The sequence below is a fragment of the Saccharothrix sp. genome, assembly GCF_031180885.1.
Classification (GTDB): domain Bacteria; phylum Actinomycetota; class Actinomycetes; order Mycobacteriales; family Pseudonocardiaceae; genus Actinosynnema.
In genome coordinates, this window is the sequence record NZ_JAPSLK010000069.1 from 1 (window position 1) to 41,085 (window position 41,085).

The following is a 41,085-nucleotide window of genomic DNA, read 5'->3' on the forward strand; positions in this document are numbered from 1 at the left end:
CAAGCTTCTCACCATCTTGGGCGGAGTGGCCGTCGCGGGGGCGCTGTCCACCACACCGGCCACCGCATCAGCTGACCGCGCAACCGCTCCCGGACCGGGTGTTCGGCGACCAGGACGGCGAGTTCGCGACTTCTCCGGCGTGTGCGGCGAGGGTCGCCAACACCACTCTGACCTGCGGCGGACCGATCGGGACCGGTTCGCCGTCCCGTTCCAGCCGCACCGGTCCCTGCAGTCTCCGCGCGCCCAGGTGGCGTCGTCCACGGACAGTCGCCCGCGGAACGCGGGTCGGCCGTCGGCGGTGAGCAGCGTCCAGGCGATCGCCAGGTCGCAGGCCGGGCCGCCGACACCGCACGTCCCGAAGTCGATGACGGCGGCCAGCTCGCCGTCGTCGAGCAGGAGGTTCCCCGCGGCCATGTCGCCGTGGAACCAGCGCTCGACGCCGTCCCGGCGTGCGTCCAGCGCGGTCTGCCAGATCTCGCGAGCCAGGTCGACGTCGACGTGGCCGCCGAGCTTGGCCAGTGCGCGCTGGGCCAGCTCGTCGTAGGTGCGCAGGGTGCCGCCGCGGAACCAGTTGTGCTTGCCGGGTTGAGGGCCGTCGGTGGTGCCGATGCGTTGGGGCGGCGGGCCGAGGCTCAGCGGTGCTCTCCTCGTTCTGGTGAGCGGGCGGCGCGGTCGGGGGAGGTGACCGCGCCGCCAAGCTACAGGAGTTTGTCTTGCGTGATCGGCAGATCCCGGATTCGGCGGCCGATGGCGTGGTGGACGGCGTTGGCGATCGCGGCCGGGACGCCGGTGATCGGGGTTTCGCCGAAGCCCTTGGTGCCGTTCGGGGACGCCGGGTCGGGTTCGTCGATGAAGATCGCCTCGATGTCGGTCGGGCTGTCGGCGTTCACCGGCAGCAGGTAGGTCGACAGGTTGGGGTTGAGGGTGCGGCCGGTCCGGCGGTCGATGACGGTGTGCTCGGTGAGCGCGTAGCCGATGCCCCAGTTGACGCCGCCGATCACCTGGCCGCGCGCGGTGGTCCGGTTCAGGACCCGGCCCAGGTCGTGGGCGGTCACGGCGCGGGTCACGCGCACCCGGCCGATCCACGGGTCCACGCGGACCTCGACGAACACGACGCCGGTGGTGTAGCCGGGGGCGTTGATGTGCCGGCCGGTGGCGCTCACCGGGCTGCCGTGCCGGCCCATGACGCCTTCGTAGCTGTCGCGGCGGTCCCGGTTGGCGTTGTCGAACAGGAAGCCGTTCTCGATGACGACACGTTCGACGGGGACGCCGTGCAACGCCGACCGCGGATCGGCCACGGCCAGGGCGATCACCTGCTCCCGGACCGATCGGGCCGCCTTGTCGAGCGCCACGGAGACGCTGGGGACGGTCACCGACGCGGCCGAGAAGCCGGCGGCGGGGAAGTTGGTGTCGCCCAGGTCGAAGCGCACCGAGCCCATGGGCATGCCCAGCGACTCGGCCAGGATCTGGGTCATCACCGTGTACGTCCCGGTGCCGATGTCGTGGGTGGCGCTGCGGGCGACCGCTTTGCCGTCCACGCCGATCTCCACCACGGCGTTGGCCTGCCGCGACCGGTAGGTGTGCGCCTCGGTGGCCATGCCGTAGCCGATGAACTCGCGTCCGTCGCGCATGGACCCCGGTCGCGGGTCGCGCTTGGCCCAGCCGAAGGCCTCCGCCGCCCGGCGTGCGCACTCGGCGAGGTTGGCGTTGCCGATGGGGCCGCCGGTTTCGGGGTTGACGTCGGTGTAGTTGCGCAGGCGCAGCTCCACCGGGTCCATGCCGATCTCGTGCGCCAGCTCGTCGAGCGCGGTCTCCAGGCCGAACAGCGGGGGACCCTCCGGCGAGCGCATGAAGTGCGGTGTGGAGATGTCCAGCCGCACGCCGTGCTGGCGGACGTGCAGGTCCTTGATGTCGTACAGCAGCCAGGACGTCTCGCTGGTGTTGAAGATCCGGTGCTCGGTCCGGGACAACTGCTGGTTGCTGAAGCTGTACAACGCGGTCAGCTTGCCCTGCCGGGTGCCGCCCAGCGCCACGCGGTGGAAGAACTGCGCGCGGTACCCGGACGCGGTGTACATCTGGGCCCGGGTCAGCACCAGCTTCACCGGCTTGCCGAGGATGCGCGCGACGGCGGCGGTGAGCACGGTGTGCGGCCACACGGGGGCCTTCGCGCCGAACCCGCCGCCCAGGTACGGGGCGAGCACGCGGATGTTCTCCGGCGGCACCCCCAGCGCCTTGGACACCACGCCCTGCGTGAGGTTGATGCTCTGCGTGGAGTCGTGCAGGGTCAGCCGGTCGCCCTCCCACACCGCGACGGTCGCCGACGTCTCGATGGGGTTGTGGTGGTGCACCGGGCTGGTGAACGTGTGGTCCACCTTCACCTCGGCGCGCTCCAGGGCCGCGTGCGCGTCGCCGAGCTTGACCTCGTACGGCCCCTCGGGGCCCGGTGGGGGCAGGAAGTCCTCGCCCGGGGCGTCCTCCAGCGCGATCTTCGGCTGCTCGACGGCGTACCGGACGTCCACCAGGTCGGCGGCCTCGCGCGCCTGCTCCCAGGTCTCCGCCACGACGTAGGCGATCGGCTGGCCGTCGTGGTGGATCGTGGTGTCCTGCAACGGCATGAACCCCTTGGGGTACGGGGCCGCCGGGACGGTCAGGCGGGGCATGTCGAGGTGGCTGAACACCGCTATGACGCCCGGCGCCGCGGCGGCGCGCGAGACGTCGAACGAGGTGATCCGGCCGCGCGCGATGGTGCTGGTGGCCAGGTAGCCGTGCACCACACCGGGAATGTGGACGTCGGCGGCGTACTTCGCGCCGCCGGTGACCTTGGCGTACCCCTCCACGCGGGGGACGGCGCGCCCGACGGGACTGTTCACCGCACACCCCCGAGGTCGTGCAGGACGCGGCTCACCGCGCGCTGCAACAGCTCCACCTTGAACGCGTTGTGCTGCCGCGGTTCCGCGCCCGAAACCGCGGCCCGGCACGCCGCCTCGATGGTCGAACCGTTCAGTTCCTTGCCCCGCAGAGCGTCCTCGGCCGCGAACGACCGCCACGCCTTGGTCGCCACGCCGCCGAACGCCAGCCGCACGTCCCGGACGTGCCGACCGCGCAAGTCGAGAGCCGCCGCCACGGACACCACGGCGAACTCGAACGTGGCCCGGTCGCGCAGCTTCAGGTACCGGGACTTCCCGGCGAAGTGCGAGAACGGCAGTTCCACGCCGACGATCAGCTCCCCGTGCTCCAGCACGTTCTCCCGGTGCGGGGTGTCCCCCGGCACCACCTGGAACTCGCCGAACGGGATGCGCCGCTCGCCCCGCGGCCCCGACGTCAGCACCACGGCGTCCACGGCCAGCAGCGACACGCCCAGGTCACCCGCGCTCACCGCGATGCAGTGGTCGCTCCCGCCGAACACCGCGTGCCACCGGTTCTCCCCGCCCAGCGCCGGGCACCCGCTGCCGGGTACCCGCTTGTTGCACGGCGACGCGGCGTCGCGGAAGTACCCGCACCGGGTGCGCTGCACCAGGTTCCCGCCGATGGAGGCCATGTTGCGGATCTGCGGCGACGCCGAGGCCAGCAGCGCCTCGGCCACCACCGGGAACCGGTGCCGCACGAAGCGGTGCGCGGCCACGTCGGCCATCCGGGACCAGCCGCCCAGGCGCACGTTGCGCGCGCCGATGGTGATCCTGTCCAGCCCCATGCCGTTGACGTCCACGAGCCGGTCGTGGGTCTGCGCGCCGTCGCGCATCAGGTTGAGCAGGTCCGTCCCGCCGGAGACGAAGGCCGCGCCGGGCCGTTCGGCGACCAGCCGGACCGCGTCGGCGGGGTCCTTCGCCCGCACGTACTCGAAGTTCTTCACGACCGCGGCTCCTTCGCCGCGTCGCGCACGGCGGCCACGATGTTGGGGTAGACCGCGCAGCGGCACAGGTTCCCGCTCATCCACTCGCGGATCTCGTCGGTGGACCGGGTGTGCCCCTCCTCGATCACCGCCACCGCCGACATGACCTGGCCGGACGTGCAGGCGCCGCACTGGAAGGCGTCGTGCCGGATGAAGGCCTCCTGCACCGGGTGCAGCCGGCCGTCGCGGGCCAGGCCCTCGACCGTGGTGATCTCGCGGCCCTCCTGCATCACCGCGAGGGTGAGGCAGGACTTGATCCGGCGGCCGTCCACGTGCACCGTGCACGCGCCGCACTCGCCCCGGTCGCAGCCCTTCTTCGCGCCGGTCAGGTCGAGCCGCTCGCGCAACGCGTCGAGCAGCGTCACGCGCGCCTCGACGGTCAGCTCGTGCGGTTTCCCGTTGACCCGCAGGGTGATGGGAACGCCGGTGGCGGCCTCCGTTCGGGCGGGGGCCGCCGACGCCTCCAGCACGGGGTGGGCGACCGCTCCGGCGACCGCCGCACCACCCGCCTTCAACACCGTTCTGCGCTTGTGCCGGGACGCCCCGGCTTCTTCGGTCATGATCCTCTCCTGTTGCCGATGGACAGCTCGAGCCGGGCAGGCGGAGTGCCGCCGGGCTGCTCGGGGAACGCCTTGCACAGCAGCCAGTAGCCGCCGCCGGCGAAGGCGAAGGGGACGACGCAGCTCAGGTCGACGCCGCCCGCGAGATCGGCCCACGGGCCGACGTAGACCGCGTTGTCGGCCAACGCGAAACCCACGGCCACGGCCGGGACGAACGCCACGAACGCGCGCGGGTCGAATCCGCCGGCGAACCAGTAGCGGCCCCGCCCCAGCAGCTCTTCCGGGGCGTAACGACCGCCGCGCAGCGCGAAGCCGACCAGCATGATCGCCGACCAGGGCGCGATCAGCAGCAGGAGGAAGAGGACGAACGTGGAGATCGAGTCGATCGCGTCGTACACGACGGCGCCCGCGTACAGCACGAGGACGCCCACGGCGGCCGCCGCGACGGTACAGGTGACCCGGGAAGCGTTGCGGAACAACGAGTTCGCCGTCAGACCGGCCGCGTAGACGCACAGCGCGCCCTGCGGCAGCGTGCCGAAGAACCCGAACACGATCACGAACGCGGTGAACCAGCCCGGCACCGCATCGGTCAGGCCGATCACCCACGGCACCGAGTGGTCGGTGATCACCGTGCTCGCCATGATGCCGATGAGCACGGCGATGGCGTTGCTGAGGAACATGCCGACGCCGGTGAACCACACCGCTTCCCGGTCGGTGGTGCCCGGCCGCAGGTGGCGGGAGTAGTCGCCCTGGAGGGTCGCGTAGGTGATCGGCACGGTCACCCCGAAGGTCACGCCCAGCAGCCAGGTGCGCCAGAAGTCGCCCAGCACCGGCTCACCGGCCGCGCCGGGGTCGAACCCGGGCAGCAGCGCCGCCACCAGGCCCGCCAGCACCAGACCGCCGATCACCGTCACGGCCTTGTAGGTGGTCAGCAGGGCGCGGTAGCCGAAGATCGCGACCAGCACCACGGCCAGCGCGACCGGCGGGACGACCAGCACCAGGTCACCCCACCCCACCAGCCGCCGCAACGCCGCCACCACGGCGGTCGCCCCGGTCCACACCGCGATCGCGAAGAACCCGATGGCCACGCACAGCGTGATCAGGTTGGTCACCACCCGGCCCCGCACGCCGAAGTGCGCCGCGCTGGACACCGCGTCGGTCGCGCCCGTGCGCATCCCGAACCGCACCAGCGGGGCGAACACGAACGTGCCGATCAGCAGCCCGACCAGCGCGGACGTCGCGCTCCCCCACCAGCCCAGCCCGAAGCTCACCGGCACCGACCCGAGCACCACCACGCCGAAGGAGAACTGGGCGGAGTGCCAGATCCACAGGAACTCGTGCGGTCTCGTGGTGCGCTCGGCGGGGTCGACCAGCTCGTGACCGGTCTGCGACGCGGACATGCGGTCTCCTCAGGGGAAGGGGTGGGTAGACCCCGCCCCGCGGCGGGGGAAGGCCGCGGGACGGGGTCCGGTCTTCTCAGCGCAGGGGGTAGGGCAGCCCGTCACCGGTCAGCGGCGTCACCTTCAGCGAGCCGCAGACCGGGCCGGACACCTGGTCCCCCGTGGTCAGTTCGAACGTGGAGTGGTGCAGCGGGCAGGTGATGCGCAGCTTGCGGTCGTTGACGTAGCCGAACAGCAGCCGCCCCTTGCGGTGCGGGCACTCGGCCTGGGTCAGGAACCGCTGTCCCCGCACCTCGACCAGCAGCAGGTCGCCGTTGAGCTGCCGCACGGACACGCCGTCCTGCCGCCGCGGCAGCGGCTGGACCGCCGGCACGTCCCCGACCGCCGCCGCCGCGCCGGGAGCGACCGCCACGTCGGCCTCGGTGGTCACGCGACCTCCTTGGCCCGCGCGACCGCCGCGTCGACCGCCTCGGCGACGACGGCGCTGGTCAGCTCCACGCCGGCCCACACCTTGCGCAGGTCCACGCCCCGCTCCTGGTCCAGCTCGCGGATCGCGGTCTGCATCTGCTTGCTGTGGAAGGCGTCGATGTAGAGGTGCTCGGTGTAGTACCGGTCCTGCTCCAACCCCAGCCGCTTGCCCGCCGCGGCGAAGCTGCGGAACGCGTAGAGCACGCTGGACTCGAAGTAGGAGTAGGCGCCGAGGAAGTAGTCCGGCTCCGGGGCGCGGGCCGCCAGCCAGTAGAACAGGTTGACGAAGCCCAGCACCTCGTCCGCCGCCCGCTCGACGTGGTGGTCGAGGTCGGTCGGCAGCCCCAACTCGGTGAGCAGCTTGGCGTAGAGCCCCGCGTGCTCCTGGTCGTCGTTGCCGCAGCCGAACTCGTCGATCAGCACCCGGAACACGGCCATCCGCGAGCGCGACGGCAGCCGCGGGATGATCGCCAGCAGCGACTGCGACTCGATGAGCCCGTCCACCGCGAACTGCGAGACGATCTCCTTGAACTGCGCCAGGTTCGCTTCCTCGGTGATGAACAGGTCGCTCGCCGAGGGGTTGGCCTCCTCCTCCGCCAGCCGCTCGCCCAGTGCCTTCACCAGCTCGCCGCGCGAGGCGAACGCCGGGGCCGCCGCTTCCAGCGCGTCGGCGCGCTGGACGAAGAACTCGCGTTCCAGCCGGCGGATCTCGGCGTACTCGACGGCGGAGGGCACCGACCGGTTGAGCCGGTACAGCCGGCGCGCGGCGCTCATGCCGCCACCTTCTCCGGCACCACCCGCGCGGTCGAGATGACACCGCGCCGCACCAGCTCCTCCTTCAGCGGCCGGTACCACTCGTCGCCGAACAGCCCGTACGCCTCGCAGGCGGCGTTGATGCGGTCCTGCAGCTCCGGCCGCGGGTCGGTGAGCATCTCGTTGCACAGACCCGGTTCCACGTTGAGCAGCGGGCCGATGAACCCGGCGATGCCGGTGACCTGGAGCAGCAGGTTCTCCCAGCCCTCGAACACCGGGATGCCGGTGCCCGCCCGGGTCATCGCGTTGGTGTACTCCGCCGAGCCGCTGGACTCCTTGATGCCGACGATGCCGGGCAGCTCGCAGATGCGCAGCAGGGTGTCCAGCTCGATCTTGTTGCCGGACACGGCTTCCTCGTTGTAGAGGAAGATCCCGACGCCGACCGCCTCCCGGATGGCGCGGAAGTGCTCGACGATCTGGTCCTGCGTCACGTCCGGCCCGTACGGGGTGGTGACGACCACCGCGTCCACGCCCGCGTCCACCGCCACCTTGGCCCGCGCGACGACCTGCGCGGTGGTGGGCAGCTGGATGCCCGACAGCACGGGCAGGCCGCGGGAGTGCTTGACGGTGTAGGTGACCACGTCCACCCACTGCCGGTCCGACAGCTTCCAGCCCTCGCCGGTGCTCAGCGCCGGCATCAGGCCGTCGACCTTGCCCTCCAGCGAGCCGATGAGGTTGTCCACATCGGACTCGGCCACCTCGCCGCGCGCGTCCAGCGGCGTGACGAGCGGAACGATCGTGCCCCGGTAGCTCATGCCCCACCTCCCACGCGCAGGACCAGCGACTGCTTGTAGAGACCTTCCAGCGGCTGCGGGAACGCCGACTCGACGTCCGGCAGCTCGCCCAGCGGCAGGTCGTCCCGGGCGGTCAGCTCCGGGTCGACGGTGTAGAGGGTGCCGCCGCGGTTGAGCACGACGGCCGCGGTCAGCCGGTTGCGCAGCGACAGCCCGGCCAGTTCCGGGGACTCCAAGGCGCGCTTGAGGTCGTCCTCGGTGTAGCCGATCCGGTCGATCTTCATCTCGGTGTGCAGGACGTCCATGAACGGGTAGTAGGCGTCCTGCTCCGCGCGGCGGTAGCCCCACACCAGGTCGTCGCACGCGCCGACCTGCTCCAGCGGCATCACCGCGCCGGTGCCCAGGCGGGCGACGAAGAACGCCTTGCCGCGCCGCCGGGTCGCCTCGTCGATGCTGTTCATCGCCATGAACAGCGACGCGTCGATGATCGCCTCACCACTCATTGCGGTTCAGCACCTCGCGCATGGCGGTCATGGCGGCGGCGAACATCTCCGGCTCGCGGGCCAGCGCCAGCCGCACGTAGCGCTCGCCGCGGGCCGGCTCGTGCCAGAAGAAGTACGTGCCGGGCAGCACGTAGACCTCGTTCTCCAGCAGCTTCTCCTGCAGGCGGGACGCGGTCAGGTGCTCGGGCTTGATGCGGAACCACGCCACGCTGACGTTGACCGTCGGCTCGACGTACTCCAGCACGTCGCCGTCGAGCGCTTCCTTGGCCAGCTTGCGGTTCTCCGTGATGACGTTGCGCACCGAGGCGAAGCCGTCCTCGATGGAGTCCTCGACGTAGTTGGCCACCATGTTGAGCACGAACGGCGAGACGTTGAGCAGCACGGAGGTGTGGAGGTTGTAGACCTCCTCCAGGATGTCGTCGCTGGGCGTGATCATGGCGCACTTGGCGTCCTGGATCGGCCAGGTCTTGCCGGTGTCCTCGATCGCCAGGTAGGTCACGCCGGAGTTCTCCAGCAGCTCGTAGATGTCGACCCGGCCGATCCGCTCGTCGGCCAGGGCGAACGCGGCGAAGCACTGGTCGATCAGCAGCACCTTGTCGTGGTCGACGCAGAACCGGACGACCTCCTCGAAGCCGCTGCGGCCGTCCTTGAGGAGGCTGAACCCGGTGGGGTTGTTGGGGTCGACCAGGAACAGCGCGTCGGTCCGGACCTCGCGGACGAGGTTGTCGTAGATGGTCGACACGTCGTGGATGTTGGCCTCGTCGATCGGCCGCACGTCGACCTGCATGTTCTTGAGCAGGTCCACCAGGTTGTCGAAGCACGGCTCGACCAGGGTGACCGACATGTTGCGGTTCTTGAGGAACATCGCCGCGACCATGGTGGAGATGCTGGCCGCGTAGGACAGCATCGTCTTGTCCTTGGGCGCGTTGGGTTGCCGGTGGAGCCGGAAGAACGAATCGATGAAGCGCTTCTCGTAGTAGGACTGGAGACCCTGCTCGGCCTCGTACCACAGCTCCGGTAAGCTCGCGACGATCTTCTCCTGGCTGCGCGACTGGCGCTGGTGCGTGTGCGCGTCGGCGAGGTTGAAGCGGGTCTTCAGGGCCAGGATCTCGTGCTGGGTGAGGTCGACGAAGCCGCTGACGTCGGGCGTGGTCGTCGTGGTGTCCGTACTGGTGCTCATCGAGGAATACCCCCAGGATAGTTTTCGACACAGACGAGCACCGGGAACCGAATCGTCCCGGTCGTTTTGATTGATCGGAATGCACGCGAGTGACAGGTGGACAAGTCCGCCGATCCCCCGTTTCGGTGTCTGACTCTCCGCTGCTGCGGCACTGCCCACCGTAACCAGGGTAACTCCGCCGTAACAATAACAAGCCGATCACGATTGAACCGCCGACCGAAAGGCGGCTATTGCACCGCCGTCGGGGGCAATGCGCGCTTCAATTCACGCCATTGGGATTCGCTATGGCTGCGGATGTGCGAAATCCCAGCCGAACGGCCGGGATTTGCTCGCGCGAGGGCCGGCGACCTGGGACGACGCCGGCGGAGAGGGCTTCTTATGCGGCAGCGCGTTTGACCAGTTCGGGGACTGCTTCGGGTTCGTCCCGGCTGATCACGGGCCATCCGACGCCGTAATCGCCGACCCAACTCACCTCGATACCCGGGTTCGCGTAGTCGGTGCCGTCGGGCAGGAACAGGTGCGGACTGCAGTTCACCGTTTCGGTCGCGGAAATCGCCGCCTGGGCGGACAACGCGCGTCTGGCTCGGCCGTCGTCGAGCGCTTCGGCGAGTGCGGTGACGTCCACCGCGCCGGTTCTCTCCGCCACGTCCAGGATGACGTGGTAGTTGGCGATGCTCCGACTTTCCGCCCAAAACGCTCTGCGCAGCGCCAAATCGAGCTGTTCGGACGCGGCGAAGCCCTGTTCCTTCGCCGCTTGCACGGCTTCCAGCGCGAGCAGGGTGCTGGACGGGTAGAGCCAGTCCTTGTCCTGCCACAGCTGCCAGCCGGCGTCGGGTTCCAGGCTCGCGGTCCGGCCGACCTCGCTGTCGGTGCCGGTGCGCGGGCTGGGGGCCTTGTTCAGCAGTTCCAGCGGGAACGCGCGGTGGTCGAACGAGACCCGGTCCTCCAGGCCCAGCTCGCGCCGCGCCTTGTGCAGGCGGTGCACGGTCACGTGGGCGAAGGAGCACCAGATGTCGGAGAAGATCACGACGACCCCGGGCGGGGGCGTCAGGTCGTGCGTGGACATGCCTGCCCTTTCCGGGGTTTTTCAGCGGGACAGTTCGGCGCGCGCGGCGGCGAGTTCGGCCTCGTGCCGCTCCAGCACCGCTTCCACCTCGACGTCCTCCGGCGGCAGCCACGGCGTCATGGTGGGGATCTTGCGCATCGCTTCCAGCAGGGCGTCGGTGCGGCCGGTCGCGACGGGACCGTGCGCGCTGAGCACCGTCTTCGGGTTGACCGCGCGGATCAGGTCGATCACCTTGTCGAACTTCTCCTGGTCCACCAACGACGTCCACGGCGCGTTGGCGCGGGTGAACAGGGCCAGGCCGTCGTAGTAGTCGGACTCGGCGACGTCCTGGGCGTGGGAGGCGAACTCCGGCAGCACGGCGCCGAAGCTGTCCGCGCTGAACAGGGTTTCCAGCTTCTGGTCGTAGACGGCGATGGTGGACGGCGCGTCGTAGGCGGGCGGGCGCAGCACGGTGATGCGGCGGTCGCCCAGGTCCAGCGAGCGACCGGGGTTGACCGCGCGGACCCGGTGCTGCGGCACGTTCCAGTACTCGGCGAGGCGGTCCACCGAGAGCTGGTTGGTGACCAGGGTTGCGTTGGGCGCGGCGGCCAGGATCTCGCGCAGGCTGCCCACGTGGTCGCGGTCGTCGTGGGTGACGATGACCCACTTCAGGTCCTGCGGGTCGACCAGGTTCCACACCGCCTGGTCGAACTGGCCCGCGTCGATCGGCAGGCCCGCGTCGATCAGGACCGGTTCGTGCGCGCGGATGAGGTACGAGTGCACGGGTAACACGCCCGCACCCGCGATCGGCAACTGCGACGGCAGCACGAAAACCTCGGGCGCGGCGTTGTAAGGCGTCAGCACGGCGTCTCACTTCCGGGTCGGGGCGGGGTCTCTCACTTGGCGATCTGCACGAGCACGGAGCCGGCGATGAGCAGGGCGACGCCGACGAGGCGGGCGGTGGTGAGCTTGCGGCGGGGCAGGCGGAACAGCCCGTGCTGGTCGATGACCGCGGACGCGAGCTGCTGGCCGGTCACGGTGAACGCGACCGTGGTCGCCGCGCCGATCTCGGGGATGAGCAGGAAGGTGACCGTCACGTAGGCCGCCGCGCACGCGCCGCCCAGCCAGCCCCACCACGGCATCCCCTTGAGCCCGTCGAGCTTGGGCTTGGGCGTCTTGCCCGCCGAGACCAGGACGGCGAGCACGACCGCGATCGCGGCCACCGCGACGATGAAGCTGACCAGCGCGACCGCGAACGGCGCGCCGAGGTCGCCGCGCAGCTTGGCGTTGACCGCGCCCTGCACGGGCAGCACGCCGCCCGCGACGACGCCGAGCACGATCCAGCCGGCCTGGGTGCCCAGCGCGGGCCGGGTGTCGGCGGGCGTGGCCGTGCCGGGACCGGCCTTGATCGCCTGGTTCTGGCCGCGCACGACCACCGAGATGCCGACGACGACGGCCGCCGCGCCGACCACGATCAGCAGGTTCAGCGGCACCTGCTTGACGCCGACGTAACCGCCGAGGTCGAGCACGAGCGAGGCGAGCATCTGGCCGGTCACCCACAGGCCGACCGTGGTCACCGCGCCGAGCCGGGGGATCAGCAGGATGCCGCTGGTGATGTAGAGGGGGCTGGCGAGACCGCCGAGCAGGTGCCACCAGGTCGCGTCCCCGACCCCGCCCAGCGCGCCCAGGCTGCCGGTCAGGATCGCCACCGCGGCCAGCAGCACCGCGGCGACCGAGAGCTGGAGGGTCGAGGCCCCGTAGGGGGTGCCCACCGCCCGGTTGAGCTGGAGGTTCACCGACGCCTGCACCGCCAGGAGCGTGCCGACCAGCAGCGCCGATGCCAGGAGAGCGAGGTACATGCCGGCCATGCTAAGCACTAAGTGGACGCAGTGTCCACTTAGTGGCTTCGAGGCCTTATGGTGGTCCGCATGTCGATCGAGGTCGCCCTGACGGGCGGCGGGCGTCCCCGCGAGCGCGCCGACGCCGCGCGCAACCGCACCAAGGTGCTGGCCGCCGCCGAGCGGCTGTTCGCCGAGGCCGGCGGCACGACCGGGGTCACCATGGAGGACATCGCCCGCGCGGCCGGCGTGGGCCGGGCCACCCTGTACCGCCGCTACCCCGACCCGACGTCCATCGCGCAGGCGTTGCTGGACGCGCACGAGACCGAGTTGCAGGAGTCGATCCTGCGCGGCGGCCCGCCGCTGGGGCCGGGCGCACCGCCGCGCGCGCGGCTCTCGGCGTTCTACGCGGCGATGGTGGACCTGCTGGAACGGCACCTGCACCTGGTGCTGGGCGCGGAGACCGGACGTGCGCGGTTCCGCACCGGCGTGTACGCGTTCTGGCGCAGGCACGTGCAGTTGCTGCTCGCCCCCGGCACGCCCCAGGCCGTGGTGGACGCCCTCATGGCCCCGCTCGCGCCCGAGCTGTACGACTACCAGCGGCGGGTGCGGGGCCTCACGCCGGCCGAGATCGTCGCCGGCCTGGAGTGGCTGAGCGCGCGCTGCACCTGACCGCTTCGGGTTTGCCGGGATCGCCGCATGTCAGGGGTTGTTCACGCATCCTTCCGGATGCCCGTAGGTGGACAGCGCGTCCACTTATGCCACTATGGCGGTGGCCCGTGGAAGCCGCGAAACCTGGAAGGACGTTTCATGGACAAGAGCAAGATCGGGATCGTCTTCGGCAGCCTCACGCCGCCGGAAGGGCTGACCGCGGGCGCGGCGCAGGCGGAACGGCTCGGGTTCGGCGAGGTGTGGTTCTCCGAGGACTGCTTCTTCACCGGCGGCCTGTCCGGCCTGACGCTGCTGCTCGCCGCCACCGAGCGGGTGCCCGCCGGCCTGGGGCTGGCCAGCGTCGTCACCCGGCACCCGGCCGTGCTGGCCATGGAACTGGCGGGCCTGGCCCGCACGTACCCGGGTCGGGTGCGCGCGACCATCGGTCTGGGCAACGGTTTCTGGCTCCAGCAGATGGGGTTGACGCCGGCCAAGCCGCTGACCGCGGTGACGGAGACGTTAGACGTCCTGCGCGACCTGCTGGCCGGGCAGAACGTCAACCGGACCACCAGCGCGCACCACTACGGCGACATCAAGCTGGAGTTCCCGCCGGAGCAGGTGCCGGAGCTGTGGATCGGCGCGGTGAACGAGAAGGCGCTGCGCGCGGCCGGAGAGAAGGCCGATGGCGTGCTGCTGTCGGTGCTGTCCGGTCCCACTTACGTGAACTGGGCGCGGGGTCTGGTGGACGAGGCCGGCCGCGACCTCCCGCTGACCGCGTTCGTGCTGGCCGCGGTGGACGACGACGACCAGGCCGCGCGGGACGCCGTGCGCGGGGCGGTCGGTTTCTTCCTCAAGGCCGAGTCCCACACGGCTCTGGTGGGGCAGTCGCCGTACGCGGAGGACATCCGCAAGCGGGTCGCGGCTCTGGCCGCTGATGAGGACCTGGTCGTCGAGGACGAGTGGGTGGACGAGTTCGCGGTGGCCGGGAGCCCGGGCAAGGTGCGCGCGCAGTTGCGGGGTCTGCTGGACGCCGGGGCCACGTCGCTGGGGCTGTGGCTGTTCCCGCCGGACCAGGCGGAGACCCAGTTGGAGCGCATCGCGAACGAGGTCCTGGCGGGCTGATCCGGTTTCCTCTGGGCTGATTTCCTCTGGGCTGGCTTCCTCTGGGCTGATTTCCCACGGGCTGACCGGACACCCCGAGCCGGTCAGGGGACGGCGTTCTGCCACGCGCCGGCAGGACGCCGTCCCTTTCAGCGCTTTCGGAACGCGGCGCGGTAGGCGTTCGGGGTGGTGCCCACGACGTCCTTGAAGTGGTCGCGGAACGTTGTGGTGGAGCCGAAACCGACCTCGGCCGCGATGCGGTCCACGGTGTGCGCGGTGGCTTCCAGCAGGTGTTGGGCCCGGCGGACCCGGGATCGGACGAGCCAGCGGACCGGGGTGGTGCCGGTCTGTTCGCGGAAGCGGCGGTTGAGGGTCCGGGTGCTCATGCCCGCGCGGGCGGCGATGGTCGCGGGCGTCAGGTCGGTCGTGGCGTTCTCCTCCATCCATTGCAGCAGCGGCTCGAACGTCGAACCGCGCGGCACGGGCGGTTGGTCGTGGACCACGAACTGTGCTTGCCCGCCTTCGCGTTCCAGTGGCATCACGGACAGGCGAGCGGCGTCGGCGGCGACCGAGGAGCCGTGGTCGCGGCGGATGAGGTGCAGGCACAGGTCCAGGCCGGCGGCGGCGCCGGCGGAGGTGAGGAACTGGCCGTTGTCCACGTAGAGCACGGTGGGGTCGACCTCGACGGCCGGGTGCAGTCGGGCCAGTTCGGGTGCGGCGGCCCAGTGCGTGGTCGCCCGGAGCCCGTCGAGCAGGCCGGTGGCGGCCAATGTGAACGCCCCTGAGCAGATCGACGCTATGCGCACTCCTTTGGCTGCCGCTTCTTGCAGGGCGTCGACCACTTCTTTTGGCAGGGGTGCGGTCGGGTCGACGCATCCTGGCAGCACGACGGTGTCCGCTGTGTGCAGGGCGTCGAGGCCCCACGGGGCGGTGAGGGTGAACGCGCCGGCGTCGATGGTCGGTGTGGTGGCGCAGATCCGGACCTCGTAAGGGCGGCGGCCGTCGGGGAGGCGGGTGCGGGTGAACACCTCGATCGGGGTGGAGAGGTCGAACGGGATGACCCCGTCCAGCGCGAGGACGGCCACGATGTGCATGCGCCGACAGTAGGTGGTGGCGAGATCCCGTTGGTTCCTGTCCTCCGTAGCGCTCCCCGATGGTGCGTGATCTTCCTACGGTCGCTTCATGACCTATGTGGTGCCGATCCTGATCGGGTTGTTGTACGTCGCGCTGAACTCGCTGATTCCTGAACGCCACCGCCGTCCGTTCAACGCCGTGCTGGTGGGTGGGGCCGGGGCGGCTTATCTCAGTGGTGGCGGGTTCGGGGTGTGGGAGTTCGCGTTCACCGTCGTGGCGACGTACGTGGCGTTCCGGGGATTGCGGTCGTGGACGTTCATCGGCGTCGCATGGCTGCTGCACACCGCGTGGGACTTCGCGCACCACGTGAAGGGCAGTCCGATCATCCCGTTCGCCGAGCACTCTTCGCTGGGTTGCGCGATCTGCGATCCCGTGATCGCGGTGTGGTGCTTCGCGGGCGGGCCTTCGATCACACGTCTTCGAGGCCTAGTGCGCTCCACACGCGGTCGAGGACGCGGTCACGCCGAACCGCATCAAGGTCTTCAAAACCGGCGGTGACCAGTCCGTCGACCACGACGTCCAGGGTGTCCGCGACAACCTCCGGGTCTGCCGCCCCCGACCGCTGGACCAGGCCGCGGAGGTGTTCGCCCCACCAGGCGTTGAAGCCGTCGAGTTCGGTGCGGAGGACGGGTTCGGTCGGGGCGGCGATCAGCAGGGACAGCCAGAACCGGTGCACCTGGTCTTGGAGGTCGGCCACCGCCCAGCGCACCAGTGCCCGCAGGGGGTGGGGGCCTTCCGCCATCGCCCGTTCGGCTTGGGCGCGGCGCACTTCCAGTTCCCGGCGGACGGCGAGGCGCAGCAGTTCGTCGCGGCTAGAAACATAGTGAGTGACGACGGACGTGGACGCGCGCAGGTGGTCGGCGACGGCGCGGATGGTGACGGCGGCGAACCCGCGTTCGGCGGCGATGGCGACGACCGCGTCGGACACGGCGGCGAGGCGGGCGGCGGGGTCTACCTGGCGGGGCACGCGTCGAGCCTACCTTGTCATGCAACATGCGTTGTGCAACGCTCGTTGTATGAAGGTCGTGGTGGTAGGCGCAGGCTTCGCCGGTCTGATGGCAGCGCGCGTGTTGAGCCGGGCCGGCGTGGACGTGACCGTTCTGGAGGCAGCGGACCGCGTGGGCGGCCGGGCGCTGACCGTGACGTCCAGCCTGGGTTCGCCGGTCGACCTGGGCGGCATGTGGCTAGGCCCCAACCACACATTGCTGGCGAAGTTGGCCGCCGAACACGGCGTGCCGATTCACCCGTCGCCCAAACAAGGCAGGCGCGTGATCCTCAACGAGGGCCGCGTAATCCGAGCCTGGCTACCCCTACTCCTAGGCGGGGCAGCCCTACTACGCCTCTCCCTACCGTCGTCCAACGACCACACCTCCATCGCCCAGTGGCTGACCCGCCTACCGCACACGTCCGCCCGCCGCTTGGTTGAGGTAGTCGTGGCGGAAGCCCTTGCGACCGACGTCGACCAGATAACCCTCCAGTCGTTCGCATCATCAGTCCGCTCGTCCGGCGGCCTGCTCTCCATGCTCGGCACAGCCCAAGCCTCCCTCCTGACCACCGGCGCCGGCACCCTGGCGGAACGCATGGCCGCCCCGTTGAACATCCACCTCTCCCGCCCCGCCACCGCGATCACCCGCACCGACACACACGTGGTAGTCGACACCCCCACCGGCCCTCTCAAGGCAGACCACGTGATCGTCGCCGTACCACCCCCCGTATCCGCAGACATCCACCACACCCCACCCCTCCCCCCACCTCGCGCCCTGCTGGAGCGCAACACCGTGATGGGCAAGATCTACAAGGCGATCGCCGTCTACGAGCGTCCGTTCTGGCGGTCGTCGGGCCTGAGCGGCGAAGTCATCTCCCTGACCGGCCCAGCCCCAGCCATCTTCGACGTCTCCCCACCCTCCGGCCCCGGCCACTTGGCGTTCCTGATCCCAGGCACCCAAGCCAATGCCATAGCCGCCCTCTCCCCTGACGTCCGCCAATCCACCCTCCTAACCACCGCCTCCCAAGCCCTAGGCCCAGCCGCGCTAAACCCACTGGATTGGCACGAAAAACACTGGCCCACCGACCCCCACACCCGAGGCGGCTACTCAGCCCTCCCCCTCCCCGGCACCCACTCGACCACCCGAACCCCTCCACCCCCCACCACCGGCCGCCTCCACTGGGCCGGCACCGAAACCTCAACCAAATGGCCCGGCTACCTAGAAGGCGCCCTCCATTCAGCCCACCAAGCCACCCACCCCCTCCTAACCCCCTAACACCCACCCACTCCCCCAAAGCGGCGGCGGCAGGCAGCTGCGCAGGGATGAGAGGAAGCGACAGCGGTAAGCAGCAGCGATGGTTGCCGGCGGCCGGACAGCGGCAAGTGGCAGGCAGCGAGACTGCGGTGGCAGACAGGCCGCAGCGGCCAGCAGACGGCTTCGGCGGCAGGCAGCAGCCAGGCAGGCGGCTTCGGCGGCAGGCGGCGGCGGACGGACAGCGCCGGCGATGGCGGCAGGGATGGCGACAGCGATCGTGGCGACGCGGCGGGACACCTGCGGCGACGCGGCGGGACACCTGCGGCGACGCGGCGGGACACCTGCGGCGACGCGGCGGGACACCTGCGGCGACGCGGCGGGACACCTGCGGCGGCGCGGCATCTGCGGCGGGCACCTGTGGCGGCGCGGCGGCGGCAAAGCTGGCGTCGGGCGGGAGGCTGCGGGCGTGTCGGCTCGAACGCTGAGGGGCCGGGCACCGCGGGTTAGGTGTGGCGGCACGGGGCCAGGGCTGTGCGGGCAGGGCCAGCGGCTGTGCGGGGAGGGCGGGGTTAGGGCTGAGTTGGGGCTGGGGCGGGGGTTGGGCTGCCTGGTTGGCCGTGGCCCGCGCGACCTCTCCAATCACGGGACGCGGGACCCGGCGATCGGTTCCCGATCCGACATGTCACTCGATCGGCTGATCTCCGACGACCGAGCCATCGAACCGTCCAGCCGCCGAACCACCCAGCCGCCGAAACCGACGCCGATCAAGCCCCGACCAACCCCACACCACCGTTCTACCAGCTCACCCAACCCTCCGCTCTTGCGTCGCCAACCACTGCTCGAAAGTGGTACCCCCGATCCGCGCCCCCTCCATCGGCAGCAGCACGTTCCCCGCCATCTCCACCCCGAACACCCCGTCCCACGTCGGCACCAACCTCACCGCACGCCCCTGCGCCTCGAAAGTCCGCCGAGCCATGTCGACCAAGTCGTGCCGCTCCGGCCCCGCCAACCCCGGGTGCATGCCCAACGGCGATCCCGTCGCCACCTCCGCCAAGAACTCGGCCACGTCCCCCGGCGCCACCGGCTGCACCAGCAAAGGCGCGATGGTCGACACCCCGTCCCGCTCCGTCCACCCCGCCACCATCGCCGCGAAGTCGTGGAACTGCGTCGCGGGCACGATGCTCCACGGCACCGCACCCTCCCGCACCAACCGCTCCTGCTCCCGCTTGCCGTAGTAGTGGTCGTTCCCCTCAATCCCGTGGATCCCCGCGATCGACAGCAACACGTGGTGCCGCACGCCCGCCCGCCGCTCCGCCGCCAGCAGGTTCCTGGTCGCGGTGGCGAAGTACTCGACCAATGCCCCCCGATCGCCCACGGGCGCGTTCGTCGCGTCGATCACCGCCTCGACCCCGACCAGCGCCGACTCCAAACCCTCCCCGCTGATCAAGTCCACGCCCAACGAACGGCTGATCCCCACCACCTCGTGCCCAGCCCGCTCCAGCACGCCAACGGTGAGCGCCCCGATGTTGCCGGTGGCCCCGGCCACTGCGATCCGCACGTCATTCCCCTCTCGATCACCCGAACGCCCCTCACGCTATCTCGGACTAAACAGATCCGCAATATCTGCGATACACTCCACCCCGTGAAGCTGCCCGTGAGCACCGAATGGCTGTTGCACTGCGCCACCACCCTGGCGCAGCTGGAGCCGGGCACCACCACCTCGGCCGCCCAACTCGCCGAGTACTACGACCTCCCGGCCCCCTACCTGGCCAAGCAACTCCAAGCCCTGGTCAAGTCCGGCGTCCTCGCCGCGACCACCGGCCCCCGCGGCGGCTTCCGACTCGGCCGCCCCCCGGCCGAGATCACCCTGCTCGACATCGTCGAAGCCATCGACGGCGCGGCCTCCCCCTACGAGTGCCAGGAGATCCGCCAACGCGGCAAAGGCGCGCTCCCCGCCGAGGACTGCCGCAACACCTGCATCCTGGCCCGCAAGATGGCCGACGCCCACGAAGCCTGGAAGCACAGCCTCGCCACCGTCTCCCTCGCGGACATCCTCGCCGAACTCCCCGCGACCGCCCCGGCCCGCACCCGCTCCCGCATGGCCCAGACCGGCGGCCGCAAATAAAAGACGCCGGCACGGGAACCCCGCACCGGCGCCGAAAGAACCAGCTCACTCCTCCCGAGCCCAAGCCTTCTTCAACGCCATCTTCCCCCCGGTGTGCAGCAACGACCCCGAGTAGATCCGGCTCGCCAGCAACACCACCAGCACCACCGTCCCCGCCAGCAACCCCAACGCCAGCAACGCCTCCCACGCCGCCGCCTGCAACGCGAACAACCGCACCGGCATCGCGATCGCGGACGTGAACGGCACGTACGACAGCACGTGCATCACGGTCGCGTCATCGGAGAACGTCATCACCCCGAAGTAAGGCCCGATCACCAACAACATCACCAACCCCATGCTGGAACCCAGATCCTCCTGCCGGCTCACCAACGACCCGGCCACCGCCCACATCCCGGCCAGCAGCAGGAACCCCAGCACCAGGAACGGCACGAACCACGGCAGCGCGGGCGCCACCATCGCCAGCAGTTCCTGCTGCCCGCCCATCCGCAACGCGATCGGCGCGACCACCGCCAGCACCACCGCCTGACCGAGCGTCAACACCGTGTGCCCCAGGATCTTGCCCGCGAGCAGGGCCCGCACCGGCACCGTGGACACCAGGATCTCCACGATCCGGGTCTGCTTCTCCACCACCGTGCTCTGCGCGATCGCCGCGCCGCCCATGCCGAAGATCAGGAACACCACCGCGAACACCATGATCGTGACCATCCGCGGCCCTTGCCCCACCGCCGACGGGTCGAGCAGCTCGACCTGAGGGGCCGTGCGCAGCGCGGCCACGACGTCGGTGGGCGGGTCGTCCAGCGCCAGCACCTTCACGCCGTCTCCCGACGGCACGACCGCCGCCTCCACCTCCTCGGACCGCACCAGCGCCGACGCTTCGTCCACATCGGACACGGTCCGCACCTCGAAGTCACTGCCCTCCAACGCGTCCACGGCCTGCGAACCCACCGCCGCGACCTTCGTCTGATCACCCCCGAACACCGTCGGCAGGATCGACATCGCGAACAGCCCCACCACGATCACCGCGAAGCCGATCCAGAAACCCTTGGTGCGCAGCAACGTCCGCACCTCGCGCTCGGCCACCAGCCGCGTCGCGCTCCAGAACCGCCGCCGGTCCATCAGATCGCCTCCATGAAGATCTCGTCGAGCGTCGGCACGACGGGGGTGAAGCTGCGGACGGTCCCCTTGCGCAGCGCGGCTTCCAGCACGACCTGGTCCACGCCGTCGTCGTCGGGTTCGAACACCGCGCGCGGCCCGTCCACGTCGACCAGGCGCACCCCGGGCACGTCGCCGACCCACCCGGCGTCCCCGGCGACCACGATCTCGAACCTGGTGGTCCCGTACCGGGCGCGCAGCTCGTCCCGGGCGCCCGCGGCGGCGATCCGGCCGCCGGAGATGATCACGACGTCGTCGCACAGCCGTTCCACCACCGACAGCTGGTGGCTGGAGAACAGCACCGGCACCCCGCCCGCGGCCCGCTCGCGCAGCACGCCCAGCACGGTCTCCACGGCGATCGGGTCCAGGCCGGAGAACGGCTCGTCCAGGATCAGCAACACCGGGTCGTGCACCAGCGCGGCGGCGACCTGCGCGCGCTGCTGGTTGCCCAGCGACAGCTCCTCCAGCTTGTCCTTGGCCCGCGCGGAGAGCTCCAGCTGCTCCAGCAGCCGCGCGGTGTTGCGGCGCGCGGTGGCCTGGTCGAGCCCGTGCAACTGCCCCAGCCACGCGATCTGCTCGGCCACCCCCATCTTCGGGTAGAGCCCGCGTTCCTCGGGCATGTACCCGAACCGCTGCCGCATCTCCCCCGTCACCGGGGCGCCCTCCCAGTGGACCGCGCCGCCGTGCGCGGCGAGGACCCCGAGGACGATCCGCATGGTGGTGGTCTTGCCGGACCCGTTGGCCCCCAGGAACCCGGTCATCCGCCCGGGACGGACCTCGAACGACACGTCGTCGAGAACGCGGTGATCGCCGAAACTCCGGCTGATCGACGTCACTGTCAACATGACCGCAACGCTATGCGCCACGGCCCCGCCGCACGTCCGGCGCGAGATCGACTCCCGGGGTCCTCCGCGCGGAGGACCCCGTTCAGACACGAACGCCCGTCAGCCCTGGCCGGGTGCGACGATCCCGTGCTCGTAGGCGAACACCACGGCGTGCGTCCGGTCCCGCAAGCCCAACTTGGCCAGGATGCGCGACACGTGCGTCTTCACCGTGGTCTCCCCCAGGTACAGCGCCGACGCGATCTCGGCGTTGCTCGCCCCGCGCGCCAGGTGCACCAGCACCTCGAACTCGCGATCGGTCAGCGAAGGCGGCCGGGACGCCGGCGTCGACGTCGCGGGCGAGGTGAACCGGGCGATCACCCGGCGGGTGACCTCGGGTGACAGCAGCGCGTCGCCCCGCGCGACCACCCGCACCGCGTCCACCAGGTCCTCGGGCGAGGAGTTCTTCAGCAGGAACCCGCTCGCCCCCGCCCGCAGCGCCTCGAACAGGTAGTCCTCGCGGTCGAACGTCGTCAGGATCACGACCTTGATCGGGCTGTCCGCGCCCGCCGGCCCGAGGATGCGCCGCGTCGCCTCCAACCCGTCGACCCCGGGCATCTGGACGTCCATCAGCACCACGTCCGGCCGCAGCCGCCCGACGACCTCGACCGCCTCCAGGCCGTCGCGCGCCTCGCCGACGACCTCGACCCCGTCCTCCGTCCCGAGGATGACCCGGAACCCCGCCCGCACCAGGTCCTGGTCGTCCACGAGCACCACGCGCACCGTCATGCCGGGAACCTCGCCCGCACCCGGAACCCGCCGTCACGACGCGGCCCGGCCTCAAGCGTTCCGCCGTGCACGGCGACCCGCTCCCGCATCCCCACCAACCCGAAACCCCCGTCCGAGGAAGCGGAGACCCCGCGGCCGTCGTCGGCCACCTCGACCTCCAGCGCCGTCTCCAGGAACCGCAGCCGCACGTCCGCGGTGCCCGCGCCCGCGTGCTTCACCACGTTGGTCAACGCCTCCTGCACGATCCGGTACACCGACACCGCCACGCCCTCCGGCACCGGCCGCGGGTCCCCGTACACGCCGTGCTTGACCTCCAGCCCGGCCGACCGGGTCATGGTCACCAGTTCGGGCACCTGGTCCAGCCCGGGCGAGGACGTCTCGCCGCCGGACGCGCCCAGGACGTCGCCCGCGGGTTCGGCCCGCAGCACCCCGAGCAGCCCGCGCAGCTCGCCGATCGCGGTCCGGGCGGTGTCCTCCACGGTTTGCAGCGCCGACCGGGCCAGTTCGACGTCCCGGTCCAGCACCCGCCGCGCCGCGCCCGCCTGCACGCCCATCACCGACACGTGGTGCGCCACCACGTCGTGCAGGTCGCGCGCGATGCGCACCCGTTCGGCGACCACCGCGCCGCGCATGTTCTGCTCCTGCGAGCGCCGCAACTCCTCCGCCCGGCGCTCCAGCTCCTCCTTGCGCCGCGCGGACAGCCACGCCGTGCCGCCGAAGTAGTAGGCGGACAGGAAGAACAGCACGTTGAACGCGACGCCGTAGAGCACCGACGCCAGCACCGGGTCCAGCGGCCCGAGGGCGCCCTCGAACGAGCCCGACGGGCTCAGCATGAACCGCGACACGTTGAACCCGAGCCAGCCGAACATGACCACGATCACGCCGATGCGCGCCAGCCGCGCCCGCCCCCGGTCCTGGCTCCACGCGCCGACCGTGTAGATCGCGCTGAACAGGGCGATCGACGGCACGAGGTTGTCCCCGATGTGCCGGGCCTGGCCCCCGATGAACGCCGCGCTGACCACCAGCAGCACCGTCATCGGGTAGCGGCGCCGCACCGCGAGGGGCAGGCTGACCGCCGCGCCCCACAGCAACTGCTCGACCAGCGGAGGGCCGGACACGCCCTGCGCGTACGCGCCCATGCTGCGCACCAGCAGGTTCACCACGACCGAGCCGACCAGCACGCCCAGCGCGAGCCACATGTCGTGGCGGCGCTGCGCTGCCGTGGGTCCGGGTCGGCGCCAGTCGCTCCACGAGTCGGAGGTCGTCACGGTGCGAACGGTAACCGATGTTGCCGGCGCGCGGACCGTCCGGTACGGTGGTGCTGTCCACCGAGCGGATGTTGGCCGCAGCCTCCCGCCGGACGATCTCCACCAAGGCTCGAACCCCTCCCCGCGGTTCGCCTTCACCTCCGCGCCGCTCAACAGCGCGCGTCTGTCCGGAAAGGACATCTCACCATGACCGCAACCCTTGCCAGAGCACAAGAAATCGAGCCGAGGACGCCCGTCGCCGGCGTCCTCGACATCCACCACGACACCGCTTACCTCCGCACCACCGGCTACACGCCCGGACCCGCGGACGTGTTCGTCCCGCAAGCCCTGCTGCGCCGCCACGGCCTGCGCCGCGGCGACCTGGTGACCGGCGCGTCCGGCGCCGCCACCGGCAAGCAGAAGTTCCCGCCGCTGGTCGAGGTCGACTCGGTCAACGGCGAAGACCCGGCGAAAGCGTTGCGGCGCCCCGGTTTCGCCGACCTGGTCCCGCTGCACCCGACGGAGCGGCTCCGCCTGGAGCACGACCCGCACGACCTCACCACCCGCGTGATCGACCTGGTGATGCCGGTCGGCAAGGGCCAGCGCGCCTTGATCGTCGCGCCGCCCAAGGCGGGCAAGACCACTGTGCTGCAAGCGATCGCGCACGCGATCAGCCGCAACAACCCGGAGTGCCACCTGATCGTCGTGCTGGTCGGCGAACGCCCCGAGGAGGTCACCGACATCCAGCGGACGGTGCCGGGTGAGGTGGTGGCGTCCACGTTCGACCGCGCGCCCGCCGAGCACATCGCGTCCGCCGAACTGGCGATCGAGCGCGCGAAGCGGCTGGTCGAGGCGGGCCGGGACGTCGTCGTCCTGCTCGACTCGCTGACCCGCCTGGGCCGCGCCTACAACCTCGCCGCGCCCGCGCACGACCGCATCCTCACCGGCGGCATCAGCTCCAGCGCCCTGATCCCGCCCAAGCGCTTCCTCGGCGCGGCCCGCAACATCGAGGGCGGCGGCTCGCTCACCATCTTCGCGACCGCGTTGGTGGAGACCGGTTCCACGGGCGACACGGTGATCTTCGAGGAGTACAAGGGCACCGGCAACGCCGAGCTGAAGCTGGACCGCAAGACCGCCGCCCGCCGCGTGTTCCCGGCCATCGACGTCGAGCAGTCCAGCACCCGCAAGGACGAACTCCTGCTGTCCCAACAAGAACTCGCCGTCACCCGCATCCTGCGCCGCGCCCTCGAAGGCCGCGAGGCGGTCGACGTCCTGCTCGACGGCCTGCGCAAGACCCGCACCAACGCCGAATTCCTGAGCCAGCTCACCCGCCCGGCGTGACTGCCGAGTTCCTGACCCGGCTCACGCGCCCGGTGTGACACCCGGCTGCCGGTACAGGGCCACCAGGACGCCGTGCACGGCCTCGCCCTCCCCCGCGTCCTGCGCCTCGTCGACGATGTCCTGCAACGCTTTCGCCATCCGCGCCGCCACCTCCCCGGTCAGCCGCAGGTGGCGCAGGACGACCAGCGGCTGCTCCGCCGCCCGCGACACCTCCTCCGCGACCGCGCCGAAGATCGCCTGCGTGTGCTCGACCGGCGAACTGCTGTAGGACATGCGCTTCGCCGCGCGCTGGTAGTACTGCTCGGTCCCGCCGCGCACCTTGCGGGTCTCGACCACGCGCACCAGTCCGGCCTCGCGCAGCACCTTGAGGTGGTGGCCGACGTTGCCCTTCTGCGCGCCCAACGACACCGCGAGCTGGCTGATCGTCGCCGGTTCCCGGCCCAGCGCGAACAGCAGCCGCTGCCGCAGCGGGTGGGACAGCGCCTTGAACTGCTCGGGCCTGCCGATCTCCAGCCAGTCGTCCACGAGGGAAAGTGTCTAACTCTCTTGACGCTTTCGCAAGCCCGCTGGTCTACTCCCGGCCATGGACACCACGTCGATCGTCACCCGGACCCGCGAACTACTGGTGGAGCACTACGTGTTCCCCGACGTCGCCGCCCGGCTCGACACCTTCCTGGCCGGCCGCACCGACCACTACGCCACCGCGACCACCCCGGAGGAGCTGGGCAAACTCGTCACCGAGGACCTCCAGTCGGTCAACGGGGACCGGCACCTGCGCCTCAAACACCACGTCGACGAGGTGCCCGAAGGCGACGACGCGGCCGCCGAACACCAGATCCGCCGCGAACTGGACCTGGCCATGGGCGGTGTGCCCCTCCTGCGGCAGCTCCCCGGCCGCGTGGCGCACCTCGAACTGGCGCCCTACCTGTTCCCGGTGCGGCTGTGCGCGGACGTGGTGGCCGCCGCGTTCACGCTGGTCGCACGCGCGGAGGCGCTGATCATCGACCTGCGCCGCAACCGGGGCGGCGACCCGCACACGGTGGCGCTGGTGTGCAGCTACCTGCTGGCCGAGCCGACCCACTTGAACACCATGTACCAGCGCGACGACGAGTCGTCCCACCAGTTCTGGAGCCTGCCGGTGGTGCCGGGTCCGCGGTTCGACCCGTCGAAGCCGGTGTACGTGCTGACCAGCGGGACCACGTTCTCGGCCGCCGAGGAGCTGTCCTACGACCTGCAACAGCTCAAGCGCGCCACCATCGTCGGCGAGACGACCGGCGGCGGCGCCCACCCGCGCCGGGGCTTCACCGTCCACCCGCACCTGGAGGCCACCATCCCGACCGCCCGCGCGATCAACCCGGTGTCCGGCACGAACTGGGAGCTGATCGGGGTCCGACCCGACATCGCCGTCCCCGCCGACGAGGCCCTGGACCGCGCCCACCGCGAGGCCCTGAGCCACCTCGGTGACTCCGCGTCACCGGCCTAACTGGCCCACGCCAACAGCGGCTCGTGGCGCTCGGGGGCGCGCAGGGCGGCCATGGCCTGGCGTTCGAGCTGGCGGATGCGTTCCCGGGTCACCCCGACCCGCTCCGCCACCTGCTGCAACGTGCACGGCTCGCCCCCGTGCAGGCCGTAGCGCAACGTGATGATGAGGGCTTCGCGCGGCGGCAGGGTGTCGACCAGCGCCCGTAGCTCCGCGGCCAGCGCCTGGTGCTCGGCGACCTCCGGCGCGGACATCACGTCGGTGTCCTGGATGAGGTCGGCGACGCGGGTCTCGCCGTCGTCGCCGACCGGGGTGTCCAGGCTGATCGCCTCCCGGCCGATCCGGCGCAGCTCGGTGACCCGCTCGGGCGTCATCCCGGCCGCTTCGGCGAGGTCTTCCACCGTCGGCTCACGCCCCAGGCTCAGGTGCAGCTTGCGTTCGAGCTTGCCCAGCTTGGCGATCTCCTCCACGACGTGGACGGGCAGCCGCACGGTGCGGGTGTGGGTGGCGATGGCGCGTTCGATGGCCTGCCGGATCCACCAGGTCGCGTAGGTGGAGAACTTGTACCCCTTGGCGTAGTCGAACTTCTCCACCGCGTGCATCAGCCCCAGGTTGCCCTCCTGGACCAGGTCCAGCAGCGGCAGGCCGCGGTGGTAGTGCTTCTTCGCCACCGACACCACGAGGCGGAGGTTGGCCCGGATCATGTGGTCCGTCGCGGCCTGGCCCTCGCGGACGAGGGTCTCCAGGTCGCGGCGGCGGTCGGGCGGCAGGTCGTCGCGGTCGTCGCGGCGGAGCAGTTGCTCCGCGTACACCCCGGCCTCGATCCGCTTGGCCAGGACGACCTCCTGCGCGGCGTCCAGCAGGGGTGTCGCCGAGATCTGCTTGAGGTACTGGCGCACCAGGTCCGGTTCGTCGTCGCGCTCGGCGGGTTCGGCGCGCCGGTGCGGTGTCATCGTGGGTCACCTCCCGCGACTGGGGTAACCGCGCCGGGCGGGAGTCACACCGTCCGGACGCAGTGAGGGCCCAGACCTCGTGGGCGTCGGTGACGATGACCGAGCGCGGCGCGAGCCCGTACTCCACGGCTTCCACCAGCACCGCGTCGACCGGTCCGGCGTCCGCCTCGGAAACGCCCCAGACGCCATGCGCGCAAGGAAACCTGCCATCGACGCGGTGTCGATCACGGCCGCCGGCATGCCAACCCGCCGTCACCCCAACACCAGCACCGCCACCGCCAGCCCCAGGAAGACCGACGGATAAACCACATCCCCCCACCGCCGAGCCCGAACCACCACCGCCACAGCGCCAACGAAATAGACCACCAACCCCACCGCAGCCGCCACCCCCACCCACGGCACCACAAACCCGGCCACCAACCCCAAGGCCCCCGCTGTCTTGACCACCCCCAGCGGCACGATCCACGACGAGGGCAACCCGTAGGCAGCCATGTTCGCCAACACCCACTTACTACGTGCGTAGTCCACCCCGGCCGCCACCAGGTTCGCCACCACGGTCACCACGGCCACCACAACGTATGCAGTAGACATTCACCCTCCCTGTGCTGCCTCCACCCTCACCTCCCCGCTCTCCCACGTCCAATAGCAGCTTCTATAACCTGCCGGAATGGATGTGGACACGCAGTTGCTCCGGACTTTCCTGACCATCGCCGAAGAGGGCAGCCTGACCCGAGCCGCCGAACGCCTGTACGTGTCCCAACCGGCCTTGACCAAGCAACTCCGCCGCCTGGAAGCCCACCTGTCGGTGCGCCTGTTCACCCGCTCCCGCTCCGGCATGACCCTGACCGAAGCAGGCCAAACCCTGGCCACCCGCGCTCCCGCTCTCCTGTCCTTGTGCGACGACGTCCTACGCTCCACCAAAGCCACCGCGAGTCACGCGGCGCGGGTTTTGCGGGTCGGCTTCCTGGCCAGCGCCGCCAACGAGGCCACCCCCGACATCATCGCCACTTTCACCCGCCTGTGCCCCGGCTGGCAGGTGGAGATGCGCCAATCGTCTTGGTCCGACCCCACGGCCGGCCTAGCCACAGGCGAGGTCGACGCCGCCCTGCTGCGCCTCCCCTTCCCCACCCAGGACGCCTACAACCTCCACATCCTCCAAACCGAACCAAGATGGGTAGCCCTACCCCACACCCACCCTCTAGCAGCTCACACGACGATCCCTTTCAGCGCCCTCGAGGACGAACTTTTCGTAGCCGCCCCACCAGAAACCGGCGCCTGGCGCGACTACTGGCTAGCCACCGAACACCGCGAGAAGCCACCAAAGATCGGCGCCGTAACAGACCAACCAGATGAGTGGCTACAAGCCATCGCGAACGGCTACGGCATAGCCCTAGCCCCAGAGTCCGCCACCCGCTTCTACACCCGCCCGGGCATCACGTACCGCCCGGTCACCGGCATAAGCCCCTCCCACCTCTGCCTAGCCTGGCCCAAATCCACCCCGGAACCCCCACCCCTAACCGCCTTCATAACCGCCTGCCAATCCACCCCACCCCCACCCGCCACCCTCAACCGTCCACAGTAGACACCACCACCCACCACCCACCTTCCCGCCACCTCTTCCCCCAACCCCACCCACACCCACCCGACCCGCCCACCCAACCCAACCCCGCGCCCAGCCCAATCCCACCCCCTCGCCCCAATGCCACCCGCCCCAATCCCACCCCCTCGCCCCGACCCCGCGCCCCCGCCCCACCCCCGCGCTTATCCCAACGCCACACCCCACCCGCCTCGGCCCAACTCGCCCCGCGCGGCTAAACCCCGCACGCGGCTCACAAGCGCTCCGGCCCCGACGCGGCTGAACCTCGCCCGAGGTTCGGCCGACCGGGGTCCACCTCAAGCTCGCCGACCGTCACAGGCGGTTGAGCCTGGCGAACACCAAGTCCGACCAGGACTGGGAACGTGCGGCAACGCGGGATGGGCTGCCGGCTAGGATTGCCTCGGCGGCGCGGAATCGGCTGACGACTGATGGGCAAGCCAGACGTACGACACCGGTTGCGCGACGTTCCACTCCTCCGCCAACGCCGGGTCCACATCGACAAACCCGGCCCCGCGGTAGCAACGCAAGGCGGCTGCGTTTGCGGGATGGACGCGCATGAAGACGTTCGGACCACGGACCAACGCAAGGGCGGTCAAGTGGCGCACCAAGTCCCGGCCGACACCTCGACCGCGGACGCTCGGGGCAACGATCAGGCGAGCCAGCTCGGTCTCGCACTCATCCAGCCAAAGTTCGCCATAGCCGACCGGCCGCCCGGCGTGCTCTAGCCGCGCCCGCCCCGCCAGCCGAGCCGACCAACCAGCCTAGCCACCTCGTGCCAGCCGAGCCCACACCCAACGGGGCCAGCCGAGCCGCGGCCGAGTTGAGTCAGGTCGAGCGGGGGCCGTGGGTGTGAAGATGGGCCGTTGTCCCGCGCTCCTTGTTTACGGGACGCGCGAGTCGGCGTTTGGTCGCAGATCCTGCATGTCACCCAATCCGGTGATCATTTCGGACCCCCAACTCCACCGACCGCCGTCCACCTGATCAACCCTACCGAACCACCCCGCTCCACAAGGGAACTGTCAACCGAAAGAAATCGATCAATCCAAAGTGGCCCAAAAAACGCACCCAATTTGGCCCTGAACACAGGTCCAACCCACCCCTACCCTCACCTCGAACCCCACCCCCACCACCAACGAGGAGCAACGAAGTGACCACAGTGGACCTCTGGTTCGACCCGGTCTGCCCCTGGGCCTGGGTCGCCTTCCGCTGGCTGCTCGAAGTCGAACAAGTCCGCCCAGTCCACCCCCGCTTCCGCATCTTCAGCCTCTCCATCCACAACGAAGCCCGCGAAGTCGACCCCTGGTACCGCGACTGGCTCGACGCCCGCTGGGGCCCGGCCCGCGTGGTCGCCGCCGCCCAACAAGCCGCCATCGAACAAGCCGCCGAGCAAGCTCGGCGAAGACCTGGGCGTCCCCGCCCTCCACATCCCCACCCCAACCGGCACCGTCAACGCCTTCTTCGGCCCCGTCGTCACCCCAGCCCCACAAGGCGAAGCCGCCGGGCGCCTCTGGGACGGCATCGCCCAACTAGCCACCACCGACGGCTTCTTCGAACTCAAACGCGGCCGGACGCGGAAGCCCGTCTGACCACAAGCTCCGACCGCCACACCAACCCAGCCGGCACCAGCGACAACACCGTGATCCCCCCGAACACAACCGCCGCCCCCGGCAACCCCGCCACCCCCAGCCCGACCCCGCCGACCGCCGCCCCGGCGAACGTCCCGAGGTTGACCGCCGCCCCCGTCACCCCCAGCGCCGTACCCCGAGCCTCGCCACCACGCCGAACCATCAACGTGATCACGCACGCCGCCACAGCCGAGTGGCACAACCCCAACACACCCGTCAAAACCACGGCGACCGGCAGCACCCCGGTGAAGTAGATCCCCACCATCGCCACCAACGACACCGCCAACGCCCAGAACATCACGTGGTGCGCCATCACCCGCCCCGACCCCACAACCCGCCCGGCGACCAGGTTGCCGACGAAGTACGTCCCCCCGCTCAACGTCCACACCAGCGCGAACGCCCCAGGCGACAACCCGAACCCCGCGTCGTAGATCAACGCGAGGTACGACAGGTGCCCCATGAAAGCCGCGGCCCGCAGAAACGCCACGGCCAACAACGGCCGCAACCCCCGCAACGCCCGGTACGAAGCCAAGTACCCCAACCCGGACGCCGGCAACACCCGACCGGGCCGCACGTGGAACACGACCGCCAACGCCAACGCCAGCACCGCAGTCATCACGAGGTCGCCCCGCCACCCCCACACCAACGCCGGCAACGCCACGACCGGCGCGGCCAGCATCACCGTGAGCGCACCGGTAGCGGTGACCAAGGTCGCGGCACGCCCAGCAGCAGCCCCGTCGCCGAACCGATCGGCCGCCGACGCGGTGAGCGCCGGGTTGACCACCGCCATCGCCGCGCCGACCAACGCGCAGAACACCGCGGTCGCGACCACGTGCCCGATCACACCGATCAGCGACGCCACCGCCAAAGCCACCAGCCCGAACGCCGCCGCGCGCAACCGAGCCACCCGGTCCAGCAACGGCGCAAGAACCGCCCCCGCCGCAAGAGCCGCCAGTCCCCCAAGCCCGCGCAACCCGCCCATCACCGCCGCACTGGTGTTCGCGTCACGCGCGATGCGCACCAGGAACGTGCCAAAAATGGTGTACGGCAACAAGGACACCGCGGACGCGAGCATCAACGGCCACAGCCGGCGCGCCATCCTCAGGTCCCCGGGCACCTCTTCGACCGCGACGCTCACGACGACTCCCCCCACGAGTTCCGAGGAATCTTCGCATAGCTCACGATCTCGGGACCCGGAGTCCTACGACGTGGGACCCTCGAAGTGCCGCAACCACTCCGCCAAGATCCGCTCCAACACAAGCGCATCCTCGGGGTCGACCAGGTCCAGCAACCGCCGCTCGTTGGCCATGTGCTCGGTGAACGCCCGGTCGATGACCCGCAGACCGGCCGCCGTCAACGCGACCACCCGCCGCCGCCCGTCCGACCCCTCGGACCGCCGCGTCACCAACCCGTCGCGCTCCAGCCGGTCGATCCGCTTGGTGATCGCCCCCGTCGTGACCATGGTGTGCTGCGCCAACTCACCCGGCGCCCGCTCGTAGGGCGGCCCCGCCCGCCGCAGCGCCGCGAGCACGTCGAACTCCCCCTCGCCCAACCCATGCCGGCGGTACACGACGGTCAACTGCTCGGTCAACACCGCGGCAAGCCGGTGCAGACGCCCGATGACAGCCTGCGGCGAGACGTCGACATCAGGACGTTCCCGCGCCCATTCGGCCTGGATACGGGCCACGCGATCGGTCACCCGCCCACTATACCTTCCACGGAAGCTATATTGTCTTCCGTGGAAGCTACCTCCCGGTGGGCGGTCCTCACGGCCGTCGCGCCGATCGCCTGGGGCTCGACCTACTACGTCACGCACCACTTCCTGCCCGCCGACAGCCCGCTGTGGGGCTCGGCCCTGCGCGCCCTCCCCGCCGGACTCCTGCTGCTCGCGGTGCGCCGCGAACTCCCGCGCGGGGACTGGTGGTGGCGCTCGCTCGTGCTGGGAACCTTGAACATGGGCGCGTTCTTCGCACTGGTCTACGTCTCCGCCCAACTCCTCCCAACCAGCCTGGCCTCCACGGTCATGGCCCTGTCCCCCGCCGTGATGATGGCGTTGGCATGGCTCGCCCTGGCCGAACGACCCCACATCCTCGCCGTCACCGGCGCAGTGATCGGCATCGGTGGCGTGGTCCTGATGTTCGCGACAGGCATCGACGCGTTCAACCCGCTCGGGCTCGCCGCCGCGACCGCCGCGATGCTGATGTCCGCGTTCGGCCACATCCTGACCAAGAAATGGGGCGCCACAGCGAACGTCCTGTCCGTCACGTCGTGGCAGCTCATCGCCGGCGGCCTGGTCCTGGCCGCCGCCGCACTGGCAACCGAGAGCGCTTTCCCACCACTCACGCCCAGCAGCACCGCCGCGTTCACCTACGTGGCCGTGGTCGCAACGGCGGTCGCGTTCGCCGCGTGGTTCACCGGTCTGCGCCACCTGGACGCGGGCGCGGTGGGCTTGATCGGCCTGCTCAACCCGGTCACCGGCGTCGTGCTGGGCATGGTCGTGGGCGGCGAACTCCTGACGGCACACCAGTTCCTCGGCCTAGCCCTGGTCCTGACCGGCGTACTGCTCGGCCAACCCGCGGTCCGCCGCCTGAAGCGCCCGGTCACACCGCGACTTCGGCGGCCGGCCGGTCTTGTTCGACCGACCGGCGAGCGCGCAGATCCGGCAGCAGCGTCAGCAGACCCGCCACCGCCATCCCCGCACCCAGCCACAACGGCGCGCGCAGACCGAACGCCGTGATCAGCAGCCCGCCGACCGACGAGCCGATGATGATCCCGAGCGTGATGAACGACGTGTGCACGGTGTTCACCAGCGACCGGGCGTTGCCGGCCCGCCGGACCCTGGTCGCCATCGCCGGGTTCATGGTCACACCGACCAAGCCGATCCCCAGCACGGCCGCCACGGCCGGCGCCTTCGCGTCCGCGAGAACGGCGAAACCGGCCAGGAACACGGTGTTGAGCGCCAGGCCGACCACGAGGACGGGCAGGGTGTGGCGGTCGGCGAGCCGGCCCACGACCGTGTTGCCGATCAGGGTGGCCGCGCCGTATGCGATGAGCAGCACGGGCACGGTGCCGGTCGCGAAGCCCGTGACCTGGGTGAGGATCGGGTTGAAGTAGCTGAACGCGGCGAAGGTCGCGCCGATCACCAGCGTGCTGGTGGACAGCACCCGCCAGAGCCGCGGGCTGCGGAAGACGGTCAGTTCCTCCTTGAGGTTGCCGCCGTTCTGGGCGCGTTCGACGTCCGGCACGCCGAGCGCGGTCGCGATCGCGGCGAGCACGGCGACGCCGGTGATGACCCAGAACGCGGTGCGCCAACCGTGGTGCTCACCGATGAGGGTGGAAAACGGCAGGCCGAGCAGGGTGCCCAGCATCAACCCGTTGAGCGCGACCGAGACCGCCCGTCCGCTCACCTCCGGGCGGGTGAGCTGGAAGCACAGGGTGATCGCGACGCCGAAGAAGGCTTGCGTGGTGACGCCGGTGAGCACGCGGGCGACCAGCATGACGGCGTAGGTCGGCGCGGCGGCGGCCAGGGCGTTGCCCAGGACGAACGCCGCGAACAACACCATGAGCGCCCGCTTCGGGCGCAGCCGCATGAGGGCGACGGCGAGGACCGGGCCGCCGAAGGTCATCGCGACGGCGAACGCGGTGATCAGGTAGCCGATCTGCGGGATGGTGACGTCGAGTCCGGCGGCCATCTGCGGCATCAGGCCGGCGACGACGAACTCGCTGGTGACCATGGCGAAGACGCCGATGGCGACGACGTACACGGCACGTGGCACGGTGGTTCCCCCGTTTTGGATTGATCAGTACATAATCAGGGCGGCACAAAGGCCGCGGTTGGCTCGTCTCAGACGATCAGGGCGTCCAACGCGGTCACGGCGATCCCTTCGAGCACCTCACGGTCCGCGCCACCCTGCCCGGCGACCCGGATGCCGGCGACGACGGAGTTGAGGAAGCGCGCGAACTGCTCGGCGTCACGACTCGTCCGGATCTCCCCGTCCCGCTGCCCCTGCTCGATCACCGCCCGCAACGCCGCGATCCGACGATCGTGGTCCCGGTCGATCACCCGAGCCGCCTCGGGATCGGTGTCACCCAGCTCGACGACGGTGTTGACGGTGAGACACCCGATCCCCCGCCCACCACGCCGGTTCTCCTCCTCCCCGGCGAGGACGAGTTCGAGCAGCGCGCGGATGCGGCCGAGCGGGCTCCTCCCCGAATCTTCGAGGATCTGGAGCTGGCGCGCGGACATCGCTTCGGCGTAGCGGGAGAGGGCGCGGGTGAACAGTTCGTGCTTGCTGGTGAAGGTGTTGTAGATGCTGCTGCGGCCCAGACCGGTGGCCTCGCACAGGTCCTGGGTGGAGGTGGCGTGGTAGCCGTTGACCCAGAAGGCGCGCATGGCGGCGTCGAGCGCGCGCTCTTCGTCGAAGTTCTTCGGTCGGGCCACGTGGGTGACGCTAGCAGTTCTGAAACAATCAGTCCAATACGAGGTTGAGCACCATTTCCCCATCGCCACGCCGCTACGGTTCTCCCATGGCACACATCGACCTGGGCGTCGACGAGACCCTCCTGCCCGGCATCACGGGCCTCCTGACCTACCGCCCGGAGACCGCGGGACCGCTCAACCAGCTGGCCGAGGTGCTGCTGCGCGGGCCGAACTCGCTGTCCCGAGGCGAACGCGAACTGATCGCGGCCCACGTGTCGGGCCTGAACGAGTGCGGGTTCTGCCACAACTCCCACGCCGCCTTCGCCGCCGCGCAACTGGACGAGGGCATGGACCTGGTGACCCAGGCGTGCACCAACCCGGCCACCGCCCCCATCTCCCCCAAGCTGCGCGCCCTTCTGGCGATCGCCACCGCCGTCCAGTCCTCCGGCCGCAAGGTGACCGAGGACTTGGTGGCGTCGGCCCGTGCCGAGGGCGCGACCGACGTGGAGATCCACGACACCGTCCTGATCGCCGCGGCGTTCTGCATGTACAACCGCTACGTGGACGGCCTGGGCACCCTGGCCCCAACCGACCCCGCAGCCTACGAAACCTCAGCCACCCACATCGTGACCCACGGGTACGCCACCGCGCCCAGCCCGGATCACACCAACGTGTGACATGCAGATTCCGCGACTTTTCCCGCGGTCGCGCGTCCCGTGAACAAGGAGCGCGGCACAACGGCCCCCTCCCGCATCACGGCCCCACACCCACCCCCGCCGCTCCGCCCCCGCAGGCCGCCCCGCCGGACATCCGCACTGGACCGGCGGCCCCAGACCACGCCGGCGCGGCGGCATGACGGCGGTACCACGGGATCGCGGCCGGGTGGAGGGATCGCGGGAGTCGAGGATGCCGCGGGGTGGTGCGACGGTGGTGCGGCCGGTGGCAGCTTGTGGTGGGGCTGGCACCGGCCGCGTGCCGTCCGTCGTCGGGTCACCAGCCCAACGGGATCACCTCAGCCGCCGACGTCCACGGACCACGGCCACCGGCCTCGGTCAAAGCGCGCAAGCGCACGTACCTCGTCTCCACAGGCCACAACCGGACAGTCTTCTGGCTGGCATCGTCCGCAAACGTGCCCGTCGCGACCGCCGTCCCCCAGTTGACCCCATCCGCGCTGACGTAGATCTCGTACCGGCCCACCCGACCGTTCGCCCCACCGTCCTGGCGCGGCAAGTACGCCACGGCGGTCAGGGTGCGGGTCGTGCCAAGGTCCAGGTGGATCTCGTGCGGCAACGGGTCGGGGGTGCCGGACCACTTCGTGTGCCAGTGGGTGCTCGGCTTGCCGTCGGCGGCGTTGGTGCCCGTGCCGTTCTCGCCGGACGTCTCCTGGCTGTCCACGAACTTCACCGTGCGCGGCAGCGGCGAAGACCCCATCACCGGGTCGCTGGTGCTCTCCGCACCCGTCTCCACGTGGCCGGCGAAGCGGCGGGCGAAGCCGTCGGGACCGGTCACGGTCAAGTCGTACCAACCGTTCATGCCACCGCCGACGGAGAACCAGTCCTCCTTGGTCGCACCCGGGTCCGCGGTGTAGGTCCACGGGCCGCCGCCGCGGTTGTCGGCTCGCACGGTCAGCGTGCACGACTTGCCGCCGGCGTTGGTCATCGACAGCCACACCACGCCGTCACCCTCGCGCAGCACGACCTCGGGGTTGGGGTTGCCCGACGTCGTCGCGGTGGCCCGGTTGCCGGCGAAGCGGCGGAGGAAACCGTTGGGACCCACCACGTTCAGGTCGTACGCACCGGTCGGCGTGCCGGCCTGCCAGTAGTCCGACAGGGTCTTCCCGGCCTCGACCGTGTACCGCCACGGCCCGTCGGTGCGAAAAGCGTTGGCGTAGACGTAGAAGTGCGCGCCGGCGGTGCCGGTGTTGGTGAAGTCGATCCAGAACTTCTCCGCCGTCACCCGACCGGACACCGTGAACCGGTACGGCAGCGGACGGGCCGTGCGGACGCCGGCTTCCTGCACCGGCATGGTCTGCACGGCGGGCGGGGTCGGCGAGGTCGGGCGCGGGCCGTCCGTGGGTACGGGGGTCGGCAGGGACGGGTACGGCGCGGTGGCCGTGGTGGTGTCCAGGGTCGAGGTCAGGTCGCCGCACACCGCGCGCCGCCACGGCGAGATGTTCGGCTCGGCGACCCCGGTCCACTTCTCCAGCAGCCGCAGGACCGACGTGTGGTCGAACACCTCCGAGCACACCTTGCCGCCGCGGCTCCACGGCGACACCACGAGCATGGGCACCCGCTGGCCCAGGCCGATCGGCGCGGACAGGTAGATCTCGTCGGTGGTCGGCACCGTGGACAGACCATCCGAAGTGGACACAGGCGGCGCGGGTTGCGGGATGTGGTCGAAGAACCCGTCGTTCTCGTCGTAGTTGAGCAGGAACACGGTCTTGTTCCACACCTCGGGCTTGGACGCCAGCGCGTCCAGCACCTGCTTCACCAGCTCGGCGCCGGTGTTCGGACCCCAGTCCGGGTGCTCGCTCTGCGACTCCGGCGCCACCACCCACGACACCGCCGGCAACCGCCCCGCGTCGACGTCCGCCTTGAACGCCGCCGCCAGCCGCCCCGGCCGCTCCCGCGCCAAACCCCGGTCGTACAGGGAGCGCTCCGCCGGGCTCAACGTCGCCAGCCCCTGGTTCAACTGGGCCAGCAGCTCGTTCTGCCGGGTGACCGACGCCGACGCCAGCGCGTAGTAGAAGTACTCCAGCTTGGTGTACGGCTTGCCCGCCGAGTCCTTGGTCAGCGCCAACGCCTTGCGCCCCACGGCGAGGAACGACGCGAAGTAGTCCAGCGAGTTGTCGCCGTAGTTGTCCCACTCCTGGTACACCCGCCACGACTTGCCGGCGGCTTGGAGCCGTTCGGCGTAGCTGGTCCACGTGTAGCCGGTGTGGCCCGGGTTCTGCCAGCTGTCGTTGCCGATGGCGCGTTTGGTGGTGCCGGGTTCGTAGCCGATCGTGCCGGAGAACAGGTAGAACCGGTTCGGGTTGGTCGGCCCGGCCTCGGAGCAGTGGTAGGCGTCGCAGATGGTGAAGGCGTCGGCGAGGGCGTGGTAGAACGGCAGGGCGGCGCGGTCCAGGTAGGTCATGGTCCGCACGCCCTTCTGCGGGATCCACTGGTCGTGCCGGCCGTTGTTCCAGGCGGCGTGGCCGTCGGACCAGCCGTGCGGGGTGCCGGACATGAACTCGTCGTCGACCCGGTAGGGCAGGACGTAGCCGGTGCCGTTGGGCTGGCGGAACACCGGGTTGCCGCTGGGCAGGCGGATCGCGGTCGGGTCGTTGAACCCGCGCACGCCGCGCAGGGTGCCGAAGTAGTGGTCCAGGGACCGGTTCTCCTGCATGAAGACGACGACGTGGCCGATCGTCTCCAGACCACCGGTCGGCGCTTCCATGGCGAGGGCTCGGCGGAGGCTGTCGGGCAGCAGGGCGAGCCCGGAGCCGGCAGCCGCCGCTTTGAGCAGGTCACGACGTTTCATGCACATCTCCTCGTCCAAGCAGGGCGGCGCGGGGCGATGCTGGATGCGCGGAGTTAAGCAGAAGTGACGATTAGCGAGCAATAGTGAACAAGTAGGTGACCATTACCGATCAGGCGACCTCCGCCAGCGGCACTCGGACGGACAGGAACCTCGACCGGCGACGCAGCCGGAAGCCCAGCGACTCGTACAGCCGGATGGCGTTGGTGTTGTCCGCCGAGGCGTGCAAGAGCGGCACCTCACCCCGCTCACGGATACCGTGCGCGACCGCCAGCACCAGCCGCGCGGCCAGCCCTTGCCCACGGAACGCGGCGTCCGTGCACACCGCGCTGATCTCGGTCCATCCCGGCGGACGCATGCGCTCCCCCGCCATCGCAACCAGCCGCCCTTCACGCCGGATGCCGAGGTAGGTGCCGAGCTCGATGGTGCGCGACCGGAACGGTCCAGGCTGCGTGCGCTCCACCAGCGCCAACATCTCCGGCACGTCCGCAGCCGTCAACCGCACCGCTTCCTCATCCGGCGCAGCGTCGACCCCGTCATCCACCAACTGCACACCCTCACCCCGCCACTCCACCTCCCACCCCGACGGCGGCTCCAGTTCCAGATTCGTAACCGCCACCGACCCACCCGGCCCGGCGAGCTCGGCGATGTCCCGCCAGACCCGCTCATCGGGCTGGGGCGGGAAGGCCACGAACGGGGCGACGTCCGGCTGGTAACGCACCACCTGCCCGTGCCACTCGGCGAAACGGGCGTGGTGACCGCGCAACGATTCCCACGCCGGAAAGTCCAGTGGCTCCAGTGGTGACATGCCCGCCCTCCGTTGTTCGCAAACGGCCGAATCATCCGTTAGCCCCACGGACCTGTCCACCCACTTCCACATCCTGAACACGGTTGCGGCCGAGTGAGAGCATCAAACAAGCGCAAGATCACGTCACGAGCGCAAGATCGCCGAACACCGGCAAGATCCTCTCGCGACGGTGAGATGCTCTTACCCAGGTAGAGATCACCTCAGGCAGGTAAGACCCTCTAACCAGGGTGAGAGGACCTCACAGACCTCACAGACCTCACGGGTCCTCACCGCAGGCCGAAAATGTCGTACCCCAATGGGACAATGGAGACGGGGACCGGAGGCCGGCACTGCGCAGACGAGGGCTAGGGGCTGGCGCGGCGTGCACGGCGACCTGCGACCGGCCCCCGCGCGCACAGTGGCCCGGGGACAGCCGCCACGCGCACAGTCGCCCAAGGACAGCCGCCACGCGGATAGTCGCCCGGGGACAGCCGCAGCGCGCACGGTCGCCCAAGGACAGCCGCCCGCCGATATTGGCCCGGGGACAGCCGCCGCGCGGATAGTGATCTGGGAGCAGGCGCTGCGCGGGCAGTGGCCGGAGGGGCTGCAGCAGAGGCGGGAGCCAGCGACCGGTGTGGCCACACCCAGCCTGAGATGGCGCGGAGTCGGCGCGGAGACGTCGGCGGCTGGCGGACAGAAATTGGCGGGCCAGGAGTCTGTCCACTGTGGACACCAGCGCTACCGTGGACGCATGTCGCGCTGGGCAACCGACTGAACCTGATCATGAAATAGGTCACCGGCTGCGCGTTGTTCAAGTGCCACGGTTGGCTCTGACCCGGAGGTAGCTCCACACCACCAAGCCCCAGATGATCACGCCGGACAGGATGAGGCTCGAACCGGTGCTCCACCCGCCCAGCGGCAGGTCCTCGCGCACCCCCCACACCACCCCCAGCCCGACCAGCACCGCACCACCCAGCACGGTCGCGACGATCCGCCACGGCGACGACACGCTCTCCTCCGCCGTCTTCATCGCCCGGTCGCGGACCGGGTCGACGTAGCGCTCCAGCGCGGGGAACTCGGCCGCCAGGATCAGCAGGCCCGCGAGCACGAGCAGCAGCCCGGGACCGGGCAGGACCAGCAGCGCGATGCCGATCACCAGCACCACCGCGCCGACGATGCCCATCGTCACCCGCCTGACCGTGCCCGCCACGCCACCACTCCTCTCGCCGTCACCAGCGAGTATCCGTCCTCGAACGGGCACGCGCTCATCATGGCCGCGACTAGACTCCCGGCATGACCGCCCCGGACGGCGCCAGACCCGCCCCGAGACCCCGGATCAGCTGGTGGGCGTACGTGTTCTGCGGCTTGGTGGTGGTCGGCGTGATCCTCCTCGGCGTGAGGGTCTACATGAAGGACATACGCCCCTACTCCGTGGCGGAGTTCGTCGGCCGGTGGACGGATGCCGCCGACAGGCCCTACATCATCCGCTTGGACATCGCGCCGAACCACAACTGGACGCTGGTCATCGACGCACCCGACGGGCAACCCAGGTGCTACGGGAAAGCCACACCCGCCGCGCAGGGCATCAGCCTCAACCTCCACCGCGACAGCAAGAACGAAAGGTGTGGCACCGAGCGGGGGTCCAATCTCTTCGCCGCGCCGTCCAAGGACCG

Annotated in this window: 42 protein-coding genes and 2 pseudogenes; 13 read left to right on the forward strand and 31 right to left on the reverse strand. The window is 70.4% G+C overall.

From position 1 onward, the window contains the following. From RIN75_RS39045 to RIN75_RS39105, 13 genes are all read right to left on the reverse strand, one after another. The coding region (locus tag RIN75_RS39045) for a phosphotransferase (RefSeq protein WP_309117182.1) at window positions 1-636 on the reverse strand (636 nt) is incomplete at its 3' end. 62 nt (window positions 637-698) lie between these two features. After that, window positions 699-2,870, reverse strand: a complete 2,172-nt coding sequence (locus RIN75_RS39050) for a xanthine dehydrogenase family protein molybdopterin-binding subunit (protein ID WP_309117145.1) — start codon at window positions 2,868-2,870, stop codon at window positions 699-701. Then, on the reverse strand, window positions 2,867-3,850 hold the full coding sequence (locus RIN75_RS39055; RefSeq protein ID WP_309117146.1) for a xanthine dehydrogenase family protein subunit M: 984 nt from the start codon (window positions 3,848-3,850) through the stop codon (window positions 2,867-2,869). Before RIN75_RS39055 ends, RIN75_RS39050 begins: the two co-directional genes overlap by 4 nt. Beyond that, window positions 3,847-4,449 (reverse strand): 2Fe-2S iron-sulfur cluster-binding protein, encoded by a 603-nt coding sequence (locus RIN75_RS39060; protein ID WP_309117147.1) that lies wholly within the window; start codon window positions 4,447-4,449, stop codon window positions 3,847-3,849. The genes RIN75_RS39055 and RIN75_RS39060 overlap by 4 nt, the downstream gene beginning before the upstream one ends. Then, complete coding sequence (locus RIN75_RS39065) at window positions 4,446-5,849, reverse strand: cytosine permease (RefSeq protein WP_309117148.1); 1,404 nt, start codon at window positions 5,847-5,849, stop codon at window positions 4,446-4,448. The genes RIN75_RS39060 and RIN75_RS39065 overlap by 4 nt, the downstream gene beginning before the upstream one ends. Before the next feature lie 76 nt (window positions 5,850-5,925). After that, window positions 5,926-6,279 carry a Rieske (2Fe-2S) protein gene (locus RIN75_RS39070; protein ID WP_309117149.1) on the reverse strand — a complete coding sequence of 118 codons (354 nt, stop codon included), beginning with the start codon at window positions 6,277-6,279 and terminating at the stop codon, window positions 5,926-5,928. After that, window positions 6,276-7,091, reverse strand: a complete 816-nt coding sequence (locus RIN75_RS39075; protein WP_309117150.1) for an iron-containing redox enzyme family protein — start codon at window positions 7,089-7,091, stop codon at window positions 6,276-6,278. The genes RIN75_RS39070 and RIN75_RS39075 overlap by 4 nt, the downstream gene beginning before the upstream one ends. Beyond that, window positions 7,088-7,885: a dihydrodipicolinate synthase family protein gene (locus RIN75_RS39080; RefSeq protein WP_309117151.1), complete on the reverse strand. Its 798-nt coding sequence runs from the start codon at window positions 7,883-7,885 to the stop codon at window positions 7,088-7,090. Before RIN75_RS39080 ends, RIN75_RS39075 begins: the two co-directional genes overlap by 4 nt. Beyond that, the gene (locus RIN75_RS39085) at window positions 7,882-8,367 is read right to left on the reverse strand and encodes a DUF6190 family protein (RefSeq protein WP_309117152.1); all 486 of its coding nucleotides are present in this window, start codon (window positions 8,365-8,367) and stop codon (window positions 7,882-7,884) included. The genes RIN75_RS39080 and RIN75_RS39085 overlap by 4 nt, the downstream gene beginning before the upstream one ends. Further along, window positions 8,357-9,547, reverse strand: coding sequence for a pyridoxal phosphate-dependent aminotransferase (locus RIN75_RS39090; RefSeq protein ID WP_309117153.1), 1,191 nt, complete (start codon window positions 9,545-9,547; stop codon window positions 8,357-8,359). Before RIN75_RS39090 ends, RIN75_RS39085 begins: the two co-directional genes overlap by 11 nt. Window positions 9,548-9,923: 376 nt before the next feature. Further along, window positions 9,924-10,613 (reverse strand): DsbA family protein, encoded by a 690-nt coding sequence (locus tag RIN75_RS39095; RefSeq protein WP_309117154.1) that lies wholly within the window; start codon window positions 10,611-10,613, stop codon window positions 9,924-9,926. Between the two features lie 21 nt (window positions 10,614-10,634). Next, window positions 10,635-11,456, reverse strand: a complete 822-nt coding sequence (locus RIN75_RS39100) for an MBL fold metallo-hydrolase (protein ID WP_309117155.1) — start codon at window positions 11,454-11,456, stop codon at window positions 10,635-10,637. A 32-nt stretch (window positions 11,457-11,488) separates the two neighbouring features. Next, window positions 11,489-12,451: a DMT family transporter gene (locus RIN75_RS39105; RefSeq protein WP_309117156.1), complete on the reverse strand. Its 963-nt coding sequence runs from the start codon at window positions 12,449-12,451 to the stop codon at window positions 11,489-11,491. Between the two features lie 69 nt (window positions 12,452-12,520). On the opposite strand from RIN75_RS39105, the gene RIN75_RS39110 reads away from it, so the two are divergent. Both RIN75_RS39110 and RIN75_RS39115 read left to right on the forward strand, forming a co-directional pair. Then, entirely contained in the window at window positions 12,521-13,102 is a 582-nt protein-coding gene (locus RIN75_RS39110; RefSeq protein WP_309117157.1) for a helix-turn-helix domain-containing protein, read from the forward strand. A 138-nt stretch (window positions 13,103-13,240) separates the two neighbouring features. Further along, entirely contained in the window at window positions 13,241-14,203 is a 963-nt protein-coding gene (locus RIN75_RS39115) for an LLM class flavin-dependent oxidoreductase (protein WP_309117158.1), read from the forward strand. Window positions 14,204-14,331: 128 nt separating this feature from the next. Here the strand turns inward: RIN75_RS39115 and RIN75_RS39120 are convergent, their stop codons facing one another. Beyond that, a complete protein-coding gene (locus RIN75_RS39120) occupies window positions 14,332-15,276 on the reverse strand; it encodes a helix-turn-helix domain-containing protein (RefSeq protein WP_309117159.1) in 945 nt (314 codons plus the stop codon). 88 nt (window positions 15,277-15,364) lie between these two features. On the opposite strand from RIN75_RS39120, the gene RIN75_RS39125 reads away from it, so the two are divergent. Further along, window positions 15,365-15,814: a DUF6010 family protein gene (locus RIN75_RS39125; RefSeq protein WP_309117160.1), complete on the forward strand. Its 450-nt coding sequence runs from the start codon at window positions 15,365-15,367 to the stop codon at window positions 15,812-15,814. Here the strand turns inward: RIN75_RS39125 and RIN75_RS39130 are convergent. Beyond that, on the reverse strand, window positions 15,726-16,283 hold the full coding sequence (locus RIN75_RS39130) for a helix-turn-helix domain-containing protein (RefSeq protein ID WP_309117161.1): 558 nt from the start codon (window positions 16,281-16,283) through the stop codon (window positions 15,726-15,728). The genes RIN75_RS39125 and RIN75_RS39130 overlap by 89 nt on opposite strands. A 49-nt stretch (window positions 16,284-16,332) precedes the next feature. On the opposite strand from RIN75_RS39130, the gene RIN75_RS39135 reads away from it, so the two are divergent. Continuing rightward, window positions 16,333-17,577 carry an NAD(P)/FAD-dependent oxidoreductase gene (locus RIN75_RS39135; protein WP_309117162.1) on the forward strand — a complete coding sequence of 415 codons (1,245 nt, stop codon included), beginning with the start codon at window positions 16,333-16,335 and terminating at the stop codon, window positions 17,575-17,577. A gap of 781 nt (window positions 17,578-18,358) precedes the next feature. On the opposite strand, the gene RIN75_RS39140 is transcribed toward RIN75_RS39135, so the two are convergent. After that, a complete protein-coding gene (locus tag RIN75_RS39140) occupies window positions 18,359-19,114 on the reverse strand; it encodes an NAD(P)H-binding protein (RefSeq protein WP_309117163.1) in 756 nt (251 codons plus the stop codon). 84 nt (window positions 19,115-19,198) lie between these two features. On the opposite strand from RIN75_RS39140, the gene RIN75_RS39145 reads away from it, so the two are divergent. Next, window positions 19,199-19,681 (forward strand): Rrf2 family transcriptional regulator, encoded by a 483-nt coding sequence (locus RIN75_RS39145; protein ID WP_309117164.1) that lies wholly within the window; start codon window positions 19,199-19,201, stop codon window positions 19,679-19,681. Window positions 19,682-19,726: 45 nt separating this feature from the next. On the opposite strand, the gene RIN75_RS39150 is transcribed toward RIN75_RS39145, so the two are convergent. The 4 genes from RIN75_RS39150 to RIN75_RS39165 all read right to left on the reverse strand — a co-directional run bounded on the left by RIN75_RS39150 (window position 19,727) and on the right by RIN75_RS39165 (window position 23,642). Then, a complete protein-coding gene (locus RIN75_RS39150; RefSeq protein WP_309117165.1) occupies window positions 19,727-20,797 on the reverse strand; it encodes an ABC transporter permease in 1,071 nt (356 codons plus the stop codon). After that, the gene (locus tag RIN75_RS39155) at window positions 20,797-21,678 is read right to left on the reverse strand and encodes an ATP-binding cassette domain-containing protein (protein ID WP_309117166.1); all 882 of its coding nucleotides are present in this window, start codon (window positions 21,676-21,678) and stop codon (window positions 20,797-20,799) included. Before RIN75_RS39155 ends, RIN75_RS39150 begins: the two co-directional genes overlap by 1 nt. 99 nt (window positions 21,679-21,777) lie before the next feature. Next, on the reverse strand, window positions 21,778-22,443 hold the full coding sequence (locus RIN75_RS39160) for a response regulator transcription factor (protein WP_309117167.1): 666 nt from the start codon (window positions 22,441-22,443) through the stop codon (window positions 21,778-21,780). Then, window positions 22,440-23,642 (reverse strand): sensor histidine kinase, encoded by a 1,203-nt coding sequence (locus RIN75_RS39165; protein ID WP_309117183.1) that lies wholly within the window; start codon window positions 23,640-23,642, stop codon window positions 22,440-22,442. The genes RIN75_RS39160 and RIN75_RS39165 overlap by 4 nt, the downstream gene beginning before the upstream one ends. Before the next feature lie 3 nt (window positions 23,643-23,645). On the opposite strand from RIN75_RS39165, the gene rho reads away from it, so the two are divergent. Beyond that, window positions 23,646-25,031, forward strand: a complete 1,386-nt coding sequence (rho, locus tag RIN75_RS39170) for a transcription termination factor Rho (protein WP_309117168.1) — start codon at window positions 23,646-23,648, stop codon at window positions 25,029-25,031. 21 nt (window positions 25,032-25,052) lie between these two features. On the opposite strand, the gene RIN75_RS39175 is transcribed toward rho, so the two are convergent. Then, window positions 25,053-25,556: a winged helix-turn-helix domain-containing protein gene (locus RIN75_RS39175; RefSeq protein WP_309117169.1), complete on the reverse strand. Its 504-nt coding sequence runs from the start codon at window positions 25,554-25,556 to the stop codon at window positions 25,053-25,055. Between the two features lie 58 nt (window positions 25,557-25,614). On the opposite strand from RIN75_RS39175, the gene RIN75_RS39180 reads away from it, so the two are divergent. Further along, window positions 25,615-26,514, forward strand: a complete 900-nt coding sequence (locus tag RIN75_RS39180; RefSeq protein WP_309117170.1) for a S41 family peptidase — start codon at window positions 25,615-25,617, stop codon at window positions 26,512-26,514. Here the strand turns inward: RIN75_RS39180 and RIN75_RS39185 are convergent. Further along, entirely contained in the window at window positions 26,511-27,464 is a 954-nt protein-coding gene (locus tag RIN75_RS39185) for a sigma-70 family RNA polymerase sigma factor (RefSeq protein ID WP_309117171.1), read from the reverse strand. The two genes, RIN75_RS39180 and RIN75_RS39185, sit on opposite strands and share 4 nt — an antisense overlap. A 252-nt stretch (window positions 27,465-27,716) precedes the next feature. Then, entirely contained in the window at window positions 27,717-28,055 is a 339-nt protein-coding gene (locus tag RIN75_RS39190) for a DoxX family protein (protein WP_309117172.1), read from the reverse strand. A gap of 76 nt (window positions 28,056-28,131) precedes the next feature. Between RIN75_RS39190 and RIN75_RS39195 the strand changes: the two genes are divergently transcribed. Next, window positions 28,132-29,046, forward strand: coding sequence for a LysR family transcriptional regulator (locus RIN75_RS39195; protein WP_309117173.1), 915 nt, complete (start codon window positions 28,132-28,134; stop codon window positions 29,044-29,046). Window positions 29,047-29,450: 404 nt separating this feature from the next. Here RIN75_RS39195 and RIN75_RS44315 read toward each other — a convergent pair whose 3' ends face one another. Then, on the reverse strand, window positions 29,451-29,804 hold the full coding sequence (locus tag RIN75_RS44315) for a GNAT family N-acetyltransferase (protein ID WP_375296080.1): 354 nt from the start codon (window positions 29,802-29,804) through the stop codon (window positions 29,451-29,453). 413 nt (window positions 29,805-30,217) lie between these two features. On the opposite strand from RIN75_RS44315, the pseudogene RIN75_RS44320 reads away from it, so the two are divergent. Both RIN75_RS44320 and RIN75_RS44325 read left to right on the forward strand, forming a co-directional pair. Further along, window positions 30,218-30,382, forward strand: a pseudogene (locus tag RIN75_RS44320) (disulfide bond formation protein DsbA); the annotation flags it as partial. 103 nt (window positions 30,383-30,485) lie between these two features. Then, window positions 30,486-30,647: a hypothetical protein gene (locus tag RIN75_RS44325; protein ID WP_375296081.1), complete on the forward strand. Its 162-nt coding sequence runs from the start codon at window positions 30,486-30,488 to the stop codon at window positions 30,645-30,647. On the opposite strand, the gene RIN75_RS39200 is transcribed toward RIN75_RS44325, so the two are convergent. Together RIN75_RS39200 and RIN75_RS39205 are read right to left on the reverse strand one after the other, a co-directional pair. After that, window positions 30,616-31,824, reverse strand: coding sequence for an MFS transporter (locus tag RIN75_RS39200; protein WP_309117174.1), 1,209 nt, complete (start codon window positions 31,822-31,824; stop codon window positions 30,616-30,618). The genes RIN75_RS44325 and RIN75_RS39200 overlap by 32 nt on opposite strands. Before the next feature lie 63 nt (window positions 31,825-31,887). Next, the gene (locus RIN75_RS39205) at window positions 31,888-32,385 is read right to left on the reverse strand and encodes a MarR family transcriptional regulator (protein ID WP_309117175.1); all 498 of its coding nucleotides are present in this window, start codon (window positions 32,383-32,385) and stop codon (window positions 31,888-31,890) included. 39 nt (window positions 32,386-32,424) lie between these two features. Between RIN75_RS39205 and RIN75_RS39210 the strand changes: the two are divergent. After that, window positions 32,425-33,240 (forward strand): annotated as a pseudogene (locus RIN75_RS39210) (DMT family transporter); the annotation flags it as partial. 46 nt (window positions 33,241-33,286) lie between these two features. On the opposite strand, the gene RIN75_RS39215 reads toward RIN75_RS39210, so the two are convergent. Beyond that, complete coding sequence (locus RIN75_RS39215) at window positions 33,287-34,462, reverse strand: MFS transporter (protein ID WP_309117176.1); 1,176 nt, start codon at window positions 34,460-34,462, stop codon at window positions 33,287-33,289. Between the two features lie 68 nt (window positions 34,463-34,530). Next, a complete protein-coding gene (locus RIN75_RS39220; protein ID WP_309117177.1) occupies window positions 34,531-35,127 on the reverse strand; it encodes a TetR/AcrR family transcriptional regulator in 597 nt (198 codons plus the stop codon). An 86-nt stretch (window positions 35,128-35,213) separates the two neighbouring features. Here RIN75_RS39220 and RIN75_RS39225 point away from each other — a divergent pair, with 86 nt between their 5' ends. Continuing rightward, window positions 35,214-35,783, forward strand: coding sequence for a peroxidase-related enzyme (locus RIN75_RS39225; protein WP_309117178.1), 570 nt, complete (start codon window positions 35,214-35,216; stop codon window positions 35,781-35,783). Window positions 35,784-36,096: 313 nt separating this feature from the next. On the opposite strand, the gene RIN75_RS39230 is transcribed toward RIN75_RS39225, so the two are convergent. The 3 genes from RIN75_RS39230 to RIN75_RS39240 all read right to left on the reverse strand — a co-directional run bounded on the left by RIN75_RS39230 (window position 36,097) and on the right by RIN75_RS39240 (window position 40,595). Further along, window positions 36,097-38,628, reverse strand: coding sequence for a phosphocholine-specific phospholipase C (locus RIN75_RS39230; protein WP_309117179.1), 2,532 nt, complete (start codon window positions 38,626-38,628; stop codon window positions 36,097-36,099). Window positions 38,629-38,737: 109 nt separating this feature from the next. Then, entirely contained in the window at window positions 38,738-39,433 is a 696-nt protein-coding gene (locus tag RIN75_RS39235; RefSeq protein ID WP_309117180.1) for a GNAT family N-acetyltransferase, read from the reverse strand. A 790-nt stretch (window positions 39,434-40,223) separates the two neighbouring features. After that, window positions 40,224-40,595, reverse strand: coding sequence for a PGPGW domain-containing protein (locus RIN75_RS39240; RefSeq protein WP_309117184.1), 372 nt, complete (start codon window positions 40,593-40,595; stop codon window positions 40,224-40,226). Between the two features lie 110 nt (window positions 40,596-40,705). Here RIN75_RS39240 and RIN75_RS39245 point away from each other — a divergent pair. Next, on the forward strand, window positions 40,706-41,085 hold a 380-nt coding region (locus RIN75_RS39245; RefSeq protein WP_309117181.1), incomplete at its 3' end, for a hypothetical protein.

Coding starts and splice junctions, on each gene's coding strand:
- RIN75_RS39060 (WP_309117147.1), bottom strand. CDS start 4,449: ATGACCGAAGAAGCCGGGGCGTCCCGGCACAAGCGCAGAACGGTGTTG.
- RIN75_RS39065 (WP_309117148.1), bottom strand. CDS start 5,849: ATGTCCGCGTCGCAGACCGGTCACGAGCTGGTCGACCCCGCCGAGCGC.
- RIN75_RS39075 (WP_309117150.1), bottom strand. CDS start 7,091: ATGAGCGCCGCGCGCCGGCTGTACCGGCTCAACCGGTCGGTGCCCTCC.
- RIN75_RS39080 (WP_309117151.1), bottom strand. CDS start 7,885: ATGAGCTACCGGGGCACGATCGTTCCGCTCGTCACGCCGCTGGACGCG.
- RIN75_RS39085 (WP_309117152.1), bottom strand. CDS start 8,367: ATGAGTGGTGAGGCGATCATCGACGCGTCGCTGTTCATGGCGATGAAC.
- RIN75_RS39090 (WP_309117153.1), bottom strand. CDS start 9,547: ATGAGCACCAGTACGGACACCACGACGACCACGCCCGACGTCAGCGGC.
- RIN75_RS39095 (WP_309117154.1), bottom strand. CDS start 10,613: ATGTCCACGCACGACCTGACGCCCCCGCCCGGGGTCGTCGTGATCTTC.
- RIN75_RS39105 (WP_309117156.1), bottom strand. CDS start 12,451: ATGTACCTCGCTCTCCTGGCATCGGCGCTGCTGGTCGGCACGCTCCTG.
- RIN75_RS39110 (WP_309117157.1), top strand. CDS start 12,521: ATGTCGATCGAGGTCGCCCTGACGGGCGGCGGGCGTCCCCGCGAGCGC.
- RIN75_RS39115 (WP_309117158.1), top strand. CDS start 13,241: ATGGACAAGAGCAAGATCGGGATCGTCTTCGGCAGCCTCACGCCGCCG.
- RIN75_RS39120 (WP_309117159.1), bottom strand. CDS start 15,276: ATGCACATCGTGGCCGTCCTCGCGCTGGACGGGGTCATCCCGTTCGAC.
- RIN75_RS39125 (WP_309117160.1), top strand. CDS start 15,365: ATGACCTATGTGGTGCCGATCCTGATCGGGTTGTTGTACGTCGCGCTG.
- RIN75_RS39135 (WP_309117162.1), top strand. CDS start 16,333: ATGAAGGTCGTGGTGGTAGGCGCAGGCTTCGCCGGTCTGATGGCAGCG.
- RIN75_RS39150 (WP_309117165.1), bottom strand. CDS start 20,797: ATGGACCGGCGGCGGTTCTGGAGCGCGACGCGGCTGGTGGCCGAGCGC.
- RIN75_RS39155 (WP_309117166.1), bottom strand. CDS start 21,678: ATGTTGACAGTGACGTCGATCAGCCGGAGTTTCGGCGATCACCGCGTT.
- RIN75_RS39160 (WP_309117167.1), bottom strand. CDS start 22,443: ATGACGGTGCGCGTGGTGCTCGTGGACGACCAGGACCTGGTGCGGGCG.
- RIN75_RS39165 (WP_309117183.1), bottom strand. CDS start 23,642: ATGTGGCTCGCGCTGGGCGTGCTGGTCGGCTCGGTCGTGGTGAACCTG.
- RIN75_RS39180 (WP_309117170.1), top strand. CDS start 25,615: ATGGACACCACGTCGATCGTCACCCGGACCCGCGAACTACTGGTGGAG.
- RIN75_RS39185 (WP_309117171.1), bottom strand. CDS start 27,464: ATGACACCGCACCGGCGCGCCGAACCCGCCGAGCGCGACGACGAACCG.
- RIN75_RS39190 (WP_309117172.1), bottom strand. CDS start 28,055: ATGTCTACTGCATACGTTGTGGTGGCCGTGGTGACCGTGGTGGCGAAC.
- RIN75_RS39195 (WP_309117173.1), top strand. CDS start 28,132: ATGGATGTGGACACGCAGTTGCTCCGGACTTTCCTGACCATCGCCGAA.
- RIN75_RS39225 (WP_309117178.1), top strand. CDS start 35,214: ATGGCACACATCGACCTGGGCGTCGACGAGACCCTCCTGCCCGGCATC.
- RIN75_RS39230 (WP_309117179.1), bottom strand. CDS start 38,628: ATGAAACGTCGTGACCTGCTCAAAGCGGCGGCTGCCGGCTCCGGGCTC.
- RIN75_RS39235 (WP_309117180.1), bottom strand. CDS start 39,433: ATGTCACCACTGGAGCCACTGGACTTTCCGGCGTGGGAATCGTTGCGC.
- RIN75_RS39240 (WP_309117184.1), bottom strand. CDS start 40,595: ATGGGCATCGTCGGCGCGGTGGTGCTGGTGATCGGCATCGCGCTGCTG.